49 protein-coding genes and 2 pseudogenes are annotated in these 49557 nt (G+C 66.5%); 35 read left to right on the plus strand and 16 right to left on the minus strand.

Features of this window, described 5'->3' with window-relative positions; translation table 11 throughout:
• The 8 genes from AC5Y47_RS21880 to prfB all read right to left on the minus strand — a co-directional run.
• Positions 1-942, minus strand: a 942-nt coding sequence (locus AC5Y47_RS21880; protein ID WP_499946350.1) for a ferritin-like domain-containing protein, incomplete at its 3' end; no start/stop codon positions are given.
• 184 nt (positions 943-1126) lie between these two features.
• Positions 1127-1972 carry a maleylpyruvate isomerase family mycothiol-dependent enzyme gene (locus AC5Y47_RS21885; protein ID WP_499946351.1) on the minus strand — a complete coding sequence of 282 codons (846 nt, stop codon included), beginning with the start codon at positions 1970-1972 and terminating at the stop codon, positions 1127-1129.
• 533 nt (positions 1973-2505) lie between these two features.
• Positions 2506-3003 carry an SsrA-binding protein SmpB gene (gene smpB, locus AC5Y47_RS21890; RefSeq protein WP_499946352.1) on the minus strand — a complete coding sequence of 166 codons (498 nt, stop codon included), beginning with the start codon at positions 3001-3003 and terminating at the stop codon, positions 2506-2508.
• A 3-nt stretch (positions 3004-3006) separates the two neighbouring features.
• Entirely contained in the window at positions 3007-3900 is an 894-nt protein-coding gene (gene ftsX / locus AC5Y47_RS21895; RefSeq protein ID WP_499946353.1) for a permease-like cell division protein FtsX, read from the minus strand.
• The gene (gene ftsE / locus AC5Y47_RS21900; RefSeq protein WP_499946394.1) at positions 3901-4590 is read right to left on the minus strand and encodes a cell division ATP-binding protein FtsE; all 690 of its coding nucleotides are present in this window, start codon (positions 4588-4590) and stop codon (positions 3901-3903) included.
• Positions 4591-4634: 44 nt separating this feature from the next.
• On the minus strand, positions 4635-5099 hold the full coding sequence (locus AC5Y47_RS21905; RefSeq protein WP_499946354.1) for an Rv3103c family proline-rich protein: 465 nt from the start codon (positions 5097-5099) through the stop codon (positions 4635-4637).
• The gene (locus tag AC5Y47_RS21910; RefSeq protein ID WP_499946355.1) at positions 5096-6094 is read right to left on the minus strand and encodes a mechanosensitive ion channel family protein; all 999 of its coding nucleotides are present in this window, start codon (positions 6092-6094) and stop codon (positions 5096-5098) included. The genes AC5Y47_RS21905 and AC5Y47_RS21910 overlap by 4 nt, the downstream gene beginning before the upstream one ends.
• A complete protein-coding gene (gene prfB / locus AC5Y47_RS21915) occupies positions 6084-7199 on the minus strand; it encodes a peptide chain release factor 2 (RefSeq protein WP_499946356.1) in 1116 nt (371 codons plus the stop codon). Before prfB ends, AC5Y47_RS21910 begins: the two co-directional genes overlap by 11 nt.
• A 120-nt stretch (positions 7200-7319) precedes the next feature.
• Between prfB and AC5Y47_RS21920 the strand changes: the two genes are divergently transcribed.
• Positions 7320-8678 (plus strand): FAD-dependent oxidoreductase, encoded by a 1359-nt coding sequence (locus AC5Y47_RS21920; protein WP_499946357.1) that lies wholly within the window; start codon positions 7320-7322, stop codon positions 8676-8678.
• A gap of 261 nt (positions 8679-8939) precedes the next feature.
• Here AC5Y47_RS21920 and AC5Y47_RS21925 read toward each other — a convergent pair whose 3' ends face one another.
• Positions 8940-10517 carry an FAD-binding oxidoreductase gene (locus tag AC5Y47_RS21925; RefSeq protein WP_499946358.1) on the minus strand — a complete coding sequence of 526 codons (1578 nt, stop codon included), beginning with the start codon at positions 10515-10517 and terminating at the stop codon, positions 8940-8942.
• 10 nt (positions 10518-10527) lie between these two features.
• Positions 10528-10731: a hypothetical protein gene (locus tag AC5Y47_RS21930; RefSeq protein WP_499946359.1), complete on the minus strand. Its 204-nt coding sequence runs from the start codon at positions 10729-10731 to the stop codon at positions 10528-10530.
• A 191-nt stretch (positions 10732-10922) separates the two neighbouring features.
• Between AC5Y47_RS21930 and AC5Y47_RS21935 the strand changes: the two genes are divergently transcribed.
• From AC5Y47_RS21935 to AC5Y47_RS21945, 3 genes are all read left to right on the plus strand, one after another.
• A complete protein-coding gene (locus AC5Y47_RS21935; protein WP_499946395.1) occupies positions 10923-11912 on the plus strand; it encodes an Acg family FMN-binding oxidoreductase in 990 nt (329 codons plus the stop codon).
• Positions 11909-12337 carry a pyridoxamine 5'-phosphate oxidase family protein gene (locus tag AC5Y47_RS21940; protein ID WP_499946360.1) on the plus strand — a complete coding sequence of 143 codons (429 nt, stop codon included), beginning with the start codon at positions 11909-11911 and terminating at the stop codon, positions 12335-12337. Before AC5Y47_RS21935 ends, AC5Y47_RS21940 begins: the two co-directional genes overlap by 4 nt.
• A 124-nt stretch (positions 12338-12461) precedes the next feature.
• Complete coding sequence (locus AC5Y47_RS21945; RefSeq protein WP_499946361.1) at positions 12462-13475, plus strand: Acg family FMN-binding oxidoreductase; 1014 nt, start codon at positions 12462-12464, stop codon at positions 13473-13475.
• Here AC5Y47_RS21945 and AC5Y47_RS21950 read toward each other — a convergent pair.
• The 3 genes from AC5Y47_RS21950 to AC5Y47_RS21960 are packed head-to-tail and all read right to left on the minus strand — an operon-like array spanning position 13455 to position 16619.
• The gene (locus AC5Y47_RS21950) at positions 13455-15155 is read right to left on the minus strand and encodes a GAF domain-containing sensor histidine kinase (RefSeq protein ID WP_499946362.1); all 1701 of its coding nucleotides are present in this window, start codon (positions 15153-15155) and stop codon (positions 13455-13457) included. The two genes, AC5Y47_RS21945 and AC5Y47_RS21950, sit on opposite strands and share 21 nt — an antisense overlap.
• Complete coding sequence (dosR, locus tag AC5Y47_RS21955; RefSeq protein ID WP_499946363.1) at positions 15148-15798, minus strand: hypoxia response regulator transcription factor DosR/DevR; 651 nt, start codon at positions 15796-15798, stop codon at positions 15148-15150. Before dosR ends, AC5Y47_RS21950 begins: the two co-directional genes overlap by 8 nt.
• A 23-nt stretch (positions 15799-15821) precedes the next feature.
• Positions 15822-16619 carry a universal stress protein gene (locus tag AC5Y47_RS21960; protein ID WP_499946364.1) on the minus strand — a complete coding sequence of 266 codons (798 nt, stop codon included), beginning with the start codon at positions 16617-16619 and terminating at the stop codon, positions 15822-15824.
• Between the two features lie 231 nt (positions 16620-16850).
• Here AC5Y47_RS21960 and AC5Y47_RS21965 point away from each other — a divergent pair, with 231 nt between their 5' ends.
• Genes AC5Y47_RS21965 through AC5Y47_RS21975 form a run of 3 tightly spaced genes read left to right on the plus strand, consistent with a single transcriptional unit; the run spans position 16851 to position 20617 of the window.
• Positions 16851-19181: a nitric-oxide reductase large subunit gene (locus tag AC5Y47_RS21965; protein ID WP_499946365.1), complete on the plus strand. Its 2331-nt coding sequence runs from the start codon at positions 16851-16853 to the stop codon at positions 19179-19181.
• Between the two features lie 3 nt (positions 19182-19184).
• Positions 19185-19808, plus strand: coding sequence for a hypothetical protein (locus AC5Y47_RS21970; RefSeq protein ID WP_499946366.1), 624 nt, complete (start codon positions 19185-19187; stop codon positions 19806-19808).
• The gene (locus AC5Y47_RS21975) at positions 19805-20617 is read left to right on the plus strand and encodes a slipin family protein (RefSeq protein WP_499946367.1); all 813 of its coding nucleotides are present in this window, start codon (positions 19805-19807) and stop codon (positions 20615-20617) included. Before AC5Y47_RS21970 ends, AC5Y47_RS21975 begins: the two co-directional genes overlap by 4 nt.
• On the opposite strand, the gene AC5Y47_RS21980 is transcribed toward AC5Y47_RS21975, so the two are convergent.
• Positions 20601-20960, minus strand: a complete 360-nt coding sequence (locus AC5Y47_RS21980; protein WP_499946368.1) for a hypothetical protein — start codon at positions 20958-20960, stop codon at positions 20601-20603. The genes AC5Y47_RS21975 and AC5Y47_RS21980 overlap by 17 nt on opposite strands.
• Positions 20961-20983: 23 nt before the next feature.
• Here AC5Y47_RS21980 and hisN point away from each other — a divergent pair, with 23 nt between their 5' ends.
• From hisN to AC5Y47_RS21995, 3 genes are all read left to right on the plus strand, one after another.
• Complete coding sequence (gene hisN, locus AC5Y47_RS21985; protein ID WP_499946369.1) at positions 20984-21769, plus strand: histidinol-phosphatase; 786 nt, start codon at positions 20984-20986, stop codon at positions 21767-21769.
• Between the two features lie 76 nt (positions 21770-21845).
• Entirely contained in the window at positions 21846-23237 is a 1392-nt protein-coding gene (locus AC5Y47_RS21990) for an acyl-CoA dehydrogenase family protein (protein ID WP_499946370.1), read from the plus strand.
• Between the two features lie 35 nt (positions 23238-23272).
• Positions 23273-24475, plus strand: coding sequence for an acyl-CoA dehydrogenase family protein (locus tag AC5Y47_RS21995; protein WP_499946371.1), 1203 nt, complete (start codon positions 23273-23275; stop codon positions 24473-24475).
• A 5-nt stretch (positions 24476-24480) separates the two neighbouring features.
• Here AC5Y47_RS21995 and AC5Y47_RS22000 read toward each other — a convergent pair whose 3' ends face one another.
• The gene (locus tag AC5Y47_RS22000; RefSeq protein ID WP_499946372.1) at positions 24481-25011 is read right to left on the minus strand and encodes a GNAT family N-acetyltransferase; all 531 of its coding nucleotides are present in this window, start codon (positions 25009-25011) and stop codon (positions 24481-24483) included.
• Between the two features lie 144 nt (positions 25012-25155).
• Here AC5Y47_RS22000 and AC5Y47_RS22005 point away from each other — a divergent pair, with 144 nt between their 5' ends.
• The 12 genes from AC5Y47_RS22005 to AC5Y47_RS22060 all read left to right on the plus strand — a co-directional run bounded on the left by AC5Y47_RS22005 (position 25156) and on the right by AC5Y47_RS22060 (position 35297).
• Positions 25156-26127 (plus strand): NADPH:quinone oxidoreductase family protein, encoded by a 972-nt coding sequence (locus AC5Y47_RS22005; RefSeq protein ID WP_499946373.1) that lies wholly within the window; start codon positions 25156-25158, stop codon positions 26125-26127.
• Between the two features lie 258 nt (positions 26128-26385).
• The gene (locus AC5Y47_RS22010) at positions 26386-27495 is read left to right on the plus strand and encodes a homogentisate 1,2-dioxygenase (RefSeq protein ID WP_499946396.1); all 1110 of its coding nucleotides are present in this window, start codon (positions 26386-26388) and stop codon (positions 27493-27495) included.
• Positions 27492-28667, plus strand: coding sequence for an alpha/beta hydrolase family protein (locus AC5Y47_RS22015; protein WP_499946374.1), 1176 nt, complete (start codon positions 27492-27494; stop codon positions 28665-28667). Before AC5Y47_RS22010 ends, AC5Y47_RS22015 begins: the two co-directional genes overlap by 4 nt.
• Positions 28664-29869 carry a CaiB/BaiF CoA transferase family protein gene (locus AC5Y47_RS22020; protein ID WP_499946375.1) on the plus strand — a complete coding sequence of 402 codons (1206 nt, stop codon included), beginning with the start codon at positions 28664-28666 and terminating at the stop codon, positions 29867-29869. Before AC5Y47_RS22015 ends, AC5Y47_RS22020 begins: the two co-directional genes overlap by 4 nt.
• On the plus strand, positions 29866-30762 hold the full coding sequence (locus tag AC5Y47_RS22025) for a hydroxymethylglutaryl-CoA lyase (protein ID WP_499946376.1): 897 nt from the start codon (positions 29866-29868) through the stop codon (positions 30760-30762). Before AC5Y47_RS22020 ends, AC5Y47_RS22025 begins: the two co-directional genes overlap by 4 nt.
• Positions 30762-31385, plus strand: coding sequence for a TetR/AcrR family transcriptional regulator (locus AC5Y47_RS22030; RefSeq protein WP_499946377.1), 624 nt, complete (start codon positions 30762-30764; stop codon positions 31383-31385). Before AC5Y47_RS22025 ends, AC5Y47_RS22030 begins: the two co-directional genes overlap by 1 nt.
• Before the next feature lie 10 nt (positions 31386-31395).
• Positions 31396-32634 carry an acyl-CoA dehydrogenase family protein gene (locus tag AC5Y47_RS22035; protein WP_499946378.1) on the plus strand — a complete coding sequence of 413 codons (1239 nt, stop codon included), beginning with the start codon at positions 31396-31398 and terminating at the stop codon, positions 32632-32634.
• The gene (locus AC5Y47_RS22040) at positions 32631-33590 is read left to right on the plus strand and encodes a phosphotransferase family protein (RefSeq protein WP_499946379.1); all 960 of its coding nucleotides are present in this window, start codon (positions 32631-32633) and stop codon (positions 33588-33590) included. Before AC5Y47_RS22035 ends, AC5Y47_RS22040 begins: the two co-directional genes overlap by 4 nt.
• Positions 33587-33937, plus strand: a complete 351-nt coding sequence (locus tag AC5Y47_RS22045; protein WP_499946380.1) for a DUF6285 domain-containing protein — start codon at positions 33587-33589, stop codon at positions 33935-33937. The genes AC5Y47_RS22040 and AC5Y47_RS22045 overlap by 4 nt, the downstream gene beginning before the upstream one ends.
• Positions 33934-34341, plus strand: coding sequence for a nuclear transport factor 2 family protein (locus tag AC5Y47_RS22050; protein WP_499946381.1), 408 nt, complete (start codon positions 33934-33936; stop codon positions 34339-34341). Before AC5Y47_RS22045 ends, AC5Y47_RS22050 begins: the two co-directional genes overlap by 4 nt.
• Positions 34338-34880, plus strand: coding sequence for a YceI family protein (locus AC5Y47_RS22055; protein WP_499946382.1), 543 nt, complete (start codon positions 34338-34340; stop codon positions 34878-34880). The genes AC5Y47_RS22050 and AC5Y47_RS22055 overlap by 4 nt, the downstream gene beginning before the upstream one ends.
• Positions 34881-34895: 15 nt before the next feature.
• Positions 34896-35297 carry an Rv3143 family two-component system response regulator gene (locus tag AC5Y47_RS22060; protein WP_499946383.1) on the plus strand — a complete coding sequence of 134 codons (402 nt, stop codon included), beginning with the start codon at positions 34896-34898 and terminating at the stop codon, positions 35295-35297.
• Here AC5Y47_RS22060 and AC5Y47_RS22065 read toward each other — a convergent pair.
• The gene (locus AC5Y47_RS22065) at positions 35294-36601 is read right to left on the minus strand and encodes a PPE family protein (RefSeq protein WP_499946384.1); all 1308 of its coding nucleotides are present in this window, start codon (positions 36599-36601) and stop codon (positions 35294-35296) included. The two genes, AC5Y47_RS22060 and AC5Y47_RS22065, sit on opposite strands and share 4 nt — an antisense overlap.
• A gap of 387 nt (positions 36602-36988) precedes the next feature.
• Here AC5Y47_RS22065 and AC5Y47_RS22070 point away from each other — a divergent pair, with 387 nt between their 5' ends.
• The 13 genes and pseudogenes from AC5Y47_RS22070 to AC5Y47_RS22130 form a co-directional block, all read left to right on the plus strand.
• Complete coding sequence (locus AC5Y47_RS22070) at positions 36989-37363, plus strand: NADH-quinone oxidoreductase subunit A (RefSeq protein WP_499946385.1); 375 nt, start codon at positions 36989-36991, stop codon at positions 37361-37363.
• Positions 37364-37372: 9 nt separating this feature from the next.
• Positions 37373-37927: a NuoB/complex I 20 kDa subunit family protein gene (locus tag AC5Y47_RS22075; RefSeq protein ID WP_499946386.1), complete on the plus strand. Its 555-nt coding sequence runs from the start codon at positions 37373-37375 to the stop codon at positions 37925-37927.
• Positions 37924-38661 carry an NADH-quinone oxidoreductase subunit C gene (locus AC5Y47_RS22080; protein ID WP_499946387.1) on the plus strand — a complete coding sequence of 246 codons (738 nt, stop codon included), beginning with the start codon at positions 37924-37926 and terminating at the stop codon, positions 38659-38661. Before AC5Y47_RS22075 ends, AC5Y47_RS22080 begins: the two co-directional genes overlap by 4 nt.
• Positions 38661-39959 (plus strand): NADH dehydrogenase (quinone) subunit D, encoded by a 1299-nt coding sequence (nuoD, locus tag AC5Y47_RS22085; protein WP_499946388.1) that lies wholly within the window; start codon positions 38661-38663, stop codon positions 39957-39959. Before AC5Y47_RS22080 ends, nuoD begins: the two co-directional genes overlap by 1 nt.
• Positions 39956-40726 carry an NADH-quinone oxidoreductase subunit NuoE gene (nuoE, locus tag AC5Y47_RS22090; protein WP_499946389.1) on the plus strand — a complete coding sequence of 257 codons (771 nt, stop codon included), beginning with the start codon at positions 39956-39958 and terminating at the stop codon, positions 40724-40726. The genes nuoD and nuoE overlap by 4 nt, the downstream gene beginning before the upstream one ends.
• Entirely contained in the window at positions 40723-42039 is a 1317-nt protein-coding gene (gene nuoF / locus AC5Y47_RS22095) for an NADH-quinone oxidoreductase subunit NuoF (protein WP_499946390.1), read from the plus strand. Before nuoE ends, nuoF begins: the two co-directional genes overlap by 4 nt.
• 7 nt (positions 42040-42046) lie before the next feature.
• On the plus strand, positions 42047-44470 hold the full coding sequence (locus AC5Y47_RS22100) for an NADH-quinone oxidoreductase subunit G (RefSeq protein ID WP_499946391.1): 2424 nt from the start codon (positions 42047-42049) through the stop codon (positions 44468-44470).
• Between the two features lie 5 nt (positions 44471-44475).
• Positions 44476-45735 (plus strand): NADH-quinone oxidoreductase subunit NuoH, encoded by a 1260-nt coding sequence (nuoH, locus tag AC5Y47_RS22105; protein ID WP_499946397.1) that lies wholly within the window; start codon positions 44476-44478, stop codon positions 45733-45735.
• A pseudogene (gene nuoI / locus AC5Y47_RS22110) lies at positions 45719-46273 on the plus strand (NADH-quinone oxidoreductase subunit NuoI); the annotation flags it as partial. The gene nuoH and the pseudogene nuoI, both read left to right, overlap by 17 nt.
• Positions 46270-47046, plus strand: a complete 777-nt coding sequence (locus tag AC5Y47_RS22115; protein WP_499946392.1) for an NADH-quinone oxidoreductase subunit J — start codon at positions 46270-46272, stop codon at positions 47044-47046. The pseudogene nuoI and the gene AC5Y47_RS22115, both read left to right, overlap by 4 nt.
• Complete coding sequence (gene nuoK, locus AC5Y47_RS22120) at positions 47043-47342, plus strand: NADH-quinone oxidoreductase subunit NuoK (RefSeq protein ID WP_055580875.1); 300 nt, start codon at positions 47043-47045, stop codon at positions 47340-47342. The genes AC5Y47_RS22115 and nuoK overlap by 4 nt, the downstream gene beginning before the upstream one ends.
• A gap of 9 nt (positions 47343-47351) precedes the next feature.
• Positions 47352-49241 carry an NADH-quinone oxidoreductase subunit L gene (gene nuoL / locus AC5Y47_RS22125; protein ID WP_499946393.1) on the plus strand — a complete coding sequence of 630 codons (1890 nt, stop codon included), beginning with the start codon at positions 47352-47354 and terminating at the stop codon, positions 49239-49241.
• Positions 49235-49557, plus strand: a pseudogene (locus AC5Y47_RS22130) (NADH-quinone oxidoreductase subunit M); the annotation flags it as partial. The gene nuoL and the pseudogene AC5Y47_RS22130, both read left to right, overlap by 7 nt.

Raw genomic sequence — 49557 nt, forward strand, 5'->3', positions numbered from 1 at the left:
CTTGGCGATGGCGGCGACGCGGGTCTGCGCAGCAGAGACCACGCCTTGCCGACCCTTGTGCGCTTCTTCGTAGGCGATGATCACGCGAACGTCGCGCGGGACGGTGAGTTCTTTGATCGCACCCACGGCTTCGTTGACGTTCAGCTCGTCGTAGTTCTTGATCGGAAGCTCGCTGGCGTCCAGCACGCCGACGGACTCCCGGCCCGAGTGCAGAGCGTCGGCGACTTCGTCAGCGCCCTCGTTGCGAGTGACTCGTTCCGCCGCCCGCAGAGCGGCGTTCTGCGATGCCGAGATCGCCTTGGCCGCGATCTCGCTGGCGTTGCCACCCCGCTTCACCAGCTCGTTGAACGCGGGACCGGCATTGCGCAGCGTCTCGACGGCGCGGTCGATACCCCGAGCCGACCAGGTGACCGGCAGATTGACGAACTTGACCGCGGCACCGGCAGCGGCCTGCACAGGCGTGCGGCGCAGCGCGGCCGGACCACCCAACGCGTCCTCGGCCAGCACGGTGGTCAACCAGTCCACGGTCGCCGAGTGCGCGGTGATCAGACGCTCCGCCAGCTTCTCGACGTCCTTGTTGTTTGCCGCGATGGCCAGCGCCTTGGTGTAGCGCGAGCGGTCCAGCAGCTGGTCTTCGAGCGCGAGGTCACCCAACAGCGCTTCGTCGAACGGCTCGGCCTGTTCGGTCAGCGCCTTGACCGCTGCGGCGGCGCGACCCAGGAACGGACCGATCACGTCGGGGTATCCGCCGAGGTCCCGAATCGCTGACTGGATGGCCTCCGCGCGCTCGCGACCGTTGGCGGCATTCTGCTCGAGTTCGCGGCGAACGGCTTCGGTGCGGGCTTGAGCTATCCGGGTTTCAGCGACCTGGATCTCGGTGTTGGTCAGATCGAGCAGAGTCCGCAGTTGCGCGAGCAATCTGGTCGTATCCGGTGCAGTCATTAGTGTGGTGCCTCCCTGAATTTGACTGGTGATGTTGGCGCACGGTGCGCCGGTACTAGGTCGGCTACCCGTTGATCCAGAGGTCAAAAGAGCATGCGTGGGTTTGTGACGTAAATCGCACTATCGGGCTCACCCGGGCCACGCAAACGAGCACCGCCGCCGAAGGCTCAAACGAAATACAAAGTCAGATAACGTAATTCAATCGCTGAACGATCCTGCCGGCCACTTCATCGTCGCCGCCGAGTTCGACGTCCTGACTGCGAGCGGGACACAATGGACGCCCACCACCGAGCCTGGTGAACTGCAATCCGTCGACCCGAATCGTCGCCGTCGGCTCCTGGTCGGCGAAACCTTCGACCAACTGGGCGCGACCGTCGACGCGGACCCGGATGTCCCGGGCGAGCGGACCGGTCAGTTCGAACAACACCCGCGAGCCGTCGGGCGCCTGGCCCAGTTTGCCGACGACGAAAGCCATGCTTGCCGACATCTCGTCGAGGGAAAGGCGCGCCGCCGGTCCGTCCAACTCCTGGTCGGACGACGGGCGCTGTAAGCCCACCCGAATGTCCTGCTCGTGCATCCAACAGTCGAAGACGCGGATGCGCATGAACCTTCCGTAGCTGTCCATGCCTGCCGGCGTGGGCAGCACCGCGTTCCAGTCGTCGTCGGACATGTCCTGCAGCACGTTGCGGCGAGTGGCGGTGATCTCCTGGAACCGCTTGAGCACTTGGGTGCCCGATTCTTTGCTGAGTGCGCGAACCCAGCATTCGTTCATCACCCCGATGTCGTTGCGCACGTGATCGAGCGCCTTGACGTCGATATCGGGTTCCGGCGGACTGATGCCCTGCAGGAACGATTCGGTGCCGATGATGTGCGACACGACCGCCTTCACATCCCAGCCGGTCAGCGCGCTGGGCGCCGCCCAGTCCGGTTCGGACAGGCCGTCCAGCAGCGCGTCGAGTTCGTCCCACACGGCGAAGAGACCCGCCAGCACGTCGGACTTGTCCAGCAGGGTCACGGGACGGTCAGCCATGCTCGGATACTAGTGGTGATCGCAAGAGCGGCGGAGCCCGTCGCAGCGGATCGCCACCATCAGGCCCAGCGCGATCGCAAGAGCGGCGGAGCCGGTCACAGCGGATCGCCACCATCAGGCCCAGCGCGATCGCAAGAGCGGCGGAGCCGGTCGCAGCGGATCGCCACACCGGAGCTCGCGGCGCTGTCGCGTTCCGGTGAGCCTGGGTGTTCCAGTGAGCCTGGGCTTTCAGCGTGAAACCAGGGCTTTCAGCGTGAAACCAGGGCTTTCAGCGTGAAACCAGGGCTTTCAGGGTGAATCCTGGGCGGGTTTTATCCGATTTTTCCACCGTGGGCGCACGCCGAAAGCCCTCGCTTCACACCCAACGCCAACGATGCACATCGAAGTCGTGCAGTAGTCGTGCAGTAGCAAGGAATACCCCACCGTCGCGCCGGGACGCTATCCCGCGAGGGCCCACAAATGTACGCGCAGAGCACCATGTCTCTGGCATTTGCGGACCACGAAAGCGCCCCGGAGTAACGCGAACGAACGCGTCAGGCCATACCTTTGGCGCGCCGACCCAGCTCCCGGACCACTTCCCGCTGCGCGTCGCGCCGCGCCATGTCCTGCCGCTTGTCGTGCGCCTGCTTACCGCGCCCCAACGCCAGCTCGACTTTGACCTTGCCCTCGAAGAAGTACATCGACAGCGGCACAAGCGCGTAGTTGCCCTCACGGATCTTGCCGATCAGCTGGTCGATCTGGCGGCGGTGCAGCAGCAGCTTGCGGTTGCGCCGCGGCTCATGATTGGTCCAGCTGCCGTGCCGGTATTCCGGGATGCGCACGTTGCGCAGCCAGATCTCACCGTCATCGACCGTGGCGAACGCATCGACCAGCGACGCGTGCCCCTCGCGCAGGCTCTTGACCTCGGTACCCTGCAGCGCCACCCCGGCCTCGAACACCTCGAGAATCGCGTAGTTGTGCCGGGCCTTGCGGTTGCTGGCGATGATCTGTCTGCCGTCCCCTCGTCGCTTTGACGGCGGCTTCTTGGCCACGACCTATCGCCGAATGTAGAGGCGCAACGTGCCGTATGCCGTCAGGCCGGCCATCGCCACACCCACCAAGAACAGCCACGGCGCGATGTAGACGATGTTCCAGTAGTCGATCTTGGCGATCAGGTTGGCTTGGTAGAACTGGCGCAGCGCGTTCTCCAGGAACAACGCCCGCACGGCGACCAGGCCGAGGATCGCGATGATCACCCCGATGGTCGCGGCCAGCATCGACTCCACCAGGAACGGCAGCTGCGTGTACCAGCGGCTGGCTCCGACCAACCGCATGATGCCGATCTCGGTGCGACGCGTGTAGGCCGCGACCTGCACCATGTTCGCGATCAGCAGGATCGCGGCGACGGCCTGGACCAGCGCGACCGCGAACGCCGCGTTGCTCAGCCCGTCGAGCACCGCGAACAGTCGGTCGATCAGCTCCTTCTGGTTGAGCACCGAGAGCACGCCGGGCTGGCCCGATATCGCGGCGTCAAAGTCCTTGTGCTGCTCGGGGTTGGTGAGCTTGACGATGAACGACGCGGGGAACGAATCCTTGCCGGCGATCTCCTTGTACTGCGGAAACTTGCCGATCGCGTCGTTGTAGGCGTCGTCCCGGTTGAGGAACCGCACCGACCTGACGTCCTGCCTCTTCTCGATCGTCTCGCGCAGGGCCTTGCACGGGTTGGTCGTGCAACCGGGGTCGTTGGCGGAGACGTCGTCGGTGAGGAACACCTGCGTCTCGACCCGGTCGAGGTAGATCGCACGCGAGTCGTCGGCCAACTGCACCACCAGCAGTCCGCCGCCGAACAAGGCGATGGAGATCGCGGTTGTCAGGATCATCGCAACCGTCATGGTGACGTTGCGGCGAAGCCCGGTCAGGACCTCGTTGAGTAGGAATCCGAAGCGCACTTAGCGATCCATCCCGTAGACGCCACCCTGTTCGTCGCGAACCAGCCTGCCCAGCGACAACTCGACCACACGCTGCCGCATCGCGTCCACGATGTGGTGGTCGTGTGTCGCCATCAACACCGTCGTGCCGTTGCGGTTGATCCGCTCCAACAAATCCATGATGTCCTTACTGGTGTCCGGGTCGAGGTTGCCGGTGGGCTCGTCGGCAAGCAGCACCAGCGGCCGGTTGACATAGGCGCGAGCGATCGCCACCCGCTGCTGCTCCCCGCCGGAGAGCTCGTGCGGCAACCGGTTCGCCTTGCCCGACAGCCCGACGGTTTCGAGCACCTCGGGCACGACTTTGTTGATCGCGTCGGCGCGCCTGCCGATGACTTCCAGGGCGAACGCCACGTTGTCGTAGACGGTCTTCTGCTGCAGCAACCGGAAGTCCTGGAAGACGCAGCCCATCACCTGACGCAGCTTCGGTACGTTGCGCCCCCGCAGCTTGTTGACGTGGAACTTCGACACCCGGATGTCGCCGGACGTGGGTACCTCCGCGGCGAGCAGCAGCCGCATGAAGGTCGACTTGCCCGACCCCGACGGGCCGATGAGGAAGACGAACTCACCCTTGTCGATCTGGACGTTGATGTCGTCCAACGCCGGACGCGCCGACGATTTGTACTGCTTGGTGACATGTTCGAGGGTGATCATCACGGCACGCCAGTGTAGCGGGGTGTCTGGCCGGGCAGCGAAAGTCAGCGCGCCGGCTGCGTCGACGTCGTCGTCGGACCCGGTCCCTGTTGCGGCGGCGGTCCCGAGGTCGGGCCCGGAGTCGTCGTGGGCACGCACAACGGCGGGATGCACGGCAGCTGGATCAGCGGAGTGGTCGTCGTCGTGGTGGTAACCGGCGGCGGGGGCGGCGTTGTCGTCGTCGGCACAGGAGTCGACGCCGGCGTGCGCTGCGGTTGTTGCACCCTGGTGCGCGGCACCCAGGTGTAATCCGGATCCGGCACATAGCCGGGCGGCACCACTTGGGCCGGCGGATTGTTGGTGCGCGGTTGCTCGTGGGGACGATACGTTTCGTAGGTCCACCAGAGCGCGAGGAACGCCACTATCAATACCACCGTTGAGGTGCGGATTCGACCGCCGAACAAGTGACTCGGCGCGCGCTGCTCATCTTTATCACGCCGCTGCTGCAGCAGATTCAGCCGAAGTTTCATCGTCGCGTCACCTGCCCCGCGGTCTTGTCGGGATCGGCCACCTCACCGCCCTCGTGGTCGTCGACACCCGCGTCGTCGACCACGCCGACCTTCGCATCGGCTGCCGTCACGATGCCCGCCTTGGCCAGCGCACGAATGACCAGCACCCGCAACTGTCGGCCGGCCTCGAACTGCTTGCCCGGCAGCGTGCGGGCGACCAGTCGCAACGTGACGGTACTGAGTTCGATGCTCTCCACCCCCATCACGGTGGGTGCGTCCAGCAGGAGGTCACCCAAGTTCGGGTCGTCGAGTGCCCGCTCACACTCGTCGTGCAGGACCTCGTTCACCCGGTTGAGGTCTGCGCTGGTCGAGACGGGGATGTCGACGACCGCGCGCGCCCAGTCCTTGGAGAGGTTGATCGTCTTGATGATCGAGCCATTGGGAATGGTGAACAGCTCACCGTCCGAGGAACGCAACCGGGTGACCCGCAACGTGACGTTCTCTACCGTGCCGCGGGCTTCGGCCGCGATCCCCGAAACCGTCAACGAGACCAGGTCGCCGAACCCGTACTGCTTCTCGACGATGATGAAGAATCCCGACAGCAGGTCTTTGACCAGCTGTTGAGCCCCGAAGCCCAGCGCGGCGCCCACCACTGTCGCCGGCGCGATGAGACCGCTCACCGAGAACTGCAACAAGCTGCCGATCTGCACGATCACCACGATCGAGATCAACACGATGGACACCCAGGAGATCACCGACGCCACCGCCTGGCGGTGCTTGGTCGCCTCCGAGCGCACCAGCGCGTCGCTTTCGGTGAACCCGACGTCGAGCTGGCGCGTCACCCGTTGGGCCACCCACTGCACGAAACGGGCGGCGAGCATCGCTCCGATCACCAGCATGGCGATCCGCAGTCCACGGGTGATGATCCATTCGCCGATCTGGCCGCGCCAGAAGTCCTGCCAGCGCTGCGCCGCATCGGCGAGATTCATTGAAAAAGCCTGTGTATTAGTCGTCATCTTTTCTGTTGCGCCACCGGATCCCCGCCTCCAGGAATCCGTCGATGTCTCCGTCCAGGACGGCCGTCGGGTTGCCCACCTCGAACTCGGTGCGCAGATCCTTGACCATCTGATAGGGGTGCAGCACATATGACCGCATCTGGTTTCCCCAGGAGCTGCCGCCGTCGCCCTTAAGGGCGTCGAGCTCCGCGCGTTCTTCGGAACGCTTGCGCTCCAACAACTTTGCCTGAAGCACTCGTAAAGCCGAAACCTTGTTCTGCAGTTGCGACTTCTCGTTCTGGCAAGTCACGACAATACCCGTTGGGATGTGGGTTAAACGAACCGCCGAGTCGGTGGTGTTCACCGACTGACCGCCCGGCCCACTGGAGCGGTAGACGTCCACCCGGATGTCGCCTTCAGGGATTTCGATGTGGTCGGTGGTCTCCACCACGGGGAGCACTTCGACCTCGGCGAAGGACGTCTGACGTCGGCTTTGGTTGTCGAACGGGCTGATCCGCACCAGCCGGTGGGTGCCCTGCTCGACGGACAGCGTGCCGTAGGCGAACGGCGCATGCACGGCGAAGGTGGCGCTCTTGATGCCCGCTTCTTCGGCATAGGACGTGTCGAACACCTCAACGCCGTATTTGTGCTGCTCAGCCCAGCGGATGTACATCCGCATCAGCATCTCGGCCCAGTCGGCGGCGTCTACTCCACCCGCACCGGAGCGGATTGTGACCAAAGCCTCACGTTCGTCGTACTCACCGGACAGCAAAGTACGCACTTCGGTGGCTTCGATGTCGGCGCGCAACGCCTTGAGTTCGGCATCGGCTTCGGCGAGCGCAGTATCGCCTTCTGCCCCTGCCTCTTCACTGGCCAACTCGTAGAGCACGGGCAGATCGTCCAGCCGCTGCCGCAGTTCTTCGATGCGGCGAAGCTCGCCCTGGGTGTGCGACAGCTCGCTGGTCACCTTCTGCGCGCGCGCCTGGTCGTCCCACAGGTTCGGGTCGGACGCCTCCTGCTCGAGCTTCTCGATCCGGCTCTTCAGACCGTCGACGTCGAGCACCCGTTCGACCGTCGTGAGGGTGGAGTCCAGAGCGGCGATGTCTGCTTGACGGTCAGGTTCCACAGGCGCTTACGTTACCGGCAGCACCGTCTAGCATCAGGAGACCAGTGCACCGCCCGACCGCAACGCGCAGCCCGGCTTCAGCCCCCGCGTCGCAGCCGGGCACGAACAGAAGGCACAAGCATGCGTCCTTATCACGTCGCGATCGTCGGCTCCGGTCCGTCGGGCTTCTTCGCCGCAGCTTCCCTGCTCAAAGCCGCCGACGCGTCCGACGACATCGACGTGGCCGTCGACATGCTGGAAATGCTGCCGACGCCGTGGGGATTGGTGCGCTCGGGTGTCGCACCCGACCACCCCAAGATCAAGTCGATCAGCAAACAGTTCGAGAAGACCGCGGGCGACGCCCGCTTCCGTTTCTTCGGCAACGTGGTCGTCGGGGAGCACGTCGAGGCCGGCGAGCTCGCCGAACAGTACGACGCGGTGATCTACGCGGTCGGCGCGCAGTCGGACAAACCGTTGAACATCCCCGGTGAGAACCTCGTCGGGAGCATCTCGGCGGTCGACTTCGTGGGTTGGTACAACGCGCACCCGCACTTCGAAGAGAAGACGCCGAACCTCTCGGGCGCCCGCGCGGTGGTCGTGGGCAACGGCAACGTCGCCATCGACGTCGCCCGGATCCTGGTCACAGATCCCGACGTGTTGGCCCAAACCGACATCGCCGATCATGCGCTGGAGTCGCTGCGTCCGTGCGGAGTCGAAGAAGTGGTGATCATCGGTCGACGCGGACCGCTGCAGACGGCGTTCACCACGCTGGAGCTGCGTGAGCTCGGTGAACTCGAGGGCGTCGACGTGATCGTCGACCCGGCTCAGTTCGCCGACATCACCGACGAGGACGCCGAGGCCGCGGGCAAAACCACCAAGCAGAACATCAAGGTGCTACGCGGCTACGCCGAGCGCGAACCCCGTCCCGGCCACCGGCGCATCGTCTTCCGTTTCTTCACCTCGCCCATCGAGATCCAGGGTGAGAGCCAGGTCGAACGAATCACGTTGGGCCGCAACGAATTGGTCGTCGACGACAGCGGATGGGCATCGGCCAAGGACACCGGCGAACGCGAGGAACTTCCGGTGCAGTTGGTCGTCCGCTCGGTCGGCTACCGCGGTATCCCCACCCCCGGGCTGCCGTTCGACGACAAGCGCGGCACCATTCCACACAGCGACGGCCGGATCGACGGCAGCCGCAACGAATACGTCGTCGGCTGGATCAAACGCGGCCCGACCGGGGTCATCGGCACCAACAAGTCGGATTCGCAGGACACCGTGGACACCTTGCTCGCTGATCTGGCCGGGGGCGGGGGGACCGAGCGGCCGGACGACCACGCGGACCGGCTGGCCGACTGGCTGGCCGAACGTCAGCCGAAGGTCGTCACCTCGGCGCACTGGGATGTCATCGACCAGTTCGAGCGGGCGGCCGGTGAGCCGCACGGCCGGCCGCGGGTCAAGCTGCCCAACCTGGCCAGGCTGCTGGACATCGGGCACGGCTGACGACGGTGCTCGCTCACATTTGAGATCCGCACGGCCCCGCGCGGCTGCGGAGTGTGAATCGTCGGCTTTGAGTGTGAACCGTTGGCTTTGATTGTGAATACACGGCTTTCAGAGTGAAAGCAGGGCGGGATTCTAGTGAAGATTCCACCCAGGCTTCACTCGCAACGCCCTGGCTTCACACCCAACGCCCAGACTTCACACGCAACGCCCTGGCTTCACACGCAACGTCCAGCGCCGCAGACCAGCCGACGCAGGCCCCCACTATCCCAGTAGCACTCCGGGATTGAGGATTCCGGCCGGGTCCAGCGTCTGCTTGACCGCACGCAGTGCGGCGGCGAACGGCCCCGGACGTTGTCGGTCATACCAGGGACGGTGATCGCGACCGACCGCATGGTGATGGGTGATGGTGCCCCCGGTGCTGCTGATCGCTTCGGACACAGCGGCTTTCATCTCGTCCCACTGTGCATCCAGCGACCCCCACCGTCCGCCGGCGTAGATGCCGTAATACGGCGCCGGACCGTCGGGGTAGACATGGGTGAACCGGCACGTCACCACTCCGGCACCGCAGACCCGCTCGATCGCGGTCCGCGCGGCGTCGGTCACCGCGGCGTGCAGCGCATCGAATCCGTCCCAGGTGCAAGCGGTTTCGAACGTCTCGGCGATGACGCCGCGGCGCGCGAGGGCGTCTCGCTGATAGGGCATGCGCAGGAAGGCCGAGCGCCAGCTCTCCGAAGCATCGTCGGACCGGTCGGGCTCGGAGTCGCGGCTGCGCCGGGCGACGACGGTGCCGCCGTGCTCGGCGGCGATCTCGACGGCGCGGTTGAGCCACGGGTCGATCGGGTGGTCCGCCGACTCGAAGGCCAACACCAGCAGCCCGCCGCTCACCGAGGTGCCCGCGTTGAGGAACGCCTCGGCGGGGTCGAGCAACCGACAGTTCGCCGGGAAGAGTCCGGCTTGCGCGATCGAGCGGGTCGCGGCGACCGCGCCGGCCCACCGGTCGAACGCCACCGACGCCGTGACCTGCCAACGGGGACGGTTCTGCAGGCGCATCCACGCCTCGGTGATGACGCCGAGGGCGCCCTCGGAGCCTATGAACAGCCGGTCCGGGGATGGCCCTGCCCCCGACCCCGGCAGTCGTCGCGATTCGCTGATCCCGGCGGGGGTGACCACCCGCACCGACTCGGTCAGGTCGTCGATGTGGGTGTAGAGGGTGGCGAAGTGCCCACCGGCACGGGTGGCCAGCCAACCCCCGAGGCTGGAGAACGCGAACGACTGCGGAAAGTGCCGCAACGTCAGATCGTGCCGCCGGAGCTGGTCCTCGATCCAGGGCCCGAGCGCACCGGCCTGGATGCGGGCGGCCCGGCTGACCGCGTCGACTTCGACGACCGCGCTCATCGCGCTGACGTCCAGGGTGATCGCGGGTCCGTCGAAACGGGGCTCCACTCCCCCGACCACAGAGCTGCCACCTCCGTACGAGATCACCGAAATCCCTTCGCGCCCACACCAATCGAGCACATCGACGACATCCTGCTCGCGTCGCGGCCGCACAATCAGGTCCGGAACGTGGTCGATGGTGCCCTGCAGGTTGCGCGCGACGTCGCGAAACGCCTTGCCGCGCGCGTGGCCGACCCGGTCCACCACATGGGCCGAGCACAGCGCGGCCAGTGCCGCGGGTGGGGTGATCCGCGGACCCGGCAAGCCGAGCGCGCCCGGGTCGGGCGGGCGGTGGTCGGTCAGGTCGTGGCCGGGCAGCATCGCCGCCACCCGGGCCGCCAGATCCTTGGTCTCCCGCTCGGTGAGGGCTTGCTCGAGGGTTCCCCAACCCCACCACGAGCGCATGGCGGTGGCGTCAGCGCCGCAGCATGACGAAGGCCCCGCCGGCGACCAGCAGCACCAGCGCCAGCGCGATGCCCCAGCCCGCGCCGGCGAATACCCAGGTGACCGCCACCAGCGCGATCAGCGGCGACACCGCGAACAGCACTATCCCCGGATTCTGCCTGATCACCGCCAGCGCACTCCTGGCCCGGATCGGATCGATTTCCTTGCCCGCCATCCGTTCAGAATGCCAGGTGGGCACCACAATGCAAACGTCGGACCGCTCCGAAAACCGCCGTGAACCATTCCGGCAACTTCCGCAGCTAACTGAAGTGCCAGTGCGGCAACGGATTCCGATGCGAACGTGGCCGAGGTGACCAAAGCCCCTACCGGCCAGGCGCTACGCTCCGTAACGTCGGGGTCATGGACATGGAAGTCCTGCGGAACGCGGTCCTGCTGGCGGGCCGGGCTCCGTCGGTACACAACAGTCAGCCGTGGCGGTTCGTGGCCGACAATGCGACCGTCCACTTGTTCGTCGATCGGGACCGAACTGTGCCTGCCACAGACCATTCCGGCCGCGAAGCGCTCATCAGCTGCGGCGCGGCGCTCGACCATCTGCGCGTCGCGATGAATGCCGCCGGTTGGCGAGCCGGCGTCGCCCGTTTTCCCAACCCGAACAACCCGAGCCATCTGGCGGCCGTGGACTTCAGCCCGACCGATCACGTCACACCGGCGCAGCGCAACCGCGCCGAGGCCATCCTGCAGCGCCGCACCGATCGGCTTCCGTTCGCACGTCCGGCATTCTGGGACCAGTTCGAACCGGTGCTGCGCGGCATCGTCGACGACGAGGTGGCCACGGTCGACGTGCTCGACGACGACCAGCGGCCCCGCTTGGTCGGAGCGTCCCGGCTCACCGAAGCACTGCGGCGCGACGACTCGTCATATCACGCCGAACTCGACTGGTGGACTTCGCCGTTCGTCTTGTCCGACGGTGTGCCGCCGTCCGCGCTGGCCTCCGACACCGAAAGCCGCCGGGTCGATGTGGCACGGGATTTCCCGGTCCGCGGCCACCAGGATCGGCGTCGGGAAATGACCGCGGACTGGTCGAAGATCGTCGTCTTGTCCACTCCCGAGGACACCAGGACGGACGTACTCAGGTGCGGCGAAGTACTGTCGACGGTGCTACTCGAATGCACCATGGCCGGCATGGCGACCTGCACCTTGACTCATGTGATCGAAACCGACGAGAGCCGAGACATCGTGCGCGACCTGATCGGGAAACGCGGCGAACCGCAGGTCCTGATTCGCGTCGGGATCGCCCCGGTGATGGAACCCATTCCCCCACCGACACCCCGGCATCCGCTGGATGCCGTTTTCGAAGTCCGTCGCAACGCCCCAGGAGATAGGTTGAGCCGATGACCGACGAACCCTTCACCGTCCTGTCGACAAGTGAGAGTTGGGATCTGCTGGGCAGCGCCGCGCTTGGCCGGCTGGTGACCAACTTTGCCGGGGAACCGGAAATCTTTCCGGTGAACTACGTGGTGCAGGGCCAGACCATCCTGTTTCGCACCGCCGAGGGCACCAAACTGTTCTCCGCCGTGGCGAACCACACCGTGGTCTTCGAAGCCGACGATCACAACGCCGCGGAAGGCTGGAGTGTGATCGTGCGGGGTCGCGCGCATCAATTGAAGGCCGACAAGGACATTCAGGAAGCCGATCGCGCCGGGCTGTATCCGTGGATCGCGACCCGAAAGCCCAATTACGTGCGGATAGTCGCCACCGACATCACCGGTCGCCGTTTCGTTTTCGGCCCGGAACCCGACGGCAACGAGACCGTCACCTAAGCCGGTTGCGGGCAGGGCCAAAGGTCCCTCGCCGCCAGGGCTTGCGCCTCTGGCCGTCGCGGTGATCGACAGACGATCCTTGGATGAACGACCCCCGGTGATCGACAGGAGGAGCCCGGCGACCATGAACGTGTCATTTCCGGATGCCGGCACGCTGCGGACGGTTCTCACCCTGGCCACCCGTGCGCCGTCGATCCACAACACGCAACCGTGGCGCTGGCGGGTGGGCGCTGACACGCTGCAATTGTTCGCCGAACCCGACATGCAGCTGCAGAGCACCGATCCCGACGGCCGCGACCTGATCATCAGTTGCGGTGTCGCGCTGCATCATTGCGTGGTGGCACTGGCCTCGATGGGCTGGCACGCCAAGGTGAGCCGCCTGCCCGACCCGGACAATCCCCGCCACCTGGCCACCGTCGAGGTGGTGCCACAGGCTCCGGACCAGACCGACATCGCACTGGCGGCGGCCATTCCGCGGCGGCGCACCGATCGGCGTGCCTACAGTTCCTGGCCGGTGCCGGGCGGCGATATCGCCCAGATGGCGGCCCGGGCCGCACGCTGCGGGGTGATGCTTCGCCAGGTGGATAGCGTGCAGCGGATGAAAGATATTGTGGCGCGGGCTGTTTGGGACCACGCGACCGACGACGCTTACATGCGGGAACTCACCACATGGAGCGGCCGGTACGGCTCGGTGGCTGGGGTTCCGGCCCGCAACGCTCCACCGTCGGACCCCGACGCCCCGATCCCAGGCCGGCTGTTCGCCGGCGCCGGGCTGGCGCAACCGTCAGGCGTCTCCCCGGCCGACGACAGCGCCGCAGTGCTGGCGCTGGGCACCGAAAGCGATGACCGGCTGGCACGGTTGCGCGCGGGCGAGGCCACCAGCGTGGTGCTGTTGAGCGCCACCGCGATGGGCTTGGCTTGCTGTCCGATCACCGAGCCGTTGGAGATTCCCGAGACCCGTGCCGCAGTGCGCTCAGATGTGTTCGGCGCCAGCGGTTTTCCGCAGATGCTGTTGCGGGTGGGATGGGCCCCGATCAACGCCGACCCGCTCCCGGCCACCCCGCGGCGTCGTCTGGTCCGCGTCGTGGACTGGCCCGGCCAGCAACTGGAGGAGCCGCTATTGGAGGAGCGGCGCTGACCAGCGCAACAGCGTGCCACCGGAAGACTGGTTCGCGATGGAGAAGTCGCCGCCGACCTCCTCGGCACGTCGACGCAGGTTGGTCAGGCCGCTGGCGGTGAAATCCTGCGGCATTCCGCGGCCGTTGTCGCTGACCTCGATGCACAGATCGTCTTCGACCCTGATCCGCACCGTCACCATGCCGGCCTGCGCGTGCCGGGCGGCGTTGCTGACCGCTTCCCGGACCACCGCTTCGGCGTGATCGGCCAACCCGCCGTCGACCACCGACAGCGGACCCACGTACTGGACCGTGGTACGCAATCCGGATCCGCCGAATTGCCCGACGGCGGCGTCGATCCGCTGCCGCAACCGGGTGATGCCCTGGGAGGACCCGTGCAGGTCGAAGATGGCGGTCCGGATCTCCTGGATGACCGCCTGCAGATCGTCGATCGACTCCGAAAGCCGCTGCTGCACTTCGGGTTCTCGGGTGCGCGGCACCGCGCCCTGCAACGACAGGCCCACCGCGAACAGGCGCTGGATCACGTGATCGTGCAGATCCCGGGCGATGCGGTCGCGGTCGGTGAGCACGTCGAGCTCACGCATCCGGCGCTGCGAGGTGGCCAGCTGCAGAGCCAGCGCCGCCTGGTCGGCGAAGGCGGCCATCATCTCGAGTTGTTCGTCGGTGAACGATCCCGGACTGCCGTGGCGCAGCAGCACCACCACCCCGGCGACGGTGTCGGTGTCCCCGGCGCGCAACGGCAACAGCAGAGCAGGCCCCGCGTAGGCCAAGCCGTCGAGGTCGATCCGGTCGACCTGGCGCGGCGCGCTGTCGACCAACACCTCGCCGACGGCCGACCCCGCCACCGGAATGGTCTTTCCGGCAACGGCATTCGCCGGGCTGCCGACCGTCTCGATGACCAGCATCTCGGCGACGTCGAGGGCCGGCTGGCTCTCGTCGAGCGGTACGGCGACCACGGCGGCATCGGCGTCGGTCAGCTTGAGCGCCTCCTCGGCGACCAGCCGGAACACCGTCGAAGGTTCGGCGCCAGAGAGCAATTCGGTGGCGATGTCGCGGGTGGCCTCGATCCAGGACTGGCGCGTGGTGGCCTGCTGGTAGAGGCGCGCATTGGTGATGGCAATGCCCGCCGCCGCGGCCAGCGCCTGCACCAGCACCTCGTCGTCGTCGCTGAACGGTTGCCCGTTGGTCTTGTCGGTCAGATACAGGGTGCCGACGGATTCGTCGCGGACCCGCACCGGAACTCCGAGGAAGGTCCGCATGGACGGGTGATTCGGCGGGAAACCCACCGACGCAGGGTGCTGCGAGAGATCGTCCAGCCGTAGCGGTTTGGGTTCGTCGATGAGCAGCCGGATCAGACCGAGACCCTCGGGTAGGTGCCCGATACGCCGGACGGTCTCCTGGTCGATGCCCTCGTAGACGAAATGCAGCACCCGGTTGTCCCGGCCGTGCACCTCCAGTGCGCCGTAGCGGGCGTCGACCAGATTGGTCGCGGAGTGCACGATCGAGCGCAGGGTGGCATTGACTTCCAGCCCCGAGGTGACCACCAGCATGGCTTCCAGCAGACCGTCGAGCCGATCGCGGCCTTCCACGATCTGTTCGACCCGATCCTGCACCTCGGCCAGCAACTCACGCAGACGCAGCCCGGACAGCGTCTGGCGCAACGGATGCATGTCGTTATCCATTGCCAGGCGGCCGGGACCGTTTCAATTCCGTTGCGAAAACCGCGGCTTGGGTTCGGCGCTCCATGCCCAGCTTCGCCAGCAACCGCGACACGTAGTTCTTCACCGTCTTCTCGGCAAGAAACATGCGGTCGGCGATCTGCTTGTTGGTCAGGCCTTCGCTGAGCAGACTCAACAACGTCCGCTCCTGGTCGGTCAGGCCCGACAGCGGGTCCGGCCGCTCGGTGGCATCTCGCAACTTGGACATCAACGCCGCCGCGGCGCGATTGTCCAGCAGCGACCGGCCCGCACCCACGTCTTTGACGGCGCGCGCCAATTCCATCCCCTTGATGTCCTTGACCACGTAGCCACTCGCCCCGGCCAGAATCGCATCGAGCATCGCCTCGTCGGACGTGTACGAGGTGAGGATGAGGCATCGCAGTTCGGGCATGCGGGACAACAGATCACGGCACAGTTCGATGCCGTTGCCGTCCGGCAACCGCACATCGAGGACCGCCACATCGGGGTTGGCCGCCGGTATCCGGGCCATCGCTTCGGCGACCGAACCGGCCTCACCGACGACGTCGAGTTCGGGGTCGGCGCCCAGCAGGTCGATCAGTCCGCGGCGGACCACTTCGTGGTCGTCGACCAAGAAGACCTTTACCAAGGCTGCACTCCCCTTTGGCGTCACTACAAGTTGCCGCACCGCACAGTCAGTACCGACGATCCCGCGTTGTACACGCTGCACACCTGCGCCGCGTGGGCATCGGTGACGAACAGTTGCCCCGGAGCGCCGTGGTGGGCCATATACCGGCCGGCATGTCCACCCACGATGGCCGACTCGATCCTGACGTCGGGATACAGCCGGGTCCAGCGCGCCAACCGCCGATCCAATTGCGCTTGGGCCAAATGGCTTCCGTCGTCGGATCCCCGGGCGCAGGCAGCACGCACGGAGATGGCGCGCAGCGGAACCTCACGCAGCCGGGCCTCCTCGAAGGCGTGTCGCAACACGGAACCATTGTCCACTTCGGCGACGACGCGCCCGATCTGGGGGGTTGACGCGTCGTCGGGCGCACGGTGGATCACCGCCACCGGGCACAGCGCCGACCCGGCCAGGGCACCCGCAACCGACCCTTTGCCGCACCGGGCGTGATTGACTCCCATCGAGCCGACGCAGATCATCGCGGCCGACCGCGATTCGGCCATCAACTTGTTCAGTGGTTTGCCCCAAAGGATTTCGGTTTCCATCGTGACCAGCGCGCCCGTCGCCTCGACCGCCCGATAAGCGTCATAGAGCGCCGTACGGGCGACGGACTGGCGCGCGTCGACGTCATCGCCGACGGAGGCGTACGCGGGGTCTATGACGTAGATCAGTCGCAGCGGGATGTCGCGGCTGACCGCCTCGTCGACCGCCCACAGAGCCGCGTGCAGCGCCGCCTTCGACCCGTCTATACCGACGACGACGGCCGGAGCTTCGAAGCTGTTCATCGCCGTCTCCCTTCACTTCGATCCGTTCGGCTAATCCGAACGTATTGCCGGGCGGACGGCGTTTACAGAGGAATTGGTCCCCGGGACAGGGCCATTGGTCCCGGAAAATGGGTGGGGATGACCTCTTGCCAGCGTGCCGAATCCAGAATTGGATGTTGATAGGCACACACACCCAGCCCGTGCGTGAGATGCCTGGCGAATCCAGCCCACCGTCCAGACAGGAGTCCCTGAATGGCTGTGCAAGAAGTCCCGTCCTCCACTAATCCGCGTGATCCGTCGCCGAAGCCACTGGTGGGCAGGGGGTGGATTCAGGGCGTCGCGTTGGTGATGATCTTCGGGTTCTTCGTGATGGGAATCCTGGCCTACCGCACCTACACGGCGGCGATGCCGATGCCGGACAAGGTGGTCACCGAGTCGGGACAGGTGTTGTTCACCGGGGAAGACATCACCAAAGGTCAAGAGATCTACCAGGCCCGCGGTCTGATGGAGTACGGATCGGTACTGGGCCACGGCGCTTATCTGGGCCCCGATTACACGGCCGACTATCTGCGGATGGCCACCGACGACGTCGCGAACCAATTCCGCGCCGAAGGTGTCACCGAGCCGCGTGAGCGGGTGGTCAACGAATTCCGCACCAACCGCTACAACGCCGAAAACAAGACGCTGGTATTCACCAACCGGCAGGCCACGGCGTTCGACCACATCCAGAATCACTACGCCGAGATACTCGGGGAGAACTCCACCAAGTACGGCCTGCTGCCCGAGCTGATCACCGACAAGACCCAAATCCGCCAGCTCACCGCGTTCTACGCCTGGACGGCGTGGGCGGCGGCGGCCGAACGCCCCGGCCACAAGTACTCCTACACCAACAACTGGCCGTCCGAGCAGCGCGTCGACAACGGTCCGACCGCATCGGTGATCGTGTGGTCGGCGCTGTCACTGATCGCACTGCTGGGCGGCATCGGCATCATGTTCGCCGTCTACGGGCGGTGGAGCCAGAAGGTGGGTTGGCACGGCGCCGAGTCGTCCACCCTGTCGTTCCGCCAACCCGGGCAGGTGGGCCTGACTCCCGCTCAACGGGCCTGTGTGTGGTTCTTCGCGGTTGTGGCGGTGCTGTTCCTGGTGCAGACGCTGCTGGGCGCGGCGGCCGAGCACTACCGGGCCGACCTGTCGACGTTCTTCGGCATCGACCTGGCCCGCATACTGCCGTACAACCTGGCCCGGACCTGGCACCTGCAACTGGCCTTGTTCTGGACCGCTGCCGCCTTCCTGGCCGGCGGGATCTTCCTGGTGCCGTTCATCGCCCGCCGCGAGCCGAAGCGTCAGGCGACGCTGGCTTACGTGCTGCTGGGCGCGGTCGCGCTGGTGGTGTTCGGATCGATGATCACCGAGGCGCTGTCCATCTACGGTGTGATCCCCGAAGGTGGGCTGTTCTCCCAGCAGTGGGAGTACCTGGATTTGCCGCGGCTGTGGCAGATACTGCTGATCGTCGGGATGTTCGTGTGGATCGCGATCATCTGGCGCGGCATGCGGGCCCGGCTCAAGGGCGAGTCGAAGATGAACATGCCCTGGCTGTTCTTCTTCTCCGGACTGGCGATCCCGGTGTTCTACACCGTCGGCCTGCTGGCCGGCAGCGACACCCACTACACCGTCGCCGACTTCTGGCGGTTCTGGGTGGTGCATCTGTGGGTCGAGGACTTCCTCGAGCTGTTCACCACGGTGATGGTGGCCTACATGTTCGTGCTGCTGGGAGTGGTGCGTGAACGCATCGCGCTGGGCGTGATCTTCCTCGACGTCATCCTGTACTCGGCCGGCGGCGTCATCGGCACCATGCACCATCTGTACTTCTCCGGCACCCCGGTGGAGCACATGGCGCTCGGCGCGTTCTTCTCCGCGGCCGAGGTCATTCCGCTGACCTTCCTGACGGTCGAGGCGTGGGCGTTCCTGCAGTTGGGTTCGCGCCAGCAGACCGGCGACGCCAACCCGTTCCCGCACCGCTGGGCGGTGATGTTCCTGGTGGCCGTGGGCTTCTGGAACTTCCTGGGCGCCGGCATCTTCGGGTTCCTGATCAACCTGCCGGTGGTGTCCTACTACCAGATCGGCACCGCGCTGACCGCCAACCACGGCCACGCGGCCATGATGGGCGTGTACGGAATGCTCGCCGTCGGGCTGGCCATGTTCGCGTTCCGCTACGTGATCCCGGCCGACAAGTGGCCGGAGAAGCTGGCCCGAATCTCGTTCTGGTGCATGAACATCGGCCTGGCCTGGATGGTGTTCGTCACGCTGCTGCCGCTGGGTGTGATGCAACTGTTCCACTCGGTCAACGACGGCTACTACGAGGCGCGGTCGCTGGGCTACATCACCAAGCCGGGCAACGCGGTGCTGGAGTGGCTGCGGATGCCCGGGGACCTGATCCTGATCGTGGGCGGAGTGTTGCCGTTCGTGTGGATCGCGTTGCTGGCACTGCGCAACTTCCGGTCCGGCACCACCGTCGAGGAACTGCCCGAGCACCCGCTGTACACCGAGAACACCACGGTGGAGCCGGCAGTGGCGAAGGACTGATCGGTGGCACCACCCGCGACCTCGGTATGGCTGATTGCCGGTTACTCGCTGATACTGCTGGCCGTCGGGTGGTGCTTCGACGCGATGGCACGGCACGCCTCGGCGCGGGCGGCGGCCTGGCGCACCGGGCAGTTCCGCTACCGCCCGGACCATGACGCCTGGGTGTGTCCGCAGGATCACTGGCTGTGGCCGACGTCGTTCGATCCCAAGCACCGGGTGATGCGCTACCGGGCGCTGCCGGTGGTGTGCAACAGTTGCCCGGTCAAATTGTCCTGCACCTCCTCCGAGCACGGCCGGGAGATCAGCCGGGACGTCGATCCGTGGCCGCATTCCGAAGCGGGCCGGTTCCACCGCGGAATCGCCTGCAGCGTGGCCGCATTCGGGATCGTGCTGCCGCTGGCGATGCTGATCGCCAATCATTCCGCGGCCGACGTGCTGGTACTGGCGGGCACCATCGTGGTGGTAGCGCTGTTGGGTGCGCCACTGGCCCGCCACTTTTGGAACACCCCGGCCAACGCGCCGGACCATCTGCCCCACCGCACCGCGATCGAGGATCAGGTGGCCGCCGCGGTCGACCGCTATTCGACCCGCTGGGGGGGTTGGGAAGGCAAGGAGGACAAGACATGACCGGTGCGGTGCTGGGGGTTGCCGGCGTCGGGATAGTGCTGTTGGGTGTGCTGGCCGTGCTATCGCTGGCCGTGCTGCGCGAATACGAACGCGGCGTGGTGTTCCGGATGGGTCACGTGCGACCGCTGTATCAGCCCGGCCTGCGTTTCTTGGTCCCGTTGTTGGACAAGATGATCCGAGTCGACCAGCGGTTGGTGACTTTGACCATCCCGCCGCAGGAGGTGATCACCCGCGACAACGTGCCGGCGCGAGTGAACGCCGTGGTCATGTTTTCGGTGACCGATCCGCTGAAAGCGATTCTGGCAGTGGAGAACTACGCGGTGGCCACCTCGCAGATCGCGCAGACGACATTGCGGTCGCTGCTGGGACGCGTCGACCTAGACACCCTGCTGGCCCATCGCGAAGACCTCAACAGTGACCTGCGCACCATCATCGAGAAGATGACCGAGCCGTGGGGTGTGCAGGTGCGCGTGGTGGAGATCAAGGACGTCGAGATCCCCGAGTCGATGCAGCGCGCCATGGCGCGCGAAGCCGAAGCCGAACGGGAGCGTCGCGCGAAGGTGATCAACGCACGCGGCGAACTACAGGCGTCCGAGGAGCTGCGCGAGGCGGCCGAGACCCTCTCCAAGAGTCCGGCGTCGCTGCAGTTGCGTTATCTGCAAACGCTGCTGGAGTTGGGTGCCGATCAGAACTCGACGGTGGTCTTCCCGCTGCCCGTCGACATCATCACGCCGTTCCTGCGCAATCCGGACGCGTTGCGGGGCGTGATCGACAACGTCAACAACGCCGGCGTCAATCACCACGACTGATTTCGGGCGCTTCTCCGGGTGGTTCGGACGGCGCGAAACTCCAATTGTCCGGATTGTTCGGTGAGTACACGACGGGAAGCTGTTGTCCCATCACCGGCCAGGGCGTGCCGTCGCCGACGACCATGCGGCCATGGACGGCGTGCTCGTTGACCGTGGGTCCGTTGATGACCCCGGAAATCGTGACGAACTGTTGTCCGCCGTCATCGGGCAACCCGGCGCTGACCCCGGTGACCAGCAGCGTGCCGCTGGCCAGCGCGCCTCGCGGCCCTGGCCGCATGAACCGCGGCACGATGAGCGCCAACAGCACGGCCACCAGCAACAGCAGCACCATGAATTCCCACACAAGGCCATGGTAGGACTGCTGACATGGGCGAAGACCTGCAGTTCGCACTGGCGCTGGCCGACCGTGCCGACGCCTTGACCCGTGACCGCTTCGGCGCACTCGATTTGCACATCGACACCAAGCCCGATTTGACCCCGGTGACCGACGCCGACCGCACCGTGGAAACCGAATTGCGAGAAGCGATCGCGGTCGGGCGGCGCGGCGACGACGTGCTGGGCGAGGAGTTCGGCGGGACGGCAACGTTGCGCGGACGGCAGTGGGTGATCGACCCGATCGACGGCACCAAGAACTTCGTGCGCGGGGTTCCGGTGTGGGCCACCCTGATCGCGCTACTCGAGGACGGCGTCCCGGTCGTCGGCGTGGTGAGTGCTCCCGCCTTGCAGCGCCGGTGGTGGGCCGCGCACGGCCAGGGCGCGTTCGCGTCGGCCAACGACGCCGCACCCCGTCGGCTGTCGGTTTCGGCTGTGGCAGAACTGGATTCGGCCAGCCTGTCGTTCTCGAGCCTGTCCGGGTGGGCAGCACTGGGACTTCGCAACAACTTCCTCGAACTGACCGACGCGGTCTGGCGGGTGCGCGCCTACGGCGATTTTCTGTCCTATTGCCTGCTGGCCGAGGGGGCCGTCGACATCGCCGCCGAGCCGGAAGTGTCGGTCTGGGATCTGGCCGCGCTGGACATCGTGGTGCGCGAGGCCGGCGGTCGCTTCACCAGTTTGGACGGCGCCGCCGGACCGCACGGCGGCAGCGCGGTCGCGACCAACGGTCTGCTGCATGACCGCGTGCTGAACAGCCTGCGCACCGCTGTGAATTAGCTAACACGGCGCTATCTATCTTACTCCGGAGTAAGATACGGTTATTCGCATCGCCCCAACGACCGAGGCTGCCGAAATGACCGACACTGCTTCAGATACCCCGCCGCGCGCCAAGAAGCGCCGGGACCGCCAGACCGCGATCGGTATGAGACCGCACAAGCGCACCGCGGTCGACGTGGCCATCGCGCTGATCACCCCGCTCGTCGGCCAGGAATTCCTGGACAAGTACCACTTGCGGGACCCGCTCAACAAAGGCCTGCGCTCCGGCACGAAGGCGCTGTTCAGCACCACCACCGCGGCCACCCGGCAGTTCAAGCGGGTACAGAGCCTGCGTGGCGGCCCGACCAGGCTGAAGTCCAGCGGCAAGAACTACTTCGACCTGACGCCCGACGACGACCAGCAGATGATCGTCGAAACCGTGCAGGAATTCGCCGCCGAGATCCTGCGTCCGGCCGCGCACGACGCCGACGAAGCCGCCGCCTACCCGTCCGGCCTGATCACCAAGGCCGCCGAACTGGGCATCACCGCGATCAATATCCCCGAGGACTTCGACGGCATCGCCGAGCACCGCTCGGCCGTCACCAACGTGCTGGTGGCCGAGGCGTTGGCGTACGGCGACATGGGGCAGGCGCTGCCGATCCTGGCGCCCGGCGGTGTGGCCTCCGCGCTAACCCACTGGGGCAGCGCCGATCAGCAGGCGACCTACCTGAACGAGTTCGCCGGCGAGAACGTCCCGCAGGCCTGTGTGGCCATCGCCGAACCGCAGCCGCTGTTCGACCCGACCCGGCTCAAGACCACCGCGGTCCGCACCCCGTCCGGGTACCGCCTGGACGGCGTGAAGTCGTTGGTGCCGGCCGCGGCCGACGCCGAACTGTTCATCGTCGGCGCCCAACTCGACGGCAAGCCCGCGCTGTTCATCGTCGAATCGTCCGCCAACGGACTTACCGTCCGCCCCGACCCGAGCATGGGAATCCGCGCCGCGGCACTGGGACAGATTGAGCTGTCCGGGGTTTCGGTGCCGCTGCACGCCCGGCTCGGCGAGGACGAGGCGAGCGACGCCGACTATTCCGAGGCGATCGCGCTGTCCCGGCTGGGCTGGGCGGCGCTGGCGGTCGGCACCTCGCACGCGGTGCTGGACTACGTCATCCCCTACGTCAAGGAACGGGAAGCCTTCGGCGAACCGGTCGCGCGTCGTCAAGCCGTCGCGTTCATGTGCGCCAACATCGCCATCGAGTTGGACGGGCTGCGGCTGATCACCTGGCGCGGCGCATCGCGCGCCGAGCAGGGCCTGCCGTTCGCCCGGGAAGCCGCGCTGGCCAAGCGGTTCGGCGCCGACAAGGGCATGCAGATCGGCCTGGACGGCGTGCAGCTGCTCGGCGGGCACGGCTACACCAAGGAGCACCCGGTCGAACGTTGGTACCGCGACCTACGCGCCATCGGCGTCGCCGAGGGCGTCGTCGTCATCTGAGTGGCCACCTGAACTTCTGAATCGAAAGATCAATCATGGCAATCAATCTCGAGCTACCGGGCAAGCTGCAGGCCGTCATCACCAAGACCCACCAGGGCGTCGCGGAGTTGGTCCGGCCGATCGCCCGCAAATACGACCTGAAAGAGCACGCCTACCCGGTCGAGCTCGACACCCTGATCAACCTCTTCGAGGGGGCGTCCGAGTCGTTCAGTTTCGCCGGCGCCGGTGAATTGCGCGGTGCGGAGAGCAAGGACGACAACCACAACGGCGCCAACATGGCCGCGCTGGTGCAGACCCTCGAAGCCAGCTGGGGTGACCTGGCGATGATGCTGTCCATCCCCTACCAGGGCCTGGGCAACGCGGCCATCTCCGCCGTCGCCACCGAGGAACAACTGGAACGCTTCGGCAAGGTGTGGGCCGCGATGGCCATCACCGAGCCGGGGTTCGGCTCGGACTCGGCCGCGGTGTCCACCACCGCCCGCCTCGACGGCGACGAGTACGTGATCAACGGCGAGAAGATCTTCGTCACCGCCGGTTCCCGCGCTACCCACATCGTGGTGTGGGCGACGCTGGACAAGTCGGTCGGACGCGCGGCCATCAAATCGTTCGTCGTGCCGCGCGAGCATCCCGGCGTCACCGTTGAACGCCTCGAGCACAAGCTGGGTATCAAGGGTTCGGACACCGCGGTGATCCGGTTCGACAACGCGCGCATCCCCAAGGACAACATCCTGGGCAATCCGGAAATCGAAGTGGGCAAGGGCTTTTCCGGTGTGATGGAGACCTTCGACAACACCCGGCCGATCGTCGCCGCGATGGCCGTCGGCGTCGGCCGGGCCGCACTGGAGGAAATCCGCAAGATCCTCTCCAATGCCGGCGTCGACATCGACTACGACCGGCCGGCGCACGCCCAGAGTGCGGCCGCTGCGGAGTTCCTGCGCATGGAATCGGACTGGGAGGCAAGCTATCTTCTGTCGCTGCGGGCAGCCTGGCAGGCCGACAACAGCATCCCCAACTCCAAGGAAGCGTCGATGAGTAAGGCCAAGGCCGGCCGAATGGCCACCGACGTCACCTTGAAGACGGTCGAATTAGCCGGCACCACCGGCTATTCCGAGCAGACACTGCTGGAGAAGTGGGGTCGCGACTCCAAGATCCTGGACATCTTCGAAGGCACCCAACAGATTCAGCAGCTGGTGGTCGCCCGGCGCCTGCTGGGCCTGTCCTCGGCCGAACTGAAGTAGCGGACTCAGCCGATCTCCGCCGGCGGGTCGACTTCGTCGTCGGGGTCCACCAGATCCAGTTCCCACCACTGCACGTCGTGCCAGGTGTCGAGCTTCCATCCGACCCGACGAAAAAGCCCGACCGGCTGGAACCCGAAGGCTTCGTGAAACGCGTTGCTGGCCTCGTTGGGCTGGGCGATGCAGGCGAATGCTCTGCGGAACCCATGTCCGGGAAGACGTTTGAGCAGTTCGGTGTACAGCAGCCGCCCGCCGCCCGATCGCTGGCGATCCTGCGCCAGATAGACGCTGGTCTCCACCACCCACCGGTAGGCCGAACGTGGATGAAACTGGCTCGCATAGGCATAGCCGGTGACAATCCCGTCGACCTCGAGCACCAGCCATTCGTAGCCGTCGACAGCGGCTTCGATGCGATCGGCCATGTCCTGCACCGTCGGCACTTCGGTTTCGAAGGTGATCGGAGTATCGAGCACATAGGGCCGGTAAATCTCGGCACACGCCGCAGCATCAGCAACGGTGGCGGTGCGAACCAACGACATCAGCCGGCCAGTCGCACAACGCCGCAGCGACCAAAAGGGAAGCGATCCACCGCTCGAGGTTAGCCCGAGACCGGCCTACCGCCCGGCGCCACCACGATGCGGAGTTCTAGATTGAGGCAGGCGGGAATCGACTTGGAGGTTGGCATGCGCGCGGCACAGGTGACTCGACTGGACGGTCCGGACGCGATCGAGGTGACAGACGTCGACGAACCCACCGGCGACGGCGTGGTGGTCGACGTGCACGCCGCCGGAGTGGCCTTCCCCGACGCGCTGCTCACCCGCGGTCTCTACCAGTACCGGCCGGATCCCCCGTTCGTGCTGGGTGCCGAGATCGCCGGAGTGGTCCGCTCGGCGCCCGACGGGGCGCACGTGCAAGCCGGCGACCGGGTCCTCGGACTGACCATGCTGACCGGGGCGATGGCCGAGGTCGCGGTGCTGGGCCCGGACCGGGTGTTCAAGCTGCCCGACAACGTCAGCTTCGAGGCGGGCGCCGGGGTGCTGTTCAACGACCTGACGGTGTACTTCGCGCTGAGTACCCGCGGCCGGTTGCAGACCGGTGAGACGGTGCTGGTGCACGGGGCCGCCGGTGGCATCGGCACGTCGGCGCTGCGCCTGGCGCCGGTGTTGGGCGCCTCCCGCGTCATCGCGGTGGTCAGCTCGGAAGAGAAAGGACAGATCGCGACGGCGGCCGGTGCCACCGATGTGGTGCTGGCCGACGGGTTCAAAGACGCGGTCAAAGAGCTCACCGACGGCCGCGGCGTCGACATTGTGGTGGACCCGGTGGGCGGCGACCGGTTCACCGATTCACTGCGTTCCCTGGCCCCGGCGGGACGGTTGCTGGTGATCGGCTTCACCGGTGGCGAGATCCCCACGGTGAAGGTAAACCGGTTGCTGCTCAACAACATCGACGTGGTCGGGGTCGGTTGGGGCGCGTGGGCAGGCAAGCATCCGGGTGCACTCGACGAACAGTGGGCTGCGTTGGAGGAACTGTTCGCCTCGGGCAAGCTGGCACCGCCGGAACCCGACGTGTACCCGTTGGCCGAGGCCGCCGCCGCGGTGGCGTCACTGGAGAACCGCTCGGCCAAGGGGAAAGTCGTACTGCGCATCCGCGACTAGAGCGTGCGCAGTTCGCGACGCGATTGATCCCGCGAGCGTCCGCAAATGTACGGCGCAGCACCGGTTTTCTGGCATTTTGGGGACCCTCGTGACCGAGAAGTCCCGGCGGCACCGCCTGTGCTTGCATCCCGGCAAAAGAGAAACTAATGTCACTTTTAGTTTTATGAGCCCGTCCCCGCGCGAGCAGACGCAAAATCGCACAATTTGGTCCGCAACCATGCGAGTTTGCGTCTGCTCGACAGAGTCTTGGAGGCCGCCGTGGAATCCTTCATTCACCTGCGCAAAGGCAGGACACCGAAACGCGTACACGCCGACCTCGACGGCCTCAAGGACGACGAACTCGGCCGCGGCGGGTTCACCGGTCGCACCGCCAACATCTACCGCCGCCACGACCCCACCGCCTACCGCGCGGTGGGACCGTTGCGACCGGTGGACGTGCTGGCCGACCAGCTCAAACCCAGCGACGCCACCGATGCAGGCGGTGGACCGCTGCTGATGTTCAGCAACCCCGACTGCCGGGTGCTGCTGAGCCGCCGGCAGGAGGAGATGCCGTTCTACACCCGCCACGTCGACGGCGACCTGCTGTGCTTCGTGCACGACGGCGCCGGACTGCTGGAAACCGAGTTCGGCCCGCTGCGCTACCGGCCGGGCGACTGGGTGTACCTCCCGAAAGCGACCACCTGGCGCCAGATACCCGACGGCGAAACCACCTTGCTGATGATCGAGGCGACCGACGAGTTCCGGGTGCCGCCACCCGGTGCGCTGGGCCGGCACTTCCCGTTCGACCCGTCGCAGGCCGTGATCCCGGACCCGGTGGCGCTCGACGACGACGGCCGGGACGAGTACGAAGTGCGGCTGATCCATCGGGACATGCCGGATGCCGGGTCGACAACCACTCTTTATTACCAACACAATCCGATCGACGTCGAAGGCTGGCGCGGCGACAACTTCGCGTTCACCTTCAACATCGCCGACTACAACGTCGTCACCTCCGACAGCGTGCACCTGCCCCCGACCGTGCATCTGTTCATGCAGGCCACCGGCGTGTACGTGATGAACTTCCTGCCCAAACCCGCCGAGGGCATCCCCGGCACCGAACGAACCCCGTGGTATCACCGCAACGTCGACTACGACGAGATCGCGTTCTTCCACGGCGGCTCGCTGTACGGCATCCCGATGCCGCCGGGCCTGATCTCCCATGCGCCGCAAGGGGTTCACCACGGGGCGCCGGAGAAAGCTCGCGAACGGGCGCGCCGCAAGTTCGACGACTATCAACGGGTGGACTGGCAGGTGATCGCCATCGACACCCGGCGCCGGCTGACCCCGTCACCCGAAATACTCGCCAACGACCTAGGACAGCACCAGTGAAGTACGACTACGAGCGAATCCCCTATCTCGTTGCTTTCCAGAACCATTCGGCGGTACGAGACGTCTACGGCGGGGTGGCCGAGCTGACCGTCCTGGAGAGCTACCTGCTCAAGCCGAAGGACCGCCCGTCGGACACCGTGCTGGTCTTCATGCACCCGATCGGCGGCGGGGCCTACCTGCCGATGATCAACGCCCTGGCCCGGGCCGGTCACCATGTCATCTACTGCAACAGCCGGTTCCGCGGCACCGACTCCGCGCTACTGATGGAGAAGGTGGTCGAGGACCTCGGCGAATGCATCAAGGACGCCAAGAACCGGTTGGGTTACCAGAAAGTGGTCCTGGCCGGCTGGAGCGGCGGCGGCTCCCTGTCGGTGTTCTACCAGCAGCAGGCGCAGCACCCGACGATCACCTCCAGCCCGTCCGGGGACGGCCCCGACCTGACCAAGCTCGACCTGCCGCCCGCCGACGGAATCATGTTGCTGGCCGCGCACATCAGCCGCCACGGCACGCTGACCGAATGGCTGGATGCGTCGATCCTGGACGAATCCGATCCCAGCAACCGCGACCCCGAGCTGGACCTGTACAACCCGGACAACCCGAACCAACCGCCCTACAGCGAGGAGTTCCTGGTCCGCTACCGCAACGCGCAGATCGAACGCAACCGGCGCATCACCGCGTGGGCGAAGGACAAGCTGCAGGAGTTGAAGGCGGCGGGCCGCCCGGATGACGAGTTCGCCTTCGTCGTGCACGGCACCATGGCCGACCCGCGCTGGCTGGATCCCACCGTCGACCCCAACGAACGCACACCGGGCACCTGCTACCTGGGTGATCCGCAGGTGGTGAACATGAGCCCGGTCGGGCTGGCCCGGTTTTCCACCCTGCGCGGCTGGCTGTCGCAGTGGAGCTACGACGACGCCCGGGGCGACGGCGTGGCGTGCGGCAAGGACCTGGCGATCCCCGCATTGGTGATCGGTAACCTGGGCGACGACGCGTGCACACCCAGCCACACCCGGCGGCTTTTCGAGGCGATCGGGCACCCGGACAAGGAGATGTACGAAATCCCCGGCGCGACACACTATTACGTGGGACCCGACCAGCGTGACAAACTGCGCCAAGCCGTCGACATCGTCACCGACTGGCTGAACCGGCACGACTTCGCGAGCGCCGGATGACCTCCACCGGCCCGCTGGACGGCATCCGGGTGCTCGAACTCGGCACCTTGATCGCCGGCCCGTTCGCCGGCCGGCTGCTGGGCGACATGGGCGCCGACGTCATCAAGGTGGAACCACCCAACGCCCCCGACCCGCTGCGCACCTGGGGCCAGGCCGAAGTCGACGGACATCGCGTCTTCTGGACCGTGCACGCCCGCAACAAACGCGCCATCACCCTCGACCTGCGCAAGCCCCGCGGACGCGAGTTGTTCCTGGACCTCGTCGACAAGTCCGACATCATCGTCGAGAACTTCCGCCCGGGCACGCTGGAAAAATGGAACCTGGGTTACGACGTGCTCAGTGACCGCAATCCGGGCATCATCCTGGTCCGGGTGTCGGGCTACGGCCAGACCGGACCGGACGCCCACAAGGCGGGCTATGCCTCGGTCGCCGAAGCGGCCAGCGGGCTGCGGCACCTCAACGGCTTCCCCGGCGGCCCCCCGCCCCGGCTCGCGCTGTCCCTGGGCGACACCCTGGCCGGCATGTTCGGCGCGCAGGGCGCCCTGGCTGCGCTGCACCGCCGCGGCGTCACCGGTAGAGGTCAGGTCGTCGATGTCGCGCTGACCGAATCCTGTTTAGCCGTGCAGGAATCCACGATTCCCGACTACGACGTCGGCGGCGTGGTGCGAGGACCGTCGGGCACCCGGCTGGAAGGGATCGCCCCGTCCAACATCTACCGCAGCGCCGACGGCTCGTGGGTGGTGATCGCGGCCAACCAGGACACCGTGTTCGCCCGGTTGTGCAAGGCGATGGGACGTCCCGAACTCGTCACCGACGAACGATTCGACACCCACCGCGCCCGAGGCCGCAACCAGGACGAACTCGACGAGATCATCGGCGCCTGGGCCGCCGGGCGCCAGCCGGCTGACATCATCGAAACCCTTTCCGCCGCAGGGGTGATCGCCGGACCGATCAACACGGTCGCCGAGGTGGTCGACGACCCGCAACTGCGGGCGCGCGACATGCTGGTGCCGCACTACGACGAGCGGGTCGGCCGGGAAGTGCTGGGCCCGGGAATCGTGCCGGTGCTCTCGGAATCCCCCGGTGCGGTCCGCAACGCCGGTCCGGCGCGGCCGGGGCAACACAACGAAGACGTCTACGCCGGCCTGCTGGGCAAGAGCTCCGACGACATCGCCCAATGGGTCGCCGAGGAGGTGTTGTGAACGCCCACATAGACATTCGCGAAGTGGCACTGCGCGACGGCCTGCAGATCGAGCAGCCGATCCCGTTGTCGGCCAAGCTGGAACTGCTGGCCGCCGTGGCGGCCACCGGGGTACGTGAGGTGGAAGCCACCGCGTTCGTCTCTCCGACGAAGGTGCCGTCGATGGCCGATGCCGCCGAGTTGGCCGCCGAACTGCACAACTTCCCGGAGATCGAATTCTCCGCCCTGGTGGCCAGTCCCAACGGCGCCAAACGCGCGATCGCGGCCGGACTGCGCTCGATCGAGTATGTGGTGGCCGCCAGCGACGCGTTCAGCAAAGCCAACGTCGGGCGTTCCAGCGCCGAGGCCACCGACCAGATCGGCGACATCGTCGCCATCGCCCACGACGGCGGCGCGGCCGTCGAGGTCATCGTCGCCACCGCGTGGGACTGCCCGTTCGACGGGCCCACCCCGGCGCAGCGCGTCCTGGACATCGGTGCGGCCGCGGTCTCGCACGGCGTGGACCGGTTCTGCATCGCCGACACCATCGGCACCGCCACGCCCGGCCGGGTGAGTTCGCTGGTCGCGCAACTGAGTCCGGTCATCGCCGACCTGCCGCTGGGCGGGCATTTCCACAACACCCGCGGTTCCGGGCTGGCCAGCGCGTATGCCGCGGTCACCGCTGGCGTCACCCGCCTGGACGCGTCGGTCGGCGGCCTGGGCGGCTGCCCGTTCGCGCCGGGAGCCACCGGCAACATCGCGACCGAGGACCTGGTGTACCTGTTGACCGACAGCGGATTCGAGGTCGACGTGGACCTGGCGGCCGCGATCGCGGCGGCGGAGGTTGCGAGATCGGCTGTGGGGCATGACCTGCCCAGCGCACTGTTGCGCGCCGGAGACCGGATCCGCGGCTGATGCCCGCCGAGCTGGTGAGCGCCAAGGGGCGACAGACCCGTCAGGCTATCGAGCTGGCGGCCCGGAAGCTGTTCGCCGAGCGCGGTTTTCACGGCACCACGCTGGCTGACATCACCTCGGCGGCGGGCAAGTCCTCGGCGGTGTTCTACCGGTATTTCACCGACAAGGAAGACCTGCTGGCCGCGCTGGCGGAGTCGTTTTTGCATGACGTCGTCGAACCATCGGGATCCAGCGTCGACCTGCCCTCCTCCCCCGACGACGACACGTTCTTCACCACGACCGTCACCGGTTACTGGAACATGTTCAAACAGAACATCGGCATCATGATCGCGGTGGCCCAGCTGGCCGCGACCCAGCAGCGGTTTGCCAAGGTGCAGAACGACTTCCGCCGGTTCGGCATGGACATCGTGGCGGCATCGGTCCACCGCGCCCAGGAGCAGGGGTACGGCACCGAACTGAACCCGGAACACACCGCGGCGGCGATTGCCCTGCTGTTCGAGAACTTCACCACGGTGTTCGTCGGCAAGCCAGACCCCCGAAAAGGACTCGGCGTCACGATCACCGACGAGGACGCCATCGCCCTGCTGTCGCGGATCTGGAAGAAAACCCTGTACGGAAAGTAAGGATAACAACGTGGATTTCGCTCTGCCAGAACATCTTCCGGGACTGCTCGCGGAGATGGACGAGTTCATCGAGACCGAGATCAAACCGCTGGAACGCGAGAACATCCAGTACTTCGACCATCGCCGGGAGAACGCCCGCACCGACTGGGACAACGGTGGCATCCCCCGTCGCGAATGGGAGGACCTGCTCGGCGAGATGCGCAGGCGCGCGGACCGGGCAGGCTGGCTGCGCTACGGCCTGCCCGCCCAGTTCGGTGGCCGCGACGGCAGCAACATCGACATGGCCCTCATCCGGGAACACCTGGCGCACAAGGGTCTCGGGCTGCACAACGACCTGCAGGACGAGTCGTCGATCGTCGGCAACTTCCCGCAGGTCATCATGATGGACCGGTTCGGCACCGACGCACAGAAGCAGGAGTGGACCGAGGCGCTGATCACCGGCGAGCGCTCGATGGCGTTCGGACTGACCGAACCCGGCCACGGATCGGACGCCACCTGGTTGGAGACCACCGCGGTCAAGGACGGCGACGACTGGGTCATCAACGGCGCCAAGCGATTCAACACCGGCGTGCATCGCGCCAGCCACGATCTGGTGTTCGCCCGCACCTCGGGCGAGCCCGGACAGGCCCGTGGCATCAGCGCGTTCCTGGTGCCGTGCGACTCCCCCGGCTTCACCATCCCGTACTACTGGTGGACGTTCAACATGCCCACCGACCACGCGGAGGTGGAACTCAAAGATGTCCGGGTGCCCGCCGACGCGGTGCTCGGCGAGGTGGACCGCGGCCTGGAAGTGGGCCAGACCTTCCTGCACGAGAACAGGATTCGGCAGGCGGCCAGCAGCCTGGGCGCCGCGCAGTACTGCATCGACCGCGCGGTGGCCTACGCCGGTGAACGCATCGTGTTCGGCAAGCCGCTGGCAGTGAACCAGGCCGTGCAGTGGCCGCTGGTGGAGTTGCAGACCGAAGCGCAGATGGTGCGGCTGCTGGTGTACTACGCGGCCACCCAGCTGGACGACAACCACCACATGGAGGTCTCCGACAAGGTGTCGATGGCCAACTACCGCGCCAACCGCCTGGTGTGCGAAGCCGCCGACCGGGCCATGCAGGTGCTCGGCGGCATCGGCTACAGCCGCCACGAACAACTCGAACACATCTACCGCCATCACCGTCGTTACCGGATCACCGAGGGCGCCGAGGAGATCCAGATCCGCCGAGTCGCCCAGCGGCTGTTCAAGTTCGGCAAGAAATGACCCTCGCCGAGGACCTGGCCGCGCTGTTGGCGGGGGTAACCGGCCAGCCGGTGACCGTCGAGAACCTGCGCGTGCTCACCGGCGGCGCCAGCCGCACCACCTACGCGTTCGACGCCGTCACAGACGCCGAGAGGCGCGCGCTGATCCTGCGCAGCGGCCCGCCCGATGACGTCCACGCGGGCATGGAGCTGGAAGCCCGCACCCAAGCCGCCGCCAGAGCCGCCGGCGCACCGGTTCCGCACGTGCTGATCGCCGATGATTCGGTAGGCGCCCTGGGCAATCCGTTCCTCATCTGCGAAGAGATCAAGGGCGAGACCATCGTTCGGCGCATCTACCGGCAACTCAGCGACCCACAGCGGCTGTTGCACCAGTGCGCGCAGGCCATCGCCGCCATTCACCGGGCCGACCCCGACATACCCGGGCTCACCGAGGAAGATCCCGTCGGCCAGTGGCGCGAACGGCTCGACGAGATGGGTGACACCACCGCCACCTTCGAATGGGCGTTCCGCTGGCTGGAAGCCAACCGGCCGTCGACGCCTTCCCCCACCGTGCTGGTGCACGGCGATTTCCGGATGGGCAACCTGATCGTCGATGGATCCGAGCTGGCCGCCGTGCTGGACTGGGAGCTGGTGCACGCCGGAGAGAGCTACGAAGACCTGGCCTGGTTCTGTGTGCGCGCCTGGCGGTTCGGCGCGCCCCCCAGCCGCGCGGCGGGCGGGCTGGGCAGCATCGAAAGTTTCCTGCGCAGCTACGAGGACGCCGCCGGTTCGACCGTCGATCGCCCGACGTTCCGGTGGTGGCTGGTCTTGGCCACCCTGCGGTGGGGGATCATCTGCCGTTACCAGGCCGAGCGGCATCTGAGCGGGCAGACCCGCTCGGTCGAACTGGCCACCATCGGCCGGCGCGTCTGCGAGAACGAGTGGGACCTGCTGGACCTACTCGAGGAAGCGTCGTGAGTCTGCACGGCCGGCCGACGGCCGCCGAACTCGTCGCCGCCGTCGCCGAATTCCTGGAGACCGAGGTCCGCGAGGCGACCAGCGGACCGGTCAACTTCCACGCCCGGGTGGCCGCCAACGCGTTGCGCATGGTCGAACGAGAACTGCTCGAACCCGACGAATCCGACGTCCGGGCGGCGCTGACGGACTTGGGGTTCCCGGACGAAGCCGCCCTGACCGCCGCCATCCGGCGCGGAGACTTCGACGAGCACGCCCAAGACGTCACCGCCGTGCTACGCACCCTGGTCCGCCATCGGCTGGCCGCCGCCCATCCCGGATACGACGCACCAGAGGAGCCCGCCCCATGAGCCATGCCGTTCTCGAGGCCGCCGATCGCCTGTTCGCCGCCATCGAACGCGGCGACTGCGACGAGGTGGCCGACATGTGGAGCGACGACATCGCGGTATGGCGGACGGACGGACACCGCGACCCCAGAAAGTGCGATGACAAGGCCCGCGCGCTGCGGGTGATCAACTGGTTCATCTCGGCCACCACCGAGCGCAGCTACGAAATCCTCGATCGGCAGGTCTTCGACACCGGATTCGTCCAACAGCACATCCTGCGCGCCAGCGGGCACGCCGGGCAGTCGATCTCGCTGCGGGTTTGCATCGTGATCAAGTTGGACAACAACGGTTTTATCAACCGTATCGACGAGTACTTCAACCCCGAGGAACTCGCCCCGCTACTGGACCGGCACGAGGACCGACGATGACGACGCTGGAGACGCTGCTCACCGATCCCGAGACCACCGGGCCCTGGAACCTGGCACCCGACCGGTCGTCGGTCGGATTCAAGATCAAGAACATGTGGGGCGTGCTGCCCGTCAAGGGCAAGTTCACCAAGATCAGCGGCGACGGACGCCTCACCGACGAAGGCACCATTTCGGGCCGGCTCACCATCGTGGTCGCCTCGTTGCGCACCGGCATCCGCCGTCGGGACCGGCACCTGCTGTCCGCCGACTTCTTCGACGCCCAGCGCTTCCCGCACATCACGATCCTGGTCACCGGCTTGCAACCGACGACCGGGAAGTCCGCCGAACTGCAGACGAATTTCACCATCAAAGGCGTCAGCGAGCCGGTGCTGTTGCCGGTCCGGATCACCGAGCTGGACGACGGGTCAGTGCGGATACACGGTGAAACCCAGCTCGACCGGACCCGTTTCGACGTGGACTGGAACAAACTCGGCGTCATGGCCAACACCGTCACCGTGTCGTCAGAAGCCGTCTTCGTGCGGTCCGCCGGAATCGCGTGATCTACCATCTGGACCGTGCCCGACTCCAGCAGCCCCCTGAAGATTCTCGTCTACAGCGACAACGTCCAGACCCGGGAGCAGGTGATGCAAGCCCTGGGTAAACGGCTGCACCCCGACCTGCCCGAGTTGAGCTACGTCGAGATCGCAACCGGCCCGATGGTGATCCGGACGATGGACGAAGGCGGCATCGACCTCGCCATTCTCGACGGGGAAGCGACGCCGACGGGCGGTATGGGTATCGCCAAGCAGCTGAAGGACGAGTTGTCCAGCTGCCCGCCGATCCTGGTCCTCACCGGACGGCCGGACGACGCGTGGTTGGCCAACTGGTCACGCGCCGAGGCGGCGGTGCCGCATCCCCTCGACCCGATCGTGCTGGGTCGCACGGTGCTCAGCCTGCTGCGAGCGCTCACGCACTAGCCGCGGAGCTGAACCCGCGGGGCTTCTTCCTCTTCTTCTGCCCGAGCGTGAAACTCACCGGGGGCGATCGCCGGCCGCAACGTGGCCACGTTCTCGACGGCTTCCTCGTCCTGCGACGCGGCTTCCCCGGCCGGCTTGGCCGCCGCGCGTAGACCCGACTGCGGAATCCCGGATGCCGTCGCGGGAGCGGTTTGCGCCGGTGCCGCGCCCGGGGCCGCCTGCGCGGCGATGCCAGGTGCCGCCGTCGGCAGCACGGTCATCGCCGGCACCTCGGCCGCCGGCGTTTCGGCGGCGTCCGGTGCCTCCGCCGACACTTCTTCCGAGGTCTGCTCGACGGCCTTCTTCTCGGACTCTTCGGGGTCTCCGTACTTGGCGAGAACCGGCACCGACGGACTGTCGCCGAGCAACCCGGCCATGGCGAGGCCGCCCATCGCCATCGGCATCATGCCCATGCCGGCAAACCCCGGACTCGCGACTCCGGTATTCGCGGCGGTGGCCGCGGCACTGGTTGCGGCCGCGGGTGCTGCCGCGCCGCCGCCGGTGTATGCCGACGGGTCACCGGCGGTGTAGCTGGCCGGCGCCAGGCCCGCGTCGGCGCTTCCGACGCCCCCAGCAGCGCTCCCGCCGCCACCGCCGCCCGCCGCCGCGGCGGCACCGCCGGCGCCTACCGGTCCGGCAGCGGCCGGGGCGCCCCCGGCCGCGCCCGCCGCGGCGCCGGTCCCCGAACCCGCGTGCGCGGCTGCGCTGAGTCCGCCCGCCAGACCAGCGGTCAGCGCCGGGAAGCTCTGCAAAACCGTCTGCCACGGCACCACCTGCGCGGCCGCCGCCGCGGCGCCGGCGTAATACCCCGTCATCGCGCTCACATCCTGAGCCCACATCTCCTCGTAGATGCTCTCGGCCATCATTATCAACGGCGCGTTCTGCCCGAACAGATTCGACATCACCAGCTGCACGAACGCGTTGCGGTTCTGCTCCACTGCACTGGGGTGAATGGTGGCTGCGCGGGCCGCTTCGAAGGCACTGACGACAGTGCGCGCCTGGCTGGCGGCCCCCATCGATTGCGAGGACGCCGCCGCCAACCAACCGGCGTACGGCGCCGCAGCAGCCGCCATCGCCGCAGATGCCGCGCCCTGCCACGCCTGTCCCGCCAGGTTCGAGATCACCGAGCCGAAGGAGTCGGCGGCCGATGCCAGCTCCGCGGCCAGTCCGTCCCAGGCCGCAGCCGCCTGCAACATGGGACCGCTACCCGCGCCGAGGAACATTCGCAAGGAGTTGATCTCCGGCGGCAACGTGGGAAAGGTCACAGTTTTCGTCCTTCCAGATCGGCCGTCAGCGGTTGCTGCTGACCCGCAAGAACCCCGCAGCAGTCCAGTGGTAAGGGTAACAACTAGCGCTCCGCCGAGTCTGCCGGTCGAAAGAATCGGCCATATTTTGCCTGGTTAAGAGCGTCGGCAGGACCGTGCGGCACATTTCGGGGCCATGGGCCCACGCGGCGCGGTATCGACGCCGCCCACCTCGGCCGCCCGTCGCCCATGACTTGTCCAAGAGCTTGACCCCGGCCACGAGCTTCGGCCGTCGCGAGACTATGTTGAAGGTCACTGTGATGGCCCACATGCCCGGTCCGTCACAACCAGCCCAGCCACCGCCCTGGCCGCTGCGCGGGCGGCCCATACGACGGATCGTGGAGCGAGTTGAACGTCTACATACCCATCCTGGTGCTGGCGGCCATCGCCGCAGCCTTCGCCGTCGGCTCGGTATTCCTGGCCAGCATCACCGGCCCGACCCGCTTCAACAGGTCGAAGCTCGAGGCCTACGAGTGCGGGATCGAGCCGACGGACACCTCCGCGGGCGGTCCGAACGCCAGCGGTCAACGGTTTCCGATCAAGTACTACCTGACCGCGATGTTGTTCATCGTCTTCGACATCGAGATCGTGTTCCTCTATCCGTGGGCGGTCAGCTTCGACTCGCTGGGGACTTTCGCGCTGGTCGAGATGGTGGTGTTCATGCTGACGGTGTTCGTGGCCTATGCGTACGTGTGGCGCCGCGGCGGCCTGACGTGGGATTGAGGTAGCAAAGTGGGACTGGAAGAACAGCTGCCCGGCGGAATTCTGCTGTCGACAGTCGAGAAGGTGGCGGGCTATGTCCGCAAGAACTCGCTGTGGCCGGCGACGTTCGGACTGGCCTGCTGCGCGATCGAGATGATGGCGACGGCCGGCCCCCGATTCGACATCGCCCGGTTCGGGATGGAACGGTTCTCCGCGACGCCGCGCCAGGCCGACCTGATGATCGTCGCGGGACGGGTGAGCCAGAAGATGGCGCCGGTGCTGAGGCAGATCTATGACCAGATGGCCGAGCCCAAATGGGTTCTGGCAATGGGCGTGTGCGCCTCGTCGGGGGGAATGTTCAACAACTACGCGGTGGTCCAGGGCGTCGACCACATCGTGCCGGTGGACATCTACCTGCCCGGGTGCCCGCCGCGGCCCGAGATGCTGTTGTACGCAATCCTGAAGCTGCACGAGAAGATTCAGGAGATGCCGCTCGGCGTCAACCGGGAACGCGCAATCGCCGAAGCCGAAGAGGCGGCCATGTCGGCGCGCCCGACCATCGAAATGCGCGGACTGCTGCGATGAGCTCACCGGAAAAAGACCCGCAGGGTGCGGCGTTGACGCCCGGCGCCCCGAAGACGGATTTCCCGGCCGACGGGCAGGAAGTCATCGCCGTTCGCCACGGCATGTTCGGTGTTCGCGGCACCGGTGACACCTCCGGATACGGCCGGCTGGTGCGCGAGATCGCCCTGCCCGGCGACACCCCCCGCCCGTACGGTGGCTACTTCGACGACATCGCCGACCGACTGGGCGAGGCCCTGGCACGCGACGGCATCGAGTTCGACGACGCAATAGAGAAAGTCGTCGTCTACCGCGACGAGCTGACCCTGAACGTGCGCCGGGATCTGCTGCCGCAGGTGGCCCGGCGGCTGCGCGACGAACCGGAGTTGCGGTTCGAACTGTGTCTGGGTGTCAACGGGGTGCACTACCCGAACGAGACCGGGCGGGAACTGCACGCCGTCTACCCGTTGAAGTCGATCACCCACAACCGGCGGCTGCGGCTGGAAGTGTCTGCGCCGGACAGTGATCCGCACATCCCGTCGCTGTTCGACGTCTACCCGACCAACGACTGGCACGAGCGCGAAACCTACGACTTCTTCGGGATCATCTTCGACGGACATCCGTCGCTGACCCGCATCGAGATGCCCGACGACTGGCATGGGCATCCGCAGCGCAAGGACTACCCGCTAGGCGGAATCCCGGTCGAGTACAAGGGCGCGCAGATACCTCCGCCCGACGAGCGCAGGGGTTACAACTGATGAGCACAACCGAAACGCTCGTGGTCGCCGGCGGGCAGGACTGGGACAAGGTCGTCGACGCCGCCCGTAACGCGGACCCCGGCGAACGCATCGTCGTCAACATGGGTCCCCAGCATCCGTCCACCCACGGGGTGTTGCGGCTGATCCTCGAGATCGAGGGCGAGACGGTCACCGAGGCGCGCTGCGGAATCGGCTACCTGCACACCGGGATCGAGAAGAACCTCGAGTACCGCTACTGGACGCAGGGCGTCACCTTCGTGACCCGAATGGATTACCTGTCACCGTTTTTCAACGAAACGGCCTACTGCCTGGGCGTGGAGAAACTCCTCGGCATCACCGACGAGATCCCGGAGCGGGTCAATGTCATCCGGGTGATGATGATGGAACTTAACCGGATCTCCTCGCACCTGGTGGCGTTGGCGACCGGCGGCATGGAGCTGGGCGCCATGACACCGATGTTCGTCGGATTCCGGGGCCGCGAAATCATCCTCACCCTGTTCGAGCAGATCACCGGGCTGCGGATGAACAGCGCCTACATCCGTCCCGGCGGCCTGGCCCAGGATCTGCCGCCCAACGGGGTGGACGACATCGCCGAAGCGCTTCGGCAGCTCCGGCAACCGCTGCGCGAAATGGGCGACCTGCTCAACGAGAACGCGATCTGGAAAGCCCGCACCGAGGATGTCGGATACCTGGACCTGACCGGGTGCATGGCACTCGGTATCACCGGCCCGATCCTGCGTTCCACCGGGTTGCCGCACGACCTGCGCAAGAGTGAGCCGTACTGCGGCTACGAAGACTACGACTTCGACGTCATCACCGCCGACACCTGTGATGCGTACGGGCGCTACATCATTCGCGTCAAAGAGATGTGGGAGTCGATCAAGATCGTCGAACAGTGCCTGGACAAGCTCAAGCCCGGCCCGACCATGGTCGAGGACCGCAAGATCGCTTGGCCCGCAGACCTTTACGTCGGCCCCGACGGAATGGGCAACTCACCCGAGCACATCGCCAAGATCATGGGCGGTTCGATGGAAGCGTTGATCCACCATTTCAAGCTGGTCACCGAGGGCATCCGGGTGCCCGCCGGCCAGGTCTACGTGGCCGTCGAGTCACCACGCGGGGAACTCGGCGTGCACATGGTCAGCGACGGCGGCACCCGCCCCTACCGGGTGCACTACCGGGACCCGTCTTTCACCAACCTGCAGGCAGTGGCGGCGATGTGTGAGGGCGGCATGGTCGCGGACCTGATCACCGCCGTCGCCAGCATCGACCCGGTTATGGGCGGAGTGGACCGTTGAGCGAACCCAACGTATCCGGCAGTGGCGAACGGGTTTTCATCAGACTCGGACCGCCTCCCGAAGAACCCAACCAGTTCGTCGTGGAAGGCGCGCCGCAGTCGTATCCGCCGGAGGTCGAGTCCCGGCTGGAGCTCGAAGCCAAGGAGATCATCGGCAAGTACCCCAACCAGCGTTCGGCGCTGCTGCCGTTGCTGCACCTGGTGCAGGGCGAGGATTCCTACCTGACACCGGCCGGGCTGGAGTTCTGCGCGCGACAACTCGACCTCACCGGCGCCGAGGTTTCCGCGGTGGCCAGCTTCTACACGATGTACCGCCGCGGCCCCACCGGTGACTACCTGGTCGGTGTCTGCACCAACACGCTGTGCGCCGTGATGGGCGGCGACGCGATCTTCGAGGACCTCAAGGAACACCTGGGCATCGGCAACGACGAGACCACCTCCGACGGATCGGTCACCCTGCAGCACATCGAGTGCAACGCGGCCTGCGATTTCGCGCCGGTGGTGATGGTCAACTGGGAGTTCTACGACAACCAGACCGTCGAATCTGCGCGCGGGCTGGTGGATTCGCTGCGCTCCGGTGAGCCGGTGGCGCCCACCCGAGGGGCGCCGCTGTGCAAGTTCCGCGAGACCTCGCGCATCCTGGCGGGCCTGCGCGACGAACGCCCCGACGAAGGACAGGGCGGCGCCGGTGCGGCCACCCTGGCCGGGCTGCGGGTGGCGCGCGAGAACGACATGCAGGCGACCGCGGCCCCGGGAGCCGAGTCGTGACCACTCCGCTGACGCCGGTCATCAGCCGGTATTGGGATGACCCCGAATCGTTTTCGCTTGCGACGTACGAACGTCATGACGGCTACAAAGCCATGAAGAAAGCCCTGTCCATGGATCCCGACGACGTGATCGGGACGGTCAAGGACTCCGGGCTGCGCGGCCGTGGCGGCGCCGGCTTCTCCACCGGCACCAAATGGTCGTTCATCCCGCAGGGCGACACCGGTGCCGCCGCCAAGCCGCACTACCTGGTGGTGAACGCCGACGAGTCCGAACCCGGTACGTGCAAAGACATTCCGCTGATGCTGGCCACCCCGCACGTGCTCATCGAGGGTGTCATCATCGCCTCCTACGCGATCCGCGCCAGCCACGCGTTCATCTACGTGCGCGGCGAAGTGGTCCCGGTGTTGCGGCGCCTGCAGAACGCGGTGGCCGAGGCTTACGCCGCCGGATACCTGGGCCGCGACATCGGCGGATCCGGTTTCGACCTGGAGCTGGTGGTGCACGCCGGTGCGGGTGCCTACATCTGCGGCGAGGAGACCGCGCTGCTCGACTCGCTGGAAGGTCGCCGCGGCCAGCCGAGGCTGCGGCCGCCCTTTCCCGCCGTCGCCGGCCTCTACGGTTGCCCGACGGTGATCAACAACGTCGAGACCATCGCCAGTGTCCCGGCCATCATCCTCAACGGTGTCGACTGGTTCCGGTCCATGGGCAGCGAGAAATCGCCTGGCTTCACGCTGTATTCGCTGTCCGGCCATGTGACCAACCCGGGGCAGTACGAGGCGCCGCTGGGCATCACGCTGCGTGAGCTGCTCGACTATGCCGGCGGAGTCCGCGCCGGGCACCGGCTCAAATTCTGGACGCCGGGCGGCTCGTCCACCCCGCTGCTCACCGACGAACACCTCGATGTGCCATTGGATTACGAAGGTGTCGGCGCGGTGGGCTCGATGCTGGGCACCAAGGCGCTGGAGATATTCGACGAAACCACCTGTGTGGTAAGGGCGGTGCGGCGCTGGACCGAGTTCTACAAGCACGAGTCGTGCGGAAAGTGCACCCCGTGCCGGGAGGGCACCTTCTGGCTGGACAAGATCTACGCGAGGCTCGAAAACGGGCAGGGCACCCGTGAAGACCTCGACAAACTTCTCGATATCTCCGACGCGATCTTGGGAAAGTCGTTCTGCGCGTTGGGCGATGGCGCCGCCAGCCCGGTGATGTCGTCGCTGCAGCACTTCCGCGACGAGTACGTCGCACACGTCGAAAGAGGCGGATGCCCGTTCGACCCCCGAGACTCGATGCTCTCGCTGGACGGAAAGGCATGAGCTCCCGATGACCACGACCTCTGATGCGACCAACAAGACCGGCGACGGCCTGGCTCAGCCGGAGATGGTGTCCCTGACCATCGATGACGTCGAAATCAGCGTCCCCAAGGGCACTTTGGTGATTCGCGCCGCCGAGCTGATGGGCATCCAGATCCCCCGGTTCTGCGACCACCCGCTGCTCGACCCGGTCGGTGCGTGCCGCCAGTGCCTGGTCGAGGTGGAAGGTCAGCGCAAACCGCTGGCGTCGTGCACCACCGTGTGCACCGACGACATGGTGGTGCGCACCCAGCTGACCTCGCCGGCCGCCGACAAGGCCCAGCACGGCGTGATGGAACTGCTGCTGATCAACCATCCCCTGGACTGCCCGATGTGCGACAAGGGCGGCGAGTGCCCGCTGCAGAACCAGGCAATGTCCAACGGCCGCGCGGAATCTCGGTTCACCGACCCCAAACGTACCTTCGCCAAACCGATCAACATCTCTTCCCAGGTGCTGCTGGACCGCGAACGCTGCATCCTGTGCGCGCGCTGCACGCGGTTCTCCAGCCAGATCGCCGGCGACCCGTTCATCGACATGCAGGAGCGCGGCGCGCTGCAGCAGGTCGGCATCTACGCCAACGAACCGTTCGACTCCTACTTCTCCGGCAACACCGTGCAGATCTGCCCGGTGGGCGCGCTGACCGGGACCTCCTACCGGTTCCGGGCCCGGCCGTTCGACCTGGTCTCGAGCCCCAGCGTGTGCGAGCACTGCGCGGGGGGCTGCGCCGAGCGCACCGACCACCGCCGCAACAAGGTGATGCGCCGGCTGGCCGGCGACGACCCCGAGGTCAATGAGGAATGGATCTGCGACAAGGGCCGCTGGGCCTTCACCTACGCCACGCAACGCGACGTGCTCACCACGCCGCTGATCCGGGACTCCTCCGGGGAGCTGGTGCCGGCGTCGTGGTCGCACGCGATCGTCGCGGCGGTACAGGGACTGCAAGCCGCGCGCGGTAACACCGGCGTGCTGGTCGGCGGACGGGTGACCTGGGAGGACGCCTACGGCTATGCCAAGTTCGCGCGAATTGTATTGAATACCAACGACATCGACTTCCGCGCCCGGCCCTACTCGGCCGAGGAGACCGATTTCCTGACAGCGCGCATCGCCGGGCGCCCGATCACGGTCAGCTTCTCCGACCTGGAATCGGCGCCGGTGGTTCTGCTGGTCGGATTCGAGCCCGAAGACGAGTCGCCCTCGGTGTTCCTGCGGCTGCGCAAGGGTGCGCGCAAGAACAACGTCCCCGTGTACGCCATCGCACCGTTCGCCACCCGGTCGCTGAAGAAGATGTCGGGCCGGTTGCTGCAGACCGCACCGGGCGCCGAACCGCAGGCGCTGGACGGCCTGGCGACCGGAGAGTTGGGTGACCTGCTCAGCACGCCCGGCGCGGTCATCATGGTCGGGGAACGTCTGGCCACCGTGCCCGGCGGATTGTCTGCCGCGGCCCGACTGGCCGACGCCACCGGCGCGCGGCTGGCCTGGGTGCCGCGGCGCGCCGGGGAACGCGGGGCGCTGGAAGCCGGAGCCCTGCCCGGACTGCTGCCCGGAGGGCGTCCCGTCGCCGACGACGCCGCCCGCGACCAGGTCCGCGCTGCCTGGCATGTGGACGAATTGCCTTCCACCCCAGGGCGCGACGTCGACGGCATCCTGGCGGCCGCGTCCGACGGGACACTGGGCGCCCTGCTCGTCGGCGGCATCGAACCCGGCGACTTCGCCGACCCGGCCGCGGTTTTGAACGCACTCGACGCGGCGCCGTTCGTCGTCAGCCTCGAATTGCGGCACAGCGAGGTCACCGAGCGGGCCGACGTGGTGTTCCCGGTCGCGCCCACCACGCAGAAAGCCGGCGCATTCGTCAACTGGGAAGGTCGCTACCGCGGCTTCGAACCCGTCTTCCGCGGCACTACCCTGCAGGCCGGGCAATCCGACCACCGGGTGCTCGACACCCTGGCCGACGAGATGGGCATCTACCTCGGCTGCGCCAGCGTCGAGTCGGCCCGCGAAGAACTGGCGGCACTGGGCAGCTGGGACGGTAAGCACGCCGCCGCGCCGCGCGTCGAGGCCGGCGAACCCGCACAACCCGACGCGGGGGAAGCGGTGCTGACCGGTTGGCGGTTGCTGCTGGACGCCGGTCGAGGCCAAGACGGCGAGCCGCATCTGGCCGGAACCGCGCGCAAACCCGAGGTTCGGTTGTCGCCGGCCACCGCGGCCGAGATCGGTGCCGCCGCCGGCGAATCCGTCACCGTCAGTACCGCGCGCGGCTCGATCACGTTGCCGCTCAACATCACCGACATGCCCGACCGGGTGGTGTGGCTGCCACTGAACTCACCCGGTTCGGCGGTGCACCGAGAGCTGGGCGTGACGATCGGCAGCGTCGTCAAGATCGGAGCGGGAGAATGACCGGACTGGGCGCCTTCGGACACGACACCTGGTGGCTGGTGCTGGGCAAGGCGCTTTTCATCTTCGCGTACCTGGTGTTGACGGTGCTGGTGGGCATCCTGCTGGAACGCAAGATCCTGGGTTATATGCAGTTGCGGCCCGGGCCGAACCGGGCGGGACCGTGGGGCACGCTGCAGAGCCTGGCCGACGGCGTCAAGCTGGCACTGAAGGAAAGCATCACCCCCAAGGGCATCGACTGGTTCGTGTATTTCGCGGCACCGGCCATCTCGGCGATTCCGGCGTTCACCGCGTTCGCTTTCATTCCGATGGGTCCCGAGGTGTCGGTCTTCGGCCACTGGACTCCGTTGCAGCTGACGGATCTTCCGGTCGCTGTGCTGTTCATCCTGGGCCTGTCGGCGATCGGTGTGTACGGGATCGTGCTGGGCGGTTGGGCGTCGGGTTCGACCTATCCCCTGCTCGGTGGTGTTCGCTCGACCGCCCAGGTCATCTCCTACGAGGTGGCGATGGGGTTGTCCTTCGCGGCGGTGTTCCTGTTCGCCGGCACCATGTCGACGTCACAGATCGTCGCCGCCCAGGACCGGGTCTGGTACATCTTCCTGCTGCTGCCGTCGTTTTTGACCTACCTGATCTCGATGGTGGGCGAGACCAACCGGGCGCCTTTCGACCTGCCCGAAGCCGAGGGTGAACTCGTCGCGGGTTTCCACACCGAGTATTCGTCGCTGAAGTTCGCGATCTTCATGCTCGCCGAGTACGTGAACATGACGACGGTCTCTGCGCTGGCCGCCACCATGTTCCTGGGCGGCTGGCACGCCCCGTGGCCGATCAATCTCTGGGACGGGGCCAACCACGGTTGGTGGCCACTGCTGTGGTTCACCGGCAAGGTGTGGTTGTTCCTGTTCATCTACTTCTGGCTGCGGGCCACGCTGCCCCGATTCCGGTACGACCAGTTCATGGCGCTGGGCTGGAAGCTGCTGATCCCGGTTTCGCTGGGCTGGATCATGATCGCAGCCGTCATCCGCTGGTCGCGTAATCAGGGATTCGAGCATTGGACCACGCTGCTCGTGGTCAGCAGCCTGGTCGTCGGGGTGGTGTTGCTGCTGACGCTGCGTAAGCCGTTCAGCGCGCCCAGTCCGCGGGCACGAGAGCGGCGGCGCCGCAGGGAACTCGACGAGAGCCCGGCCGAACCGGCGTTCCCCGTTCCGCCGCTGCCCTTGAAGAAACTCGAACAGCCAGTTGGTGCGAGCAAGGAGACGGCACGTGGCTAAAATTCTGGACGCCCTGGCCGGATTCAAGGTGACGTTCACCTCGATGTTCAAGAAGAACATCACCGAGGAATACCCGGAGAAGCCCGGCCCGGTCGCGCCGCGCTACCACGGACGTCATCAGCTCAACCGCTATCCCGACGGGCTGGAGAAATGCATCGGCTGCGAGTTGTGCGCCTGGTCCTGCCCTGCCGACGCGATCTACGTCGAGGGGGCCGACAACACCGAGGAGGCGCGGTTCTCGCCGGGTGAACGCTACGGGCGGGTGTATCAGATCAACTATCTGCGGTGCATCGGCTGCGGCCTGTGCATCGAAGCCTGCCCCACCCGGGCGCTGACCATGACCAACGACTACGAGCTGGCCGACGACAATCGCGCCGACCTGATCTACGAGAAAGACCGCCTGCTGGCCCCGCTGTTGCAGGACATGCTGGCCCCGCCGCATCCCAGGACCGAAGGCGCCACCGACAAGGACTACTACCTGGGCAACGTGACCGCGAACGGTCTGCGGCAGAACCAGGAAGTCGGGGATGCCCGGTGATCAGCTATCTGGCGGCCGACGCGCTTGTTCGCACCTCCACCGGCGAAGCGGTGATGTTCTGGGTGCTGGGCACCGTGGCGTTGATCGGCGCGCTCGGCGTGGTGCTGGCCGTCAACGCCGTGTACTCGGCGATGTATCTGGCGATGACGATGCTCATCCTGGCGGTGTTCTACATCGCCCAGGACGCGCTGTTCCTCGGCGTCGTTCAAGTCGTGGTGTACACCGGCGCGGTGATGATGTTGTTCCTGTTCGTGCTGATGCTGATCGGCGTCGACTCAGCCGAGTCGCTGAAGGAGACACTGCGCGGACAGCGGATCGCCGGCGTGGCGACCGGCGTCGGATTCGGCGTCCTGCTGATCGCGGCGATCGGCAACGTGGCGACCGGCGGCTTTTCCGGTCTGAGCGCCGCAAATTCCGGCGGCAACGTCGAAGGCCTTGCCGCACTGATCTTTTCCCGCTACCTGTGGGCGTTCGAGCTCACCAGCGCGCTGTTGATCACCGCCGCGGTCGGGGCCATGATCCTGGCGCACCGTGAGCGGTTCGAGCGCCGCAAGACCCAGCGCGAACTCGCCGAGGAACGCTTCCGTCCCGGCGGGCGCGCGACTCCGCTGCCCAACCCGGGCGTCTACGCGCGGCACAACGCCGTCGACGTGGCCGCGCTGCTACCCGACGGCTCCTACTCGGAGTTGTCGGTCTCGAAGATCCTGCGCACTCGCGGTGCCGACGGACTCGAAACCCCGTCCCCCGAATCCGTCAAGGGAACCCGATCGTGAATCCGGCCAACTACCTTTACCTTTCGGCACTGCTGTTCACCATCGGGGCTTCCGGTGTGCTGCTGCGGCGCAACGCGATCGTCATGTTCATGTGCGTCGAGCTGATGCTCAACGCGGTCAATCTCGCGTTCGTCACCTTCGCGCGCATGCACGGCAAGCTGGACGGGCAGATGATCGCGTTCTTCACGATGGTGGTCGCCGCGTGCGAGGTGGTGATCGGCCTGGCCATCATCATGACGATTTTCCGTGCCCGCAAATCGGCGTCGGTCGACGACGCGAATCTACTCAAAGGCTGACACGCCAAGATGATTCACTACACCTGGCTGCTGGTGGCGCTCCCCCTGGCAGGTGCCACCATTCTGCTGTTCGGCGGTAGGCGCACCGACGCCTGGGGACATTGGCTGGGCACCCTGGCCGCGCTTTCCTCGTTCGGTGTCGGCGTGGCGCTGCTGACCGACCTGCTGGGTCGTGCCGCCGAAGACCGCACCATCCACCAGACCGTGTTCAGCTGGATTCCCGTGGGTGGTCTGCAAGTCGACTTCGGGCTGCAGATCGACCAGCTGTCAATGTGTTTCGTACTGCTGATCTCCGGCGTCGGATCGCTGATCCACATCTATTCGGTCGCCTACATGGCCGAAGATCCCGATCGTCGCAGATTCTTCGGCTACCTCAACCTGTTCCTGGCTTCGATGCTGCTGCTGGTGGTGGCGGACAACTACATGTTGCTCTACGTCGGCTGGGAAGGCGTCGGCCTGGCGTCGTATCTGCTGATCGGCTTCTGGTACCACAAGCCGTCGGCGGCCACGGCGGCCAAGAAGGCGTTCGTGATGAACCGGGTCGGGGATGCCGGCCTGGCGCTGGCCATGTTCTTGATGTTCGCCACCTTCGGCACGGTGTCCTACAGCGGCGTGTTCGCCGACGCTCACTCGGCTAGCACCGGGGTGCTGAACGCGATGGGGTTGCTGTTGCTGCTGGGTGCCTGCGCCAAATCCGCCCAGGTTCCGCTGCAGGCCTGGCTGGGCGACGCGATGGAAGGCCCCACCCCGGTGTCGGCGCTGATCCACGCCGCCACCATGGTGACCGCCGGTGTCTACCTGATCGTGCGGTCCAACCCGGTGTTCAACCTGGCTCCCGGCGCGCAACTCGCCGTCGTCATCGTCGGCGCCGTCACCCTGATGCTGGGCGCATTCATCGGCTGCGCCAAGGACGACATCAAGCGTGCCCTGGCCGCGTCGACGATGAGCCAGATCGGCTACATGGTGCTGGCCGCCGGCCTCGGCCCGGCGGGTTACGCGTTCGCGATCATGCACCTGCTCACCCACGGCTTCTTCAAGGCCGGGCTGTTCCTCGGATCCGGCTCCATCATTCACGCCATGCACGAAGAGCAGGACATGCGTCGCTACGGCGCGCTGCGTTCGGCTCTCCCGGTCACGTTCATCACCTTCGGGCTCGGATACCTGGCCATCATCGGTGTGCCGCCGTTCGCGGGCTTCTTCTCCAAGGACGCGATTATCGAGGCCGCGCTGGGTTCCGGTGGCGTCCGCGGTTATGTCCTCGGCGGGGCGGCCCTGCTGGGCGCCGGCATCACCGCGTTCTACATGACGCGGGTGATGCTGATGACCTTCTTCGGCAAGAAGCGTTGGGCGCCTGGGTCGCACCCGCACGAAGCGCCGGCGTTGATGACGGGGCCGATGATCCTGCTGGCGTTCGGTTCGGTGTTCTCCGGCGCCTTGTTCGCCATCGGCGGCACGCTCAAGCACTGGCTCGAGCCGGTGGTCGGCGCGCACGAAGAGGCCGGGCACGCGATACCGGCTTGGGTCAGCACATCACTGGCCCTCGGTGTCGTGGTGGTCGGCATCGCGGTGGCTTACCGGAGGTACGGCGGCAAGGCCGAGATCCCGCGGGTGGCTCCGGCTCAGGTGTCGGTGTTGACGACGGCCGCGCGGGCCGACGGTTACGGCGACGCCTTCAACGAGGAGGTCTTCATGCGCCCCGGTGCGCAACTGACGCACGCGACGGTCGCCGTCGACAATGCCGGTGTGGACGGGTCGGTCAACGCGCTGGCCGCGTTGGTGGGCCGAACGTCGAATCGCCTGCGCGGCATGCAAACCGGCTTCGCCCGTAACTACGCGTTGTCGATGCTGTTGGGCGCGGCCGTGTTGGCCGGAGCGTTGTTGGCGGTGAACCTGTGGTGAACTTTCCTTGGCTGAGCGCACTGTGGCTGCTGCCGCTGGCCGGTTCGGTGCTGATCATCCTGCTCCCCCCGGGTCTGCGGCGGCTGGCCAAGTGGACGGGTTTGGTGGTCAGCATTGCGACGCTGGCGCTGTCGCTCGTCGTCGTGATCGGTTTCGAGCCGGGCGGCAAGACCTACCAGTTCGTCGAATCACATGAGTGGATACCGGCTTTCGGCGCCGGCTACACCTTGGGTGTGGACGGCATCGCGCTGATCCTGGTGCTGCTGACCACGGTGCTGATTCCGCTGCTGCTGATCGCGGGCTGGAATGACGGGGG

It is taken from the genome of Mycobacterium sp. NGS22 (assembly GCF_059813095.1).

Excerpts from the sequence above, each read along its gene's own strand:
- AC5Y47_RS21885 (WP_499946351.1), bottom strand. The coding sequence starts at position 1,972 with ATGGCTGACCGTCCCGTGACCCTGCTGGACAAGTCCGACGTGCTGGCG.
- ftsE (WP_499946394.1), bottom strand. The coding sequence starts at position 4,590 with ATGATCACCCTCGAACATGTCACCAAGCAGTACAAATCGTCGGCGCGT.
- AC5Y47_RS21905 (WP_499946354.1), bottom strand. The coding sequence starts at position 5,099 with ATGAAACTTCGGCTGAATCTGCTGCAGCAGCGGCGTGATAAAGATGAG.
- AC5Y47_RS21910 (WP_499946355.1), bottom strand. The coding sequence starts at position 6,094 with ATGACGACTAATACACAGGCTTTTTCAATGAATCTCGCCGATGCGGCG.
- AC5Y47_RS21920 (WP_499946357.1), top strand. The coding sequence starts at position 7,320 with ATGCGTCCTTATCACGTCGCGATCGTCGGCTCCGGTCCGTCGGGCTTC.
- AC5Y47_RS21925 (WP_499946358.1), bottom strand. The coding sequence starts at position 10,517 with ATGCGCTCGTGGTGGGGTTGGGGAACCCTCGAGCAAGCCCTCACCGAG.
- AC5Y47_RS21930 (WP_499946359.1), bottom strand. The coding sequence starts at position 10,731 with ATGGCGGGCAAGGAAATCGATCCGATCCGGGCCAGGAGTGCGCTGGCG.
- AC5Y47_RS21935 (WP_499946395.1), top strand. The coding sequence starts at position 10,923 with ATGGAAGTCCTGCGGAACGCGGTCCTGCTGGCGGGCCGGGCTCCGTCG.
- AC5Y47_RS21940 (WP_499946360.1), top strand. The coding sequence starts at position 11,909 with ATGACCGACGAACCCTTCACCGTCCTGTCGACAAGTGAGAGTTGGGAT.
- AC5Y47_RS21945 (WP_499946361.1), top strand. The coding sequence starts at position 12,462 with ATGAACGTGTCATTTCCGGATGCCGGCACGCTGCGGACGGTTCTCACC.
- AC5Y47_RS21950 (WP_499946362.1), bottom strand. The coding sequence starts at position 15,155 with ATGGATAACGACATGCATCCGTTGCGCCAGACGCTGTCCGGGCTGCGT.
- AC5Y47_RS21960 (WP_499946364.1), bottom strand. The coding sequence starts at position 16,619 with ATGAACAGCTTCGAAGCTCCGGCCGTCGTCGTCGGTATAGACGGGTCG.
- AC5Y47_RS21965 (WP_499946365.1), top strand. The coding sequence starts at position 16,851 with ATGGCTGTGCAAGAAGTCCCGTCCTCCACTAATCCGCGTGATCCGTCG.
- AC5Y47_RS21975 (WP_499946367.1), top strand. The coding sequence starts at position 19,805 with ATGACCGGTGCGGTGCTGGGGGTTGCCGGCGTCGGGATAGTGCTGTTG.
- hisN (WP_499946369.1), top strand. The coding sequence starts at position 20,984 with ATGGGCGAAGACCTGCAGTTCGCACTGGCGCTGGCCGACCGTGCCGAC.
- AC5Y47_RS21990 (WP_499946370.1), top strand. The coding sequence starts at position 21,846 with ATGACCGACACTGCTTCAGATACCCCGCCGCGCGCCAAGAAGCGCCGG.
- AC5Y47_RS21995 (WP_499946371.1), top strand. The coding sequence starts at position 23,273 with ATGGCAATCAATCTCGAGCTACCGGGCAAGCTGCAGGCCGTCATCACC.
- AC5Y47_RS22000 (WP_499946372.1), bottom strand. The coding sequence starts at position 25,011 with ATGTCGTTGGTTCGCACCGCCACCGTTGCTGATGCTGCGGCGTGTGCC.
- AC5Y47_RS22005 (WP_499946373.1), top strand. The coding sequence starts at position 25,156 with ATGCGCGCGGCACAGGTGACTCGACTGGACGGTCCGGACGCGATCGAG.
- AC5Y47_RS22020 (WP_499946375.1), top strand. The coding sequence starts at position 28,664 with ATGACCTCCACCGGCCCGCTGGACGGCATCCGGGTGCTCGAACTCGGC.
- AC5Y47_RS22030 (WP_499946377.1), top strand. The coding sequence starts at position 30,762 with ATGCCCGCCGAGCTGGTGAGCGCCAAGGGGCGACAGACCCGTCAGGCT.
- AC5Y47_RS22040 (WP_499946379.1), top strand. The coding sequence starts at position 32,631 with ATGACCCTCGCCGAGGACCTGGCCGCGCTGTTGGCGGGGGTAACCGGC.
- AC5Y47_RS22050 (WP_499946381.1), top strand. The coding sequence starts at position 33,934 with ATGAGCCATGCCGTTCTCGAGGCCGCCGATCGCCTGTTCGCCGCCATC.
- AC5Y47_RS22055 (WP_499946382.1), top strand. The coding sequence starts at position 34,338 with ATGACGACGCTGGAGACGCTGCTCACCGATCCCGAGACCACCGGGCCC.
- AC5Y47_RS22080 (WP_499946387.1), top strand. The coding sequence starts at position 37,924 with ATGAGCTCACCGGAAAAAGACCCGCAGGGTGCGGCGTTGACGCCCGGC.
- nuoD (WP_499946388.1), top strand. The coding sequence starts at position 38,661 with ATGAGCACAACCGAAACGCTCGTGGTCGCCGGCGGGCAGGACTGGGAC.
- AC5Y47_RS22100 (WP_499946391.1), top strand. The coding sequence starts at position 42,047 with ATGACCACGACCTCTGATGCGACCAACAAGACCGGCGACGGCCTGGCT.
- nuoL (WP_499946393.1), top strand. The coding sequence starts at position 47,352 with ATGATTCACTACACCTGGCTGCTGGTGGCGCTCCCCCTGGCAGGTGCC.